Source organism: Micromonospora sp. NPDC005254 (genome assembly GCF_042872525.1).
Classification (GTDB): Bacteria; Actinomycetota; Actinomycetes; order Mycobacteriales; family Micromonosporaceae; genus Micromonospora.
On sequence record NZ_JBIAKM010000004.1, the window covers coordinates 298,591 to 354,962 of the forward strand.

The window sequence follows — 56,372 nt, forward strand, 5'->3', positions numbered from 1 at the left end:
AGCAACTGCCCGGCTACGAGATCCGCCAGATTCTCGGTGAGGTGGTGTCATCGATGGCCAGGACGCGCAACCCGTACCGCGAGGGTGTCAAGAATCTGCGCGGTGGCGCGTACGACCCGATGGCGCCGGACAACCTGACCCGCTGGCGTACCGACTCCGTGACCCGCCTCGGCGAGGAGGCCCTGCGGCTCGGCGCGAACGCCGTGATCGGCATGCGCTTCGACAGCCGGGACTGCGGCGAGATGTGGATGGAGATCTGCGCGTACGGCACGGCGGTTATCGCCGTACCCACGATGCCCCAGGTCATGCCGGCCGACCAGCCGGCGGTGGCGGCCCAGACCGCCACCGACCCGGCCTTCGCCGAGTCTCTCGGCGGCATCGCCGAACCCGCGAGCGGCCCCAACCTACGAACAGCCGCAGAAACCCCCACCGGCGACTAACCCGACCCTCGCTGCCGGCCCCTCGCCACCCGGTTGATCATGAAGGTATTGCCCTGCGCGTCGGCGTGTCGCGGCAATAACTTCATGATCAACGAACGCTGGGGCGCGGGGGGCGAGGGGGGAGTCGGCGGGGTTAGAGGATGGGGGGTGGGGTGTAGGTTGCGGCTTCCGGGTGGGTTTCTACCACCTTGGTGATGCGGCGGGTTACCGCTTCCACCTGGGTCTTCGCCGCTCCGACGAAGGCGGTTCGGTCGGCGACCAGGGTGTCGATGTCGGCGCGGGACAGGCCGAGGCGGCCGTCGGCGGCCAGGCGGTCGAACAGGTCGTTCTCCGGGGCGCCCTTCTCGCGCATGGCCAGCGCCACGGCGACCGCGTGCTCCTTGATCACCTCGTGCGCGACCTCCCGGCCGACGCCGCGCCGGACCGCCGCCACCAGGATCTTGGTGGTGGCCAGGAAGGGCAGGAACCGCTCCAACTCCCGGTTGATCACCGCCGGGTACGCGCCGAACTCGTCGAGCACGGTCAGAAAGGTCTGGAACAGCCCGTCGGCGGCGAAGAACGCGTCCGGCAGAGCCACCCGGCGGACCACCGAGCAGGACACGTCGCCCTCGTTCCACTGGTCACCGGCCAGCTCGCCGACCATCGACAGGTAACCCCGGATGATCACCGCGAAGCCGTTCACCCGCTCCGACGAACGGGTGTTCATCTTGTGCGGCATCGCGCTGGAGCCGACCTGACCCGGCTTGAAGCCCTCGGTCACCAGCTCCTGACCGACCATCAGCCGGATCGTGGTGGCCAGCGAGGACGGCGCGGCGGCGGTCTGCGCCAGCGCCGACAGCACGTCGAAGTCCAACGAGCGCGGGTAGACCTGCCCGACGCTGTCGAGCACCCGCGCGAAGCCCAGGTGCTCGGCGACCCGTCGCTCCAGCTCGGCGACCTTGTCGGCGTCACCGTCGAAGAGGTCGAGCTGGTCGGCGGCCGTGCCAACCGGCCCCTTGATGCCGCGCAGCGGGTAGCGGTCGATCAGGTCCTCCAGCCGCTCGTACGCGATCAGCAGCTCCTCCGCCGCCGACGCGAAGCGCTTGCCAAGCGTGGTGGCCTGCGCGGCCACGTTGTGCGAGCGGCCGGTCATGACCAGCTCGGAGTGCTCGTACGCCAGCCGGGCCAACCGGGCCAGGGTGGCCACCACCCGGTCGCGGATCAGCTCCAACGAGGCCCGCACCTGGAGCTGCTCGACGTTCTCGGTGAGATCCCGGGAGGTCATTCCCTTGTGCACATGCTCGTGCCCGGCGAGGGCGCTGAACTCCTCGATGCGGGCCTTGACGTCGTGCCGGGTGACCCGCTCCCGCTCCGCGATCGAGGCGAGGTCGACCTGGTCGAGCACCCGCTCGTACGCCTCGACCACGCCGTCCGGGACGGGCACGCCGAGGTCGCGCTGGGCACGGAGCACGGCAAGCCAGAGCCGCCGCTCCATCCGGACCTTCTCCTCGGGCGACCAGAGGGCGACCAACTCGGGTGAGGCGTACCGGTTGGCGAGCACGTTCGGGATCGTCGTCACGTACCTCATTCTCGCGTACGCGCCGGTCGCAGCCCCAGCCAACCCGGCCCACCGGCCGGTCGGCGGGACGGGTCGGGTCAGGTCACACCCGCGGGGTGTCGTGCACGGCCGCACTCACGCGGCCTGGCCCTGCCGGCCCACGACGTTGCGATCCTCGCCCGGTCCGAAGACCGGGCGCAGCTTGGCGGATTTCTACTGACCGGGGCGGCGAGCCGATGTGCATTGCCTCGGTCAGGTCGCTCAGGGCTGCTTCGAAGCGACCGTCGGCAACGGCCAGCAGCCACGGGCTGGGCATTTCCCCTGGGCGGACGACCCCTCAGCATTCGCGGCCTCGGTGGAGCGCCTCCCCTTGGCCGGACGGCAGGCCACGCAGGTTACTCCGACCGGGTTTGGTGTCAGCTCGCGTACGCCTGCATTGAAGTGATCATGGCTTGGTCGTCGAAGGTCATGGTGTCGATGACCTCTCTGGTGGGGCCGTCGGCTGGTGTGGCGCGGAAATGGAACGCGGCGTGGTGGTCGGCGATCGCCACCATGACGAGTTCCATTGTCCGTTGCTCGGTGAGCACGCCGGCAAAGTGCTGCTGGATGGCCGTTCGGCCGGTGACTGGGGATCCGCCAGCGGGGTCATGCAGACGGGCATCCGGTGTGTAGAGATCCGCCAGTGCGGTAGCGTCGGCGGCGCCGACGGCGGCGAGGTGTGCCTCGATGGTGGCCCTGATCTGCTCCTTGCTGGCCACGATCAACTGTCGCTTTCCGCCGAAGGACCCGGAGCCGAGGCAGGTCGCGCTTGCCGGTCGAGGACGACGCAGAGGACCCCGGTGTAGCCGGTCGTCGGATCTCCTTGCAGGTCCAGGATCATCTGCTCACCGCCGTGGGCGAAGATGCTGTCGGTGGCGTTGGTGGTGTCGCGCTGCGGCCGGCCCCGATAGGGCGGGCGACTGAAAACCTCGTCGGTGACCGTGTCGGGAAAGTAGAGCTGCGTGGTCACCGAGCGGTCGCCGAGGTGCGCGATGAGGTGGATGTGCACGGTACGGCTGGCGTACCAGCCCGGGTAGATCGTGTTGAACGCGCACATCCCGCGCTCGTCGGTGCGCTGGCTGCCCCGCAGGTACGTCTCACCGGCGGCGATCACATCGTGCGGCACCGACTCCGAGGTGACCACCTGTCCCGGCCTCGCTTCGAATGGCTGGAAGCCGGAGTATCGGCCCACGTGGTCGGCCTGCCAGACTTCGACGAGGACGTCCGCGAGGGGGGTGGTGGCGTCCGCCGCCAATAGGCGTAGCCCAAGGCGCAGCGGGAGACCATCGCGGTCCTCGGTGATCTCCCGCCGCTCGGGATGCACAGCTCGGTGGTATGGGCCCTGCGTCTGCTCGACCAACAACCGGCAGGTGACTCCGGTCGAGGCCAGTAGTTCGACGAGGTCCTCCTCCACCGTGCCAGTATCGTCCGCCGTTCGTTGCGACGCCCGCGGTTTGCCGCCCGCTGCGACCGGACGACGTACAGGTTGATCGACAGGGACGCCTCAGCGCTCCAGGATCGCCGTCACGCCCTGGCCGCCGGCCGCGCAGATGGAGATCAGCCCGCGCCCGCTGCCCTTCTCGGCCAGCAGCTTGGCCAGCGTGGCCACGATCCGGCCGCCGGTGGCGGCGAACGGGTGCCCGGCCGCCAGCGAGGAGCCGTTGACGTTGAGCTTCTCGCGGTCGATCGACCCGAGCGGGGCGTCCAGTCCCAGCCGGTCCTTGCAGAACTCCGGCGATTCCCAGGCGGCGAGGGTGGCCAGCACCTGCGAGGCGAACGCCTCGTGGATCTCGTAGTAGTCGAAGTCCTGCAACGTCAGCCCGGCGCGGGCCAGCATCCGCGGCACCGCGTACGCGGGGGCCATCAGCAGCCCTTCGTCGCCGTGCACGAAGTCCACGGCCGCCGTCTCCGACCAGCTGAACCAGGCCTGCACCGGCAGGTGGTGCGCGGCGGCCCACTCCTCGCTGGCCAGCAGCACCGTGGACGCGCCGTCGGTGAGCGGCGACGAGTTCCCGGCGGTCATGGTGGCGTGCTCGGCGTCCGGGCCACGGGTGCCGAAGACGGGTCGCAGCGCGCCGAGCTTCTCCAGACTGCTGTCCGGGCGGAGGTTCGCATCGCGGGTGAGCCCCAGGTAGGGCGTCATCAGATCGTCGAAGAAACCCCTGTCGTACGCGGCGGCGAGCCGCTGGTGCGAGCGCAGTGCCAGCTCGTCCTGCGAGCGCCGGTCGATCTGCCAGCGCAGCGCGGTGCGGGCGGCGTGGTCCCCCATGGACAGGCCGGTACGCGGCTCGGCGTTGCGGGGGATCTCCGGCTTGAACGGCTGGAGCGGGCGCAGCTTCGCGGCGACCTTCAGCCGCTGGCCGAGCGTCCGGGCGGAGTTGAGTTTGAGCAGCGTGCGCCGCATCTCCTCGTTGACCGCGAGCGGCGCGTCGGAGGTGGTGTCGACACCACCGGCGATGCCGACGTCGAGCTGACCGAGGGCGATCTTGTTGGCGACGAGGATCGCCGCCTCCAGGCCGGTGCCGCAGGCCTGCTGGATGTCGTACGCGGGGGTGTGCGGGTCGAGCCGGGACCCGAGCACCACCTCGCGGGTGAGGTTGAAGTCGCGGGAGTGCTTGAGCACCGCGCCGGCCACCACCTCGCCGACCCGCTGCCCGGCCAGCCCGTAGCGGGCGATCAGACCGTCCAGTGCCGCGCCGAGCAGGTCCGCGTTGGACGCGTCCGCGTAGCGGGAGTTGGAACGGGCGAAGGGGATGCGGTTGCCCCCGATGACCGCGACCCGCCGGATGCTCTGCACGATCCGCCTCCTCGACAAGTGTTGCTCGAACCTTACTCGCCAGTAGGCTACGCCCATGACCGACAGGTACGCGAGCTTCGTCCAATCGGCCGCCGGCCGCGCGCTGGTCAAGCGCCTCGGGCTGCCCGACCCGCCGCGACTGCGCCGACACCACCCCGGCGACCCGCTGCTGACCGGGCCGGTCCTGCTCGGCGCGGCCAGCGGCGGCCGGCTCGCCGAGCCGGTCACCACGATCCTGGCCGCCGCCGGGGTCGAGCTGCGCGACACCGGCACGGCCGAGGCACAGGACCGCTTCGGCGCCCTGGTGTACGACGCCACCGGCATCACCGACTCGACCCAGCTGCGTCAGCTCTACGACTTCTTCCACCCGCAGGCCCGGGCCCTGCTGCCCAGTGGCCGGGTGATCGTGCTCGGCACCCCGCCCGACGAGTGCCCGACACCGCGTGCGGCGACCGCGCAGCGCGCCCTGGAAGGGCTGGTCCGCAGCATCGGCAAGGAGTTCGGTCGGGGCACCACCGCCCAGCTCGTCTATGTGACAGGCGACACGAGCGCCGCCGGCACCCGCACAAGCCTCGAATCGACCCTCCGCTTCCTCCTGTCCGGCCGGTCGGCGTACGTCTCCGGGCAGGTCATCCGGGTCGGCGCCGGCGCGGCGAGCGCCCCAGCCGACTGGGACCGGCCGCTGGACGGGCAGGTCGTGCTGGTCACCGGGGCTGCCCGGGGTATCGGCGCGGCCCTCGCCCGGGTCCTCGCCCGCGACGGCGCGCAGGTGGTCGCCCTGGACGTCCCGGCGGCCGGGGACGCCCTCGCCGCGGTGGCGAACGAGATCGGCGGTACGGCAGTCCAGCTCGACCTGACCGCGCCGGACGCGCCGACCCGCCTCGCCGACCACCTGGCCAGCCGGCACGGTCGGGTCGACGCGGTGGTGCACAACGCCGGCATCACCCGGGACAAGACGCTCGGCCGGATGGACGCCGACCGGTGGGACCAGGTCATCGACGTCAACCTGTCCAGTCAGGAGCGGATCAACGACGTGCTGCTGGAGCGGGAGCTGATCCCGGCCGGCGGGCGGATCATCGGCGTCTCCTCGATCGCCGGGATCGCCGGTAACCGGGGGCAGACCAACTACGCCACCAGCAAGGCCGGCGTGATCGGCGTGGTCGACTCGCTCGCCCCGGCCCTGCGCGACCGGGGAATCAGCGTGAACGCGGTGGCCCCCGGCTTCATCGAGACCCGGATGACCGCCCGCATCCCGTTGGTCGTCCGCGAGGCGGGCCGGCGGATGAACAGCCTGGCTCAGGGCGGGCTGCCGGTGGACGTGGCCGAGACGATCGGCTGGCTGGCCTGGCCGGCCAGCGGCGCGGTCAGCGGCAACGTCGTCCGGGTCTGCGGCCAGAGCCTGCTGGGGGCGTGATGGGCAAACGGAGAGAGCCGGACGACCTGTCGGTCCACGAGCTGATCGAGGGCCCGACCGAGATCCTGTCGCGCGAGACGCTGGACGCGATCCGCCGGCCGGAGGCCGTCGGCGCCGACCTGAGCATCGAGCAGACGCACGACTTGAGCGCGTCGGCGGCCGAGGTGACCAGTGACCTCAGCGGCGCCAGTGCGGCCGGCGCGGGCGGCCGGACGCGCGTCGAGCTGCCCCGGATGCCCGCGCCCGGCGCGCTGTACCGGCGGGCCGCGCTCGGCGCGCTGCCCGGACTCGGTGGGCGGCGCGGCGCCGACCTGCCGGCGGTCGAGTTCACCGTGGCCGGGGTACGGACCGACCGGGCGCACCTGGCCGACTACGACCGGGTCTGCGGGTTCCGGCTCACCGATCGGCTGCCCGCGACGTTCCCGCACATCCTGGGCTTTCCGCTGACCCTGCGACTGATGACCGCGCCGGGCTTTCCCATCCCGCTGACCGGCGTGGTGCACGTCGGCAACCGGATCACCGTGCACCGCCCGATCACCGCCGACGAGGCCCTCGACTTCACGACGTTCGCCGAGAACCTGCGTCCGCACGACCGGGGGCGGCAGGTGGACGTGGTGCTGGTCGGCTCGGTCGACGGCGAGGAGGTCTGGCGCGGCGTCTCGACGTACCTGGGCCGGGAGCGCACACCCGGCGGGCGCGATCGGGGCGAGCGTCCGACCGCGCCCACGGCCACGGCCCGCTGGCGGGTGGAACCCCGCGTCGGCACGGAGTACGCGCGGGTCTCCGGGGACCACAACCCGATCCACACCTCCCGGCTCGGGGCGCGACTGTTCGGCTTCCGCCGGCCGATCGCGCACGGCATGTGGAGCAAGGCGCGCTGCCTCGCGGCGCTGGAGACCCGGCTGCCGGACGCCTGCACCGTCGAGGTGGCGTTCAAGCTGCCCGTACCGCTGCCGAGCACTGTGGACTTCACCCTCCTGCCGGACGGGGCATTCGCCCTGCACGACTCGCGCGGCCGACCGCACCTGGCGGGTCTCGTGCGCTGACGCGTCCCTGCCGATCCTGATTCGGGCTTGGCAGGGGCGTACGTCTGCGCTACGTTGTTCTCATAACGAGATGTTCTCAGGATGAGAGAGACCAGATGAACGAGCAGGACTTCCTGGCCGCGTACGACCCGCGGGCCTACCCGTCGGTCGCCGTGACCGTCGACGTGGTGGCGCTGACCATCCGCGACGGTGCCCTGCACCTGCTGCTGATCCGCCGCGGCGAGGCGCCCTTCGCGGGGCACTGGGCACTGCCCGGCGGCTTCGTCCGCCCCGACGAGGACCTGACCGCCGGCGCTCGACGGGAGCTGGCCGAGGAGACCGGGCTCGGCGGGGAGGGGCTCCGGCGCGTACACCTGGAGCAGTTGGGCAGCTATGGCGACCCCGACCGTGACCCGCGGATGCGCGTCGTCTCGATCGCCCACCTCGCGTTCGCCCCCGACCTGCCCGACCCGGCCGCCGGCACCGACGCCGACGAGGCGATCTGGCTGCCGGTGACCGCGCTGACCAGCCGGCAGCTCGCCTTCGACCACGGCCGCATCATCGACGACGCGCTGGAGCGGGCCCGGTCCAAGCTGGAGTACACCCCGCTCGCCACCCGCTTCCTGGCCGCCGAGTTCACGATCAGCGAGCTGCGCGCCGTCTACGAGACGGTCTGGGGGCACCCGCTGCACGCCGGCAACTTCCACCGCAAGGTGCTCTCCGTGCCGGGCTTCGTGGAGAGCACCGGCACCAGCACCGAGCGCGGCGGGGCCCGAGGTGGCCCGCGCGCACGGCTCTACCGGGCCGGCGACGCCCGCCTGCTGCACCCGGCGCTGCTGCGCCCCGCCCGCGAGGAGACGGTGCGGTGAGGGCCGCGGAGGCCATCGGCCTGGTCGCGGCCGCCCGCACCGACGCCGATCTGTTCGGCGCCGACCAGCCGGCCCGCCGCTACCGCGAGCTGGTCGCGGCCCTGCACCCCGACCGCCTGCCGACCGACCCGGCGGTACGCGCCGAAGCCCTCGACGCGTTCATCCACGTCACCACCCGGTGGCGGGCCCGGCGGGTCACCGTCCTCGGCGACTACCGCCTCGGCACGCCGGCCCACTCGGGCGACCTGGCCGACCTCTACGACGTGGGCGACGACCGGCTGCTCAAACTCCCCCGACGGCCCACCGACAACGACCTGATGGCCCGCGAGGCGCACGCCCTGCGCACCATCGCCGAGCGCGGCGACCCGCGCTACCTGCCGTACGTGCCTCGGCTCGTCGACGAATTCCCGCACCGCGACGCCACCTCCGGTGCCGAACGGCGGATCACCGTGCTCGCCACCGCACCCGGCCTGCACGACCTCGACGAGGTGCGGCGCGCGTACCCCGACGGGTTGGACGCCCGGGACGTGGCCTGGATGTGGCGGCGGCTGCTGGTGGTGCTCGGCCTGGCCCACCGGGCGGGCGTGGTGCACGGCGCGGTCCTGCCGCGACACGTGCTGATCGAGCCGGACGCCCACGGCGTGGTGCTTGTCGACTGGTGCTTCTCCGCAGCCGTCGGCAGCACGATCCCGGCGTTGGTGCCGGGCCAGGAGGACTGGTATCCGGAGGAGGTCCCCGGCAAACGGCCCTGCGGCCCGGGCACCGACATCGCGATGGCCAGCCGCTGCATGAGCTGGCTGATGGGGCCGCGCGCACCCCGCGAGCTGCACGCCTTCGCGCAGGGTTGCCGGCAGCGGCCCCTGGACGCCCGCCCCGACGACGCCTGGCGTCTGCTGCGCGAACTCGACCAGGTGCTGGACCGGCTCTACGGGCCACGCACCTTCCGACCGTTCACCCGCACCCCCTAGGGAGCTGTCATGGGCAGTGGAATCTGGTCCACCGACGTGTACGACGCCGCCGACCGCTACCGCCGGTCCACCGGCCGGAGCGCCTTCTCCTACAGCGACAGCGGGGCGCGCACCGTGCACCCCGCGCTCGACCCCCGCGACGCGAGCCGGGAGAGCCGGGACTCCGACGAGCACCCGCAGTCGACGCCCATCGCGGTGCTCTTCGACGTGACCGGCTCCATGCGCAGGGTGCCACGCGCCCTGCAGACCAAGCTGCCGCAGCTGCTCGGCCTGCTGCAACGGCAGGGGTACGCCAGCGATCCGCAGATCATGTTCGGTGCGATCGGCGACGCCACCTGCGACCGGGTGCCGTTGCAGGTCGGCCAGTTCGAGTCGGACAACCGGATGGACGACGACCTCGGCCGGATCGTCCTCGAAGGCGGTGGCGGCGGGCAGATGAGCGAGTCGTACGAGCTGGCCCTGTACTTCATGGCCCGGCACACCGTCACCGACAACTGGGAGAAGCGCGGCCGGCGCGGCTACCTGTTCATCATCGGCGACGAGCTGGCGTACCCGCAGGTGAAGGCTCGTGAGGTGGCCGGCCTGATCGGCGACGACCTGGCGCAGGACGTGCCGCTGCGGCAGGTCGTCGACGAGGTGACCCGCCGCTGGGACACCTACTATCTGCTTCCCGCCGGCAGCCACTACGCCGGCAACGCGAAGGTGCTCGACTTCTGGCGGGATCTGCTCGGGCAGAACGCTGTCGTGCTCGATGACCTCGACGCCGTCTGCGAGACCATCGCGCTCACCATCGGCCTCGGCGAGCAGGCCATCGACCTGGACGAGGGCCTGCGCCACCTGGACCACGCCGGCTCCAGCGCCACCGGCACCGTCTCGAAGGCCCTGGCCCGCCTCGGCCGGGGGCGGCGGGCCGAGGTGTCGACCCTGCCGGCGTTCCGCGACACCACCGGCGGGGTGAGGAGGCTGTGAGGCACGTGGCGGTGGTCGACCTCGGCTTCGGCGACGCCGGCAAGGGCACGGTGGTGGACTGGCTCTGCGCCACCCGCCCGGTGCACACGGTGGTCCGCTTCAACGGGGGCGCGCAGGCGGCGCACACCGTCGTGCTGCGCGACGGGCGGCACCACACGTTCGCGCAGTTCGGCGCGGGCACGTTCCATCCCGGCGTCGGTACGCACCTGTCCCGGCACGTGGTGGTGGACCCGCTGGCACTGGCCGCCGAGGCCGACCATCTCGCCACGATCGGGGTGCCCGACGCGCTCGACCGGCTGACCGTCGACGCCGACGCGCTGCTCGCCACCCCGTACCACCGGGCCGCCAACCGCGCCCGGGAGATCGCCCGGGGAGCCGACCGGCACGGCTCCTGCGGGCTGGGGGTGGGTGAGGCCGTCGCGTACGGCCTCGCCCACCCCGACGACGCGCCCCGCGTCGCCGACTGCCACCGCCCCGCGCTGCTGCGCCGCCGGCTGACCGCCCTGCGGGACCGGCTGACCGCCGAACTCGGCCCGTTGGACGCGCCACCGGTCGACGACTGCCTGCCCGCGTTCACCGGGTTCGCCGCACGGGTCGCGGTCGTCGACCGGAGCTGGCTCGCCGGGGCGCTGCGCGCCGGCACCTGCGTCTTCGAGGGCGCGCAGGGGGTGCTGCTCGACGAGTGGCACGGCTTCCACCCGTACACGACGTGGAGCACCACCACGTTCGCCAACGCCGACAGCCTGCTCGCCGAGGCCGGTCGGTCCGGCGACCTGACCCGGATCGGCGTGCTGCGGATCGTCACCACCCGACACGGGCCCGGCCCGCTGGTGACCGAGGACCCGGCCCTGCCGCTGGCCGACCCGCACAACCCGACCAACCCCTGGCAGGGCCGGTTCCGGTTCGGCCACTTCGACGCGGTCGCCCACCGGTACGCCCTCGCCGCGGCCGGCGGAGTGGACGGCCTGGCGCTGACCCACCTCGACCTCGCCGGCCCCGAGCTGCGGATCTGCCGCCGCTACGACACCACCGACCGGCTCGACCCCGGCCCACCCGGCGACCTGGACCGACAGGCCGCGCTCACCGACCGCCTGCTGCGCTCCCGACCCTTGTACGACGACCCGCCGACGGACTGGAAGGAGGCGGTGGGCGCGGAGCTGGGCGCACCTGTGGTGCTCGCCTCGCACGGCCCCACCGCCGACGACAAGACCCCGCACGGCCCACTGCTCGCCCCACCCGCCCTGGTGCGCTCGGCCTGACGCCCGGGACCGAAGGGGGTGATCCGCCGACTCGGCCCACCGGGCGGCTCGCACCCGGCGAGCATGAGGGCATGGACGCCGCCCTCGACCTGCTCCGACAGCTGATCACCTCGCCGTGGGTGTACCTGCTGATCTTCGGGCTCACGGCGGTCGACGCGTTCTTTCCAGCCGTACCCGGCGAGGCGGCCGTCATCACCGCCGCCGTGCTCTCCACCGGCGGGAGCCCCAACCTGGCGGCGGTGATCGCCGTCGCCGCGGTGGGCGCCTGCGTCGGCGACCACATCTCGTACGCCATCGGACGCGGTGGCGGCGCGAACCGGCTCGCCGGGTTTCCCGACGGGAGCCGACGGCGGGCCAGCTCCGAGTGGGCCCGCCGTGCGCTGAACCGGCGCGGCGGGCTGATCCTGACCACCTCCCGCTACCTGCCGGGCGGCCGGACCGCGGTCACCCTCACCATGGGCGCGGTGCGGTATCCCCGCCGGTCGTTCCTGCTCTACGACGTGATCGCGACGGTCACCTGGGCCGTGTACTGCGGACTGCTCGGCTACTTCGGTGGGCTGGCCTTCGCGCGCCACCCCGTCAAGGGCGTCCTCGCCGGAATCGGCCTCTCGGTGCTCGTCACGCTGGGTATCGAGGCCGTCCGCTGGCTGCGCCACCGGGCGCACCGCCGCGCCGCCGCCCGCAACTGGCCGGGCGGATCGACCTGACACCCGTCACAGCAGGTCGGCCGGCGGACGCCAGGTGACGCCGTGCAGCAGTTGGGCGGCGCCGAGCCAGGCCACGTTCATCATCCGGGTGGCCGTCTTCTCCGGGTCGGCGTCCGGGTGGTCCGCGAGCCAGTCGGCCAGTGACTCGGTCGCGCCGACCAGGGCGTACGCGACGACCTCCAGGTCGAGGGCGGCGATCTCGCGGCCCTCGGCGCGCAGCGCGTGGTCGAGCATCCCGGCGACCACCTCGACCAGGCGGGCCCGCATGGTGGCCAGCTCGCCGGCGAACGGCTGCTCGCCCCGGGCCTGCCGGTAGAGCACCGCCCAGCCGTCCCGGTGCGCGCCGACGAAGCCGAAGAACGCCCGCAGCCCATGCCAGAGCCGCTCGTCGGCCGGCAGGTCGGGGGCGGCGGCACCGGCGATGGCCTGCATCATCCGGGTGCCCTCCCGGTGCAGGCAGGCGACGAACAGCTCCTCCTTCGTCCCGAGGTAGGCGTACACCATGGGCTTGGAGATGCCGGCGTCCTCCGCGATCTCGTCCATGCTGGCGGCGTGGAAGCCACGCCGGGAGAAGACCTTCACGGCCGCGTCGAGCATCTGCTGCTCGCGGACGGCGCGGGGCAGGCGCTTGAAGGCGGGGACACTGGACACCTTGCGAGCATACCTACTCGTGCGTAGGGTTACGCACGAGTAGCCAAATCTTCCCGGAAGGCGCATCTCATGACTGACTTCGACCCGGCCACCTTCGCCAACGTCGGCCCCAAGGAGTTCGCCCAGCTGGTCAAGTCCACCCCGGACGAGAAGATCGCCCAGGTGATGTCCGGTGACCTGCGCGGCAAGGTCCTCGGTGAGGTCTTCGGCCGGATGCCGTCGCTGTTCCGCGCGGACCGGGCCGGCTCCACCAACGCGGTCATCCACTGGATCATCACCGGTCGTCCCGACGGCGGCAGCGACACCTACGAGGTGGTCATCGCCGACGGCAAGTGCGAGGTGAACGAGACTCCGCAGCACGACCCGAAGCTGAGCCTGACCATGGGCCCGGTGGAGTTCCTGAAGATCGTCTCCGGCGGCGCCAACCCGGTGATGATGTTCATGACCGGCAAGCTGAAGGCGAAGGGCGACCTCGGCCTCGCCGCCAACATCGCCAACCTGTTCGACATCCCCAAGGCCTGACATGGCTGAGTTCTCGCTTGACCTGAACGAGGAACAGCGGGATCTACGCGACTGGGTGCACGGCTTCGCCGCCGAGGTCGTGCGCCCGGCCGCCGCCGAGTGGGACGAGCGCGAGGACACCCCGTGGCCGGTGATCCAGGAGGCCGCCAAGGTCGGCCTCTACGGCTTCGAGTTCCTCGCCACCTGCTGGGCAGACCCGACCGGACTCTCCCTGCCCATCGCCAGCGAGGAACTCTTCTGGGGTGACGCCGGCATCGGCCTGAGCATCTTCGGCACCTCGCTCGCCGTCGCCGCCATCTACGGCGCCGGCACCCCCGAACAGATGATCGAGTGGGTGCCGCAGTGCTTCGGCGACGTCGACTCCCCAGCCGTCGCCGCGTTCTGCACCAGCGAACCCGAGGCCGGCTCCGACGTCGGCGCGATGCGCACCCGGGCCGTCTACGACGAGGCCACCGACGAGTGGGTCCTGAACGGCCAGAAGGCGTACGCCACCAACGGCGGCATCGCCGGCGTGCACGTGGTCACCGCCTCGGTCGACCCCACACTCGGCTCCCGAGGCCAGGCGGCGTTCGTCGTACCGCCCGGCACCCCCGGCCTGGCCGCGACCCGCAAGCTGCGCAAGCTCGGCCTGCGCGCGTCACACACCGCCGACGTCTTTCTCGACGGGGTACGCGTGCCCGGCCGCTGCCTGCTCGGCGGACGGGACGCCCTGCTGGAACGCCTGGACCGCGCCCGCACCGGGCAACGGGCCAGCGGGCAGGCCGCGATGCGCACCTTCGAGCTGTCCCGACCCACGGTCGGCGCGCAGGCGCTCGGCGTGGCCCGGGCCGCCTACGAGTACGCCCTGGACTACGCGAAGGACCGGGTCCAGTTCGGACGGCCGATCATCGAGAACCAGGCGGTCGCGTTCGCGCTGGCCGACATGCGGATGGAGATCGACGCGGCTCGGCTGCTGGTCTGGCGGGCCTCCTGGATGGGCCGCAACAACCGCCCGTTCACCGCGGGCGAGGGCTCGATGTCCAAGCTCAAGGCCGGCGAGGTGGCGGTGTCGGTCACCGAGAAGGCGGTGCAGCTGCTCGGCGGGGCCGGCTTCCTGCGCGACCACCCCGTCGAACGCTGGTACCGCGACGCCAAGATCTACACCATTTTCGAGGGTACGTCCGAGATCCAGCGACTGGTGATCTCCCGGGCGATCTCCGGCATGCAGATCCGCTGAGCCTCCGGTCAGCCACCCCCTGGCCCGACTGCCGGTCGGGCCAGGGGCGGCGTCCTACCTATCCGTGCCGTCTTCGTCACCCCATGCCGACGCCGGCTGGGCCTGATGCCGCGTCGGGTGCATGATCAAGGAAGACGCCCTGCCGGATGGGAGTCCCACTGCCCGTCCGCGTACCACCCTCAAGGAGGTCTGCGGCATGGACCTGCCGTTCGTCGTCGCCACGCTGACCCGGCGCGGCCTGCTCACCCCGGGCCGCCCGATCCGGATCGCCTCACAGCTCAACGCGTTGCGCACCTGGGGGTGGAGTCTCGCCGGCGAACTGCGCCAGGCAGCCGCCCGAGACCCTGGTCGGCCGGCGATCATCGACGAGGACGGCGTCGAGCTGACCTACCAGGCGCTCCTCGACCGGGCCGAACGCATGGCCCGGTCGATGCGGTCCGGGCTCGGCGTACAGGCCGGCGACCGGATCGGCGTGCTGTGCCGCAACCACCACGGGCTGATCGAGACCATCGTCGCGGCGACCCTGCTCGGCGTCGACGCGGTCCTGGTCAACACCGGGCTCTCCGCCGCCCAACTGTCCACCGTCGCCGAGGAGCAGCGGCTGCGGCTGCTGGTGCACGACGACGAGTTCGCCGAACGGGTCCTCGGCCTCCCCGCCGAGCTGCCCCGCCTCGACGAACGCGCCCGCGAGGAGCTGGTGGCCGGAGCGCTGCCCGGCGAGCTGCACCCACCGGAGCGCGACGGCCGGATCATCGTGCTCACCTCGGGCACCACCGGCGCGCCCAAGGGCGCCCGCCGGCCCACACCCAGCGGTTTCGGGCCGCTCGTGTCCATCATCGACCGCATCCCGCTGCACGCCAAGGACCGGGTGCTGATCGCCGCCCCGATCTTCCACACCTGGGGATTCGCCGCCCTGCAGGTCTGCTTCGCGTTGCGGGCCACCATCGTGCTGCACCGCCGCTTCGACCCGGCCGCCACGATCGCCGCCCTGGTGGCACACCGCTGCGACGCCCTCTTCGCCGTACCCGTGATGCTCCAACGGCTGCTGGAGGTGCCCCCACCGGACCCGCGCCCCCCGCTCAAGGTCGTCGCGGTCAGCGGATCGGCTCTGCCGGGCGGGCTCGCCCCGAAGTTCATGGACGTGTACGGAGACGTCCTCTACAACCTCTACGGGTCCACCGAGGTCTCCTGGGCGTCCATCGCCGGTCCCCCGGACCTGCGCCAGGCACCCACCGCGGCCGGCCGGCCGCCGCACGGCACCCGCCTGGAAATTCTCGACGACGACGGTCAGCCGATACCCGAGGGTCGGGTCGGCCGTATCTTCGTCGGCAACGAGATGCTCTTCGAGGGCTACACCTCCGGTGCCAGCCGGGAGACCCGCGACGGCCTGCTCGACACCGGCGACCTCGGCCGGCTCAACGCCGACGGGCTGCTCTTCGTCGACGGCCGGGCCGACGACATGATCGTCTCCGGCGGCGAGAACGTGTTCCCGTCCGAGGTGGAGGACCTGCTCGCCCAACTACCGCAGGTACGCGAGGCCGCCGTGATCGGCGTACCCGACCCCGAGTACGGCCAGCGACTGGCCGCATTCCTCGCCCTGCACCCCGGCGAGACCCTCGACCCCGAGGCGGTCCGTGAGTACGTCCGGCACTACCTGGCCCGGTTCTCCGTACCCCGGGACGTGGTCTTCGTGAAGTACCTGCCCCGCAACGCCACCGGCAAGGTGCTCACCCGGGAACTACGCCGCTACTACGGCTGAGGCGGGACCCTCAGGTCGGGATCGTGATCCGGCCCTCGACCGCGGCGGTGGCGATGTCGGTGCGGTGCTGCGAGCCGGCCAGCTCCACCCCGTCCACCAGCGCGTACGCCGCATCCCGGGCGGCCGCCAGGTCGGGGCCGGTGGCCGTACCGCAGAGGACCCGGCCGCCGGCGGAGAGCAACGCGCCGTCGCTCGCCCGGCGGGCGGTGCCCGCGTGGATGATGCCCGGCCGGTCCGCGCCGGTGATCACGTCGCCGGTGCGCGGCGCGGCAGGGTAGCCCTGCGCGGCGAGCACCACGGTCACCGCCGCGCCGTCGCGCCAGCGCAGCGGCGGGTGCTCGGCCAGCGTTCCGGTGGCCGCCGCGTGCAACAGCCCACCCAGCGGGGTCTCCAGCAGGGCGAGCACGACCTGGGTCTCCGGGTCGCCGAAGCGCGCGTTGAACTCGATCACCCGAGGGCCGGTGGTCGTCATCGCGAGGCCCACGTAGAGCAGGCCCGCGAACGGCGTGCCCCGACGGCGCAACTCCGCCAGGGTGGGGTGGACCACGTCGCGCATGACGTCGTCGACCAGGCCGGGCGGGGCCCAGGGCAGCGGCGCGTACGCGCCCATGCCGCCCGTGTTCGGGCCCGTGTCGCCGTCGCCGATCCGCTTGAAGTCCTGCGCGGGCAGCAGCGGCAGCGCCGCCTCGCCGTCGGTGACCACGAACAGGCTGACCTCCGGACCGTCGAGGAACTCCTCGACCACCACCCGGCCGCACTCCGCGGCGTGCGCCAACGCGGCGGATCGGTCGTCGGTCACCACCACGCCCTTGCCGGCGGCCAGACCGTCGTCCTTTACCACGTACGGGGCGCCGAACTCGTCCAGCGCCCGCGCGGTGGTCTCCTCGTCGGTGCAGACGTACGCCCGGGCGGTCGGCACACCGGCGGCGGTCATCACGTCCTTGGCGAACGCCTTGGAGCCCTCCAGTTGGGCGGCCTCGGCCGACGGGCCGAACACGGCGATGCCCTTGGCACGTACCGCGTCGGCGACACCGGCCACGAGCGGCGCCTCCGGCCCGATCACCACCAGGTCAGCGGCAGTCTCCACGGCGAGCGCGGCGACAGCGGCCGGATCGGAGGCGTTCACGGCCCGCACCTCGGCAACCGAGGCGATCCCCGGATTACCAGGCGCGGCAATCAGCGCCGAAACAGCCGGATCGCGTGCCAACCCGAGCGCGAGCGCATGCTCCCGCCCACCACCACCCACCAAAAGAACCCGCACAACCGAGCATCCTACTGTCCACCCCACCCACCGCCCCGCATCGCGCCGGTGATCAAGAGATTTGCGTCAAAATCTCGCGCGAATCTGACGCAAAACTCTTGATCAACAGGGCGAAGGGGGCGGGGACGCCAGGCGGGGTCGGGGCCCGGGGGTGGGTGGGTGGGGTGGGGGGTTAGGGGAGGAGGGGGTGTTGGACTACGTTTTCTTCTCGGCCTGGGCCTACGCCGATGACGCTGACCCTGGTGTTGCAGAGTTCCTCGACGCGGGCGATGTAGCGACGGGCGTTCTCCGGCAGCTCGTCAACGGTGCGGGCCTTGGTGATGTCCTCCCACCACCCGTCGAGCTCCTCGTACACCGGCGTGGCGTGGTGGAAGTCCGTCTGGCTCATCGGCATGTCGTCGACGCGCTTGCCGTTGATCTCGTAGCCGACGCAGATCGGCACCTTGGGCAGCCCGGTGAGCACATCCAGCTTGGTGATGACCAGGTCGGTGACGCCGTTGAGGCGGCAGGCGTACCGGGCCACGACCGCGTCGAACCACCCGCACCGGCGCTCCCGGCCGGTGGTGGTGCCGTACTCCGCGCCGATCTTGCGCAGGTGCGCGCCGTTGGCGTCGAACAACTCGGTCGGGAACGGCCCCGAACCGACCCGGGTGGTGTACGCCTTGCTCACCGCGATCACCTGGTTGATCGCGGTCGGCGGGATGCCGGCGCCCACGCAGGCGCCACCGGCCGTCGGGTTGGACGACGTCACGAAGGGGTACGTGCCGTGGTCCATGTCCAGCATGGTGGCCTGGGCGCCCTCCAGGAGCACCGTCTCGCCGCGGTCCAGCGCGTCCCAGAGCATGGCCCGGGTCTCGGCGATGTACGGCTTGAGCCGCTCCGCGTACTCCAGGTACTCCTCGACGGTGGCCTCAAGGTCGATCGCCTTGCGGTTGTAGACCTTGAACAGCATCTGGTTCTTCTCGCGCAGCGCGAGTTCCAGCTTCTTGCGCAGGATGCCCGGGTCGAGCAGGTCCTGGAGCCGAATGCCCATCCGGGCGACCTTGTCGCCGTACGCCGGGCCGATGCCCCGGCCGGTGGTGCCGATCCGGGACGAGCCGAGGTACCGCTCGACCACCCGGTCCAGCGCCCGGTGGTGCGGCATGATGAGGTGCGCGTCACCCGAGATCCGCAGCCGGGACACGTCCACGCCACGCTCGGCGAGACCGTCGATCTCGGCGAGCAGCACCTTCGGGTCGACCACCACGCCGTTGCCGATGATGATCATCGCGCTCGGCGAGAGCGCCCCGGAGGGCATCAGGTGCAGCGCGTACTTCTGGCCGTCCGGGGTGATGACCGTGTGCCCGGCGTTGTTGCCGCCGGAGTAGCGCACGACGTAGTCGACCCGCTCACCCAGCAGGTCGGTAACCTTGCCCTTGCCCTCGTCGCCCCACTGAGCGCCGATGAGCACGATCGCTGGCATCTTTTCCGCCTCCAGAAGGCTCGGGTGCCAGGTGGCGACCGGTTGGCGAGCCCGGGGTGTCAGGTTAACAAGTAGTGACGGCGCGACCGGCAGGGGTCGCGTCGAGAGGCAGGAGGCTCCTTCCGTGTACGACGTGGTGCTGCTCACCCTCTCATCGGAGCGCGACGCTCCCGGGGGCTGCGGCAGCGGCGGGGCCTGCTGCGGCGGCGCGACCGGAACCGACACCGCCGTCAAGGGCGCTGACGCTGGCACGGCGACCGACGCCGGCACCGACCCTGGCGGGACGCCGGGTGACGCCGACCGGTGCGCCACCGACCGGCCCCGCGTGCCGGTGCTGGCCTGCGCCGACGCCCTGACCGCCCGAGGTGCCCGGGTGCAGACGGTCACCGCCCGCTCGGACGCGGAGATCGACGCGGTGTTGGCCCAGCTCGACGGTCCGGCCCGCCCGGACGGTCTCACCTGGCCGGATTCGGACGGCAAGACCCGGCTGGTCGTCGCCACGGCGAGCGACGCGCAGTTGCGCGCCGTGCTGCGCCGGCTCGTCCGGCGGTACGCCCCACCGCCGAGCCGCCGTCCGGCTGACCTGCGCGGTGACCGGACCCTGCCCGACCTGCCTCCGGTCGCCGTACTCCCTCTCGACCCGGCGCGCGGCGGCACCCACCGGGACCTGGCCGCGCAGCTCGGGCTGCCCCGCGACCCGGCGGCCGTGGCCGCCGCCGTGTTGGACGGCACGCCACGCCGGCTGGACCTGCTGCGCAACGACGGCGGCTCGGTGACCCTGGACGGCGCTCTGCTCGGCGCCGCCGATGACGCGGGCCGCCCGCTGCACTGGCGGGCCCGGGTGGAGGTGGACGACGCCATCCTCACCGACGGCGACGAACCGCTGCTGGCCTGCGCGATCGGAAATGCCGGCGGGTACGCGTCGCTCGACGACGTGACGCTGCTGGCCGCGCCGGACCCGGCCGACGGCCAGGTCGAGGTCGCGGTGGCCGTCCCGGTGGTCGTCCGCTCGGCGTTGGGACGCAAGCGGGTACGCCTGGAGGTGCGGCGGGCCCGGGGACGGGCCGTGTCGGTGCTGCCCCGGGAGGGAAAGGTGCCCTACCTCGACGATGGCGTCGAGGGTGAGCTGACCCGCAAGCGCTCCTGGTGGATCGAACCGGGTGCCTGGGCGGTCTGGGTGGTCTGACCCCGACTGCGCCGATCGGCCCCGATCGGCCGGTGGGCCTATCCTCGCAGGAGGACTGGGGAGGAACCGTAATGGACAAGAACGCCGACCGGGCGCAGGTGCCCGGCCAGCAGCCGGTGCCGGAGCGGGACATCGAACCACTCTGGCCGCCGGATCCGGCCGAGCGGGGCGCGGGTGACGTGGTGCCGCCGTGGGCGGCGGTCGCCGAGCGGCGGGACGGCCCACCGCCGTCCGCGCCGTCGTCGGCCGTCTCGCCGCCGGTGACCGCGCCGCCGACCGGCCGTCCGCCGGTTCCCGGGCAGCCGGGGGCCGCAGCCCTCCCGCCGCCGTCTCCGTCGGACTACCCGTCCCTGACCGGGGCGGTGCCCCCGCCGAGCGGCTGGGGGGCCACCGGCCCGAGCGGGGCGGGTACGGGCTGGGCACCGGCGCGGCCGAGCTGGCCGCCGGCCGACGAGCCAGCCACTCCACCCACGCCGCCCGCGCCACCAGCGCCAGCCACTCCGCCCGCACCACCCGTTCCGTCGACAGCACCGGTTCCGCCGGCCGTGGGTGCTCTCGTCGGGCCAGGAAGTGACACGTCGCCGCCGACCTCCGGCACTCCGGCCACCGGCACGCTGTCGGGGGCCACCCCAGCCGGAGCGACGGGCACCGCAACCGGGGCGACGGGCACCGCACCCGGAGCGGCGCCGGCCGACGAGCCTGTCCCAGGTCCGGTCACCGACCCGCCGGTCGCGTCGGGCGGCGTCGACCTGGACCTGCCGTTCTCCCTGGACCGCCCGGCGGCAGCAGCCACGCCCACCGACCGACCGACCCCGGCAGGCCCGCCCGCCACAGGTCCGGTGACGGCAGATCCCAGCACGGCAGGCCCGACCACCGCAGGGCCGACCACCGCAGGGCCGACCACCGCAGGCCCGAGCACCGCAGGGCCGATCATCGCAGGTCCGAGCATCGCAGGCCCGGCGGTGCCGGTGCCGGTGCCGCAGGCTGGCGGAGGAGCCGGCGCCGGGGAGGACGGCCGTGCCGTCGGGGCGGCACGGCCGCCAACCGAGTCGCCCTGGGCGTATCCGCCGCAGCGGCCGGCCAGCCCGCCCCCGTCGGCCGAGGACCAGGCCACCGTCGCGCCGCCGCCGATTCCCGCGCCGCCCGTTCCACCGCCACCGCCCACCGTCGACCAGGGCACCGGAGCGGGGCAGACGTACGCCGGCCAGACCTACGCCGGTCAGACGTACTCGCCGACGATTCCCGGCCAGGCCGGCCCGACACCGGTCGAGCCGCCGCAGCAGGGCGCGGTGGCGACCCCGCCGCCGGGGCCGTTCCCGCCGTCGCCGGGCTGGTATCCGCCGCCCTGGCAGCAGGGCGCGGCCGCGGTTCCACCGGCACCGCCTCAGCAGTACCAGGAGACCGACCCGGTGGCGCGGGTGCCGGCCACCGGTTACCCGGACGCCACCTGGACTCCGGAGACCACGGCCGCGCCGACGGCCGAGGACTTCGCCCGCCGCCGGCAGGTACGGCCCGCCGACCCGGTGGCCACCATGGGCGTACGCGCGGTGGTCAACAAGATGGGTCTGCTCCGGCTCTCGCCGGGGCGGCACGAGCAGGAGCTCAAGCGGGACATCGAGATGGTGCGCCGCAACTTCGGCGGGCTGCGGCAGGTGACCGTGGTCAACCCGAAGGGCGGCGCCGGCAAGACGGTGGCCATCCTGCTGCTGGCCATGACGTTCGGGCAGAAGCGCGGCGGCTACGTGCTGGCCTGGGACAACAACGAGACCCAGGGCACGCTCGGCATGCGGGCCCAGCAGGACTTCCACTCCCGCACGGTGCGGGACATGCTGCGCGACCTCGGGCAGTTCCAGGGCGCGCACGGTCGGGTCGGTGACCTGTCGCAGTACGTCCGCTCGCAGGGCGAGGGAATGTTCGACGTCCTGGCCTCCGACGAGTCGGCGACCGGTGGCGAGATGCTGACCGCTGCCGCGTTCGCCGAGATCCGCGAGGTGGTCAGCCGGTTCTACAAGCTGATCTTCGTGGACACCGGGAACAACGTGCGGGCGCAGAACTGGCAGGCGTCGATGGACGCCACCGACCAGCTCGTGGTCACCATGTCGGCCCGTAACGACTCGGCGGAGACGGCCGCCCGGATGCTCGACCACCTGGAGCAAAGCGGCCGGCAGCGGCTGGTCCGGCAGGCGGTGACGGTGGTGTCGATGCCGCCGTCGCGCAAGGAGATCGACCTTCCGGCCATCCAGGAGCACTTCGCGGCCCGGACCAGGGCGGTGCTGCTGGCGCCGTACGAGCGACTCATCGACAGCGGCGAGCCGATCCGGTACGGCGCGCTCTCCGCGGCCAGCCGCGACGCCTGGTTGAAGATCGCCGCCGCGGTCGCCGAGGGGTTGTAGCCCGTCGAAGGCCGGCCCGACTCCGGGCCGGCCTTCGACGGCGGTGTCAGTTGCTGGCCAGCGCGTCCGCCGCGGCCGGGTCGCAGTCGCGCAGGAACTGGGCGCAGCGGGCCGCCTCGTCGGCCTCGCCGATCTCGTCGGCGGCCCGGGAGAGCAGGTACAGGCAGCGGAGGAAGCCCCGGTTGGGCTCGTGCGACCACGGCACGGGCCCGTGCCCCTTCCAGCCGTTGCGGCGGAGCTGGTCCAGGCCACGGTGGTAGCCGGTGCGGGCGTACGCGTACGCCGTCACCACCGCACCGGCCGCGAACGCCCGGGCCGCGAGCTCCGCCCAGGCGGCGCTGTAGGTCGGGAAGCGGGCCGCCACCTCGGCGAACGCCTCATCGGTGCCGGCCTCCTGGGCGGCGGCCAGGGCGGCGTCGGCCTCGTCGTTCGCGGGCAGGAGGGTGGCCGGTGGCTCCGGCAAAAGGTTCTGCATCGCCCCATTCAACCCGCTGGACAGGGCGACACGCGAGCGGGTCGGCCGACACGTTCCGCTGAACGGCTGAGGAGTTCATCACGCCTGCGGCCTATGCCGCCGCCAGGTGTTTTCCATTACAACTAATGGTCCGGAGCCTCCCCAGGACCCGGTTACGCAGGAGCCCGGTGGCCACGACCACCGGGCTCCTGTCGCTTCCACCCCGCCCGGGGTTTGGCAGGCCCCACCGAAGGGGCAGGATGGCCGGGTGCCGACCCCACCTCCCACGGACGTCATCGAGCCGCACCTGCACGCCGACGAGATCCAGACCCGGGACGAGTTCGACCGGCAGCTGGTCACCGGCCGCCTGACCGGGCTGACCGTGCAGGGCCTACGCCTCGACCTCGCCCCGGCGCCCGACCTGACCGGCGTCGAGGTCACCGGCACCCTCTTCGTCGGCTGCCGGTTCGCCTCCCGGGAGGTCGGCGCCGACCTGGTCCGGCGGGGCGCGAACGTGGTGCCGCCGTTCTCCGGGCTGCCGTACCCGACCCAGCCGGCGCACCTCTACACCCCGGACGACCTGGCCGCCGGGTTCGCCGAGGGCGGGTTCGCCGGGATGTACGACACCCGGGTGTACGAGCACTACCGGGCGCACGGGGGCGCGCTGCCGGACGTGAAGGAGGCGCTCGGTCAGCGGCTGCACGACCATGGCGTGGACAACGCGCTCGCCGACGCCACCCGCGCCTGGCTGGGCGGGTACGGGCCGCAGTCGGTGGTGGGCATCATGGGCGGTCACGCGGTGCGGCGCGGCAGTGCGGCGTACCGGATGGCGGCCGTGCTGGGGTGGGAGCTGGCGCGGGCCGACCGGTTGGTGGTGACCGGCGGTGGTCCCGGGGTGATGGAGGCGGCGAACCTCGGCGCGTACCTGGCGGACCGGCCGGCGGCGGACCTGACCGCGGCGATCGACCTGCTGGCCACCGCGCCCGACTTCACCGACCACCACCGGTACACGGCCGTGGCGTTGACGGTCCGGCAGCGGTACGCGGGCGTGCCCCGCCAGCGCGCCGGGGACGCCGGGTGGGCACGGGCCGGAGGGCTGGCCATCCCGACCTGGCTGTACGGGCACGAGCCGGCGAACCTGTTCGCGGGGCGGATCGCGAAGTACTTCTCGAACGCCATCCGGGAGGACACCATCCTGCGGCTCGCCCGGGGTGGCATCGTCTTCGCGCCGGGGCGGGCGGGCACGGTGCAGGAGGTGTTCCAGGCGGCCACCAAGACCTACTACGGCACCGACGGGGCCAGCGGCGCGTACATCTTCCTGGACCGCGACTACTGGACTCGTGAGCTGCCGGTCGAGGCGCTGCTGCGCCCGCTGCTGGCCGCCTCCCCGTTCGGTGACCTGTCGTCGACGATCCACCTCACCGACGACGTCCGCGAGGCCGTCCGCCTGTTGACGACCTGACGACGACGGCCGGCTCCCCGAGGGAGAGCCGGCCGTCGGTGGAACGTCGTTACTTGGCCATCGTGGTGCCGGTGGAGCGCAGGTGCTCGCACGCCTCGACGACACGGGCGGCCAGGCCTGCCTCGGCGGCCTTGCCCCAGGCACGCGGGTCGTACAGCTTCTTGTTGCCGACCTCGCCGTCGACCTTCAGCACGCCGTCGTAGTTGCGGAGCATGTGGTCCGCGACGGGCCGGGTGAAGGCGTACTGGGTGTCGGTGTCGATGTTCATCTTCACGACGCCGTAGTCGAGAGCCTCGCGGATCTCGCTCAGCAGGGAGCCCGAGCCGCCGTGGAAGACCAGGCTGAGCGGCTTGTCCTTGCCGTACTTGGCGCCGACCGCCTCCTGGATCTGGTTCAGGATCTCCGGGCGGAGCTTGACGTTGCCCGGCTTGTAGACGCCGTGCACGTTGCCGAAGGTCAGCGCCGCCATGTAGCGGCCCTTCTCGCCGAGGCCGAGCGCCTCGACCATGGCCAGGCCGTCCTCGGTGGTGGTGTAGAGCTTGTCGTTGATGGCGTTCTCGACGCCGTCCTCCTCGCCACCGACGACGCCGACCTCGATCTCAAGGACGACCTTGGCCTTGGCGGCCTCGTCGAGCAGCTGGGAGGCGATCTGCAGGTTCTCGGCGACCGGCACGGCCGAGCCGTCCCACATGTGCGACTGGTACAGCGGCTGCTCGCCGCGCTTCACGCGCTCCTGCGAGATGCCCAGCAGCGGCCGGACAAACTTGTCCAGCTTGTCCTTCGGGCAGTGGTCGGTGTGCAGCGCGATGTTGACCGGGTACTTCTTGGCCACCTCGTGCGCGTACGCGGCAAACGCCACCGCGCCGGTCACCATGTCCTTGATCGAGGGACCGGACAGGTACTCGGCACCACCGGTGGAGACCTGGACGATGCCGTCGCTCTCCGCGTCGGCGAAGCCCTTGAGCGCCGCGTTAAGCGTCTGGGAGGAGGTCACGTTGATCGCGGGGTACGCGTACCGGCCAGCCTTGGCGCGGTCCAGCATCTCCGCGTAGGCCTCGGGGGAAGCGATGGGCATGTGATGCGCTCCTTACTTACCACTCTCGGCCGTGCTGGCCGCTGTTGTTCACTTGTGCGCCGGACCGCGCTGTCCTCCGCCCGGCAGTATCCCGCAGGTGTGGTGCGCAGGACCAACCGAGGGGGGTGTCAGCCGCTCACCGGGTGTCCAGACGGTCCGGCACGATGACGCTGATCAGCCAGGTGACCACTGTCATCACGATCGCTCCCCAGAACGCCGCCCAGAAGCCGTCCACCTGGAACGGCAGGTCGAGCCCGCGGGCGATCCGGTCGGTGAGCAGGAAGAGCAGCGCGTTGACCACCAGCGCAAACAGGCCCAGGGTCAGCAGGTAGAACACGCAGCCGACCACCCGGATGATCGGCTTGAGCACCGCGTTGATCACGCCGAAGATGAGCGCCACCACGATCAGCGTGAGCACGGTGTTGCCACCCGAACGGCCGTGCACGTCGACGCCGGGCACGATCAGCGTGGTCACCCACAACGCGACCGCGGTGATCGCCAGTCGGATGAGGAAGCCCACGGCACCATCCTGGCATCGGCTCGCGCCATCATGGGTTGATTCCGCCGACTCGGCTTCCGCGCGCGCCGCCGACGCAGCCCGTACGGTGGTGGGAATCGTGCCCCGAGAACCCGGGAGGGACCATGAGTCAGCCCGATGAGGACTTCACCCCCGGCGACCACCTCGCCGCGGACGAACGCGACCCCGAGGCGGAGCCGGCCGACGCGGTCGAGCAGGCCACCGTGGTCGACCCGGCGCACGTCGACGTCGAGCCGCAGCGCGGCATGGAGGTCGACGACTGGGACGCCATGGAGCAGGCCCGGGTGGTCACTGCGGACGAGGACGACTACCGCTGACGGCTCAGCGAGCTTCGTCGACCAGCTTCGGGTGACGGGCCGCCCAGTCGCCGAGCCGGTCCTCCCGCAGCGCGGTCAGGAACTCCGGCGCGAGCCTCGGGTCGGTACGCAGGTAGCGGTCCTTCCCGGTCGGCCAGACGACCGGCAGGCCGATCCCAACCGGCTCCACCGATCGCAGCGTGGAGGCGAGCCGCAGCAGGTCCAGCATGGCGGCCCGGTCGGGTGACACGACGAGGTCCGGGCCGACGGTGGTCAGCAGCTTGGCGAGGCGTACCGGATCGGTGAGCACGCCCTGGTCGGTGGTCTGGCGGACCAGCCCGGCGGCGAAGAGCCGGGCGTTGCGGTCCCGGTCCTGGCTCCCCTCGGGCAGACCGTAGCGCTGGCGGAGCAGGTCGACCGACGCGGCGCCGTCGAGACGTTGGCAGCCGGCCGGGAAGACCCGCTTCGTGTGGACGGAGCGCACCCGCTCGGGCAGGCAGGCCGGCACCCCGCCAAGGGCGTCGGTCAGCGAGCGCACCGCGCGGTACGTCAGCACCACGCCAGCGTCCACCCGGACCCCGGTCAGCTCGGCCACCGTACGCCGAGTCAGCTCGTACCCCTTGGTCAGCTCGGGGCGGGTGAACCCGGCGCCGAACGGGAACGCGGCGTTCAGCTTGTCGGTCCCCTGGCCCGGAATCGGCACCCCCAGGTCACGTGGCAGCGACACCAGGTAGGGGCGACTGCGGTCGGCCGGGATGTGCACCAACAGGACCGCGTCCGCGTGTGCCGCCGTCCGGCCGTCGCCGTCGATGCCGAGCAGCAGAATGTTCAGCGCGCCGGTCGGTGTCGTCCGACCCGACTCACCGAGCAGCTCGGCGGTCGGCGGCGGCCCCGCGCGCTCCGGGGTCAGCAGGGGCACCCCGAGCCCCAGCACCCCGAGCAGGGCCAGCGCGATGCCACCGGCTTGCCAGCGGCGTCGGCGCCGACGTCGGCCGATCGCCAGCCGGTCGATGGCGGCCCGCAGCGGGCCGGTCGGCGGGGTCAGCGGCTCGTGCCGGGCGAAGGCGGCCCGCAGGTCATCCTCGATCATGAGCGAACCTCCACATACTCGGCCCGGAGCGTGGCCAGGGCCCGGGAGATGGACGAACGTACGGTCCCGACGGCGCAGCCGAGAATGTCGGCGATCTCGGCGTCGGGTAGGTCTTCGTAGTAGCGCAGCACGAGGGTGGCGCGCTGCCTGCGTGGCAGCCGGGACAGCCAGGTCCAGATCTGGTCCCGGTCCACGGCGGACTGGGCGTGGTCGGCCGACGCCGGCAGGGACTCGTCGGGCTCCCCGCGCAGCAGCACCCGGCGCATCCACGAGCCGCGCTTCCAGTCGACGTACTGGTTGGTGAGCATCCGGCGCACGTACCGCTCGGGTGAGTCCGCGCGGACGACCCGCCGCCAGTTCAGCTGGACCCGGACCATCGTCTCCTGCACCAGATCCTGCGCCTGGTGCGGATCGCCGGTGAGCATCACCGCGTACCGCAGCAGCGGGGCAAGTCGCGTGTCCGCGAACTCCTCGTACGTCACTGCACCTCCCGGGGTCCTGCCTCAGATGACGGGAGCGGGCCGGTGGAACGTTGCGGTGACGACGATCAACCTTTCGGTTCGTCTTGCCGACCAGGCGGTGATCAGGGGCGGCGCTGAACCTTAGCGATTCCTTAAGATCCGCAGGCTGCACCTGAATCCCCCACTTGGAGGAATCCCCCTCATGCTCACCCACTCCACCCGGCGCTGGCTCGCCGGCCTGGGCGTCGCAGGCGCGTTCGTCGCCGCCTCCGCCAGTCCGGCCCTCGCCGAGCCCGCGGCCGAGTTCTACATGTTCTTCGAGAACGTCACCGTCGCCCCCGGCTCCGCCGGGGTCGTTCGTGGAGCGACCGTGCTCGGCTCCGAGCCGGCCGTGCTCAACGAGGTCACCGTCCGCTACGACTACCGCTCGCTGGCCGGCAAGGTCACCTTGGCCGGTGACACCGGCAACGACTGTTCCGCCGACGGCGACGCGGTGTTGGTCTGCATCGAACATTCCCCGCTCGTCGTCGATGAGGAATTCGGCGGGTTCCCGTCGAGGGTCGTCATCGCCCCTACCGACAAGGCAGCCGCGGGGGACACCGGCGAGCTGAAGATCAGCCTCCGGGCTGGCGGCAAGGAGGTTGCGGACTCCACCTCCCAGATCCGGATCGCCGAAGGCGTGGACCTCGCGGCTGGCCCCAACGTCGAGGTGAAGGCGGCGCCGGGCGGCTCGTTCAAGGCCCCCTTCTCGGTCCAGAACGTCGGCACGACGACTGTCGACGGTGTCGTGGCGATCTTCGACCCCGACTACGGCATCCGCAGTAAGGAGCGGTTCGACAACTGCTTCTATGTAGAGGACTACCTGCTCGCCTGCGAATTCGACGAGAAGATTCCGGCAGGCGAGGGTAGGACCGCGACCTTCAACTACGAGCTCGCCAAGGACACCTACGCACCGGGGAGCCAGGAAAGCAACGTCCGGTGGGTGGTCCCGGGAGACCTTGACGCACTCAACAGTGCGCGCAGGGAGGCCGGCGTCGCGGCAGCGCGCCAAGGCACCGGCAAGACCCTGGAACTGGCCCCGATGCCCGGCAAGCGCAATGCCCGCGCCCTCCAGACGGACGTCGACCCGTCCAACAACTGGGGCGCAGTAAATGTGCAGGTCACCGGCAAGAACGGGGCTGACCTGGAGGCCATCGGCGCCACGCTCACCGGCAAGAAGGGCGCGGTGGTGACCGCCCCGCTCGGCTTCCGCAACAACGGTCCGGCGACGCTGGACCACTTCCGCAGTGGGTCCGACGTGACCTACGTCGACGTGACGGTCCCGAAGGGCACCACCGCCGTCGAGGTGCCGTTCGAGTGCGCACCGCGGACCGGCAACGACGCCGAGTGGGAGGAGGCGGGCACCCCGGGTGCCGCCGCCTACCGCTGCTACCCCGGTCCGTTCGCCCCGGCCGGCGAGGAGCTGACCGGCGAGTTCAAGTTCCGGATCGACAAGGTCATCGCCAACGCCACCGGCACGGTCAAGGTCAACGTGCCGTGCGAGTGCGAGGGCGGCTTCTACGAGGACTTGAAGCCGGCCAACGACACCGCCAAGATCCTGGTGAACGCCGCCAGCGGTCAGGGCGGCGGCGAGGATGACGGTGGCGCGCTGCCGATCACCGGCCAGTCGACCGGCCTGATCGCCGGCATCGGCGCTCTGCTGCTCGCCGCGGGCGTCGGCGGCTACCTGGTGGCCAAGCGCCGCCGGACCCGCTTCGTCGCCTGATCAACCCCCGCACCACCGGTGCCCCGCCGACCACACAGGTCGGCGGGGCACCGTCGTTTACGGCCAGCGGGTGGTAGGGCCCGGTCCGGCGCGGTGCGGGCACCGGGCTTCGGTACCCTTTGTGGCCGTGGACACAGCTGAGAAGACCCGTGCTCTCACGGAGAGCGTCGCCCTGAACCCGCTCGATCCCAAGGACCTGTTGCAGACCTTCGGGCTGGTCGGCGTCTGGGTGATCCTCTTCGCCGAGACCGGCCTGCTGGTGGGCTTCTTCTTCCCCGGCGACTCGCTGCTGTTCCTCGCCGGCGTGGCAGCCTCGCCGGTGGCGGACGCCATCTTCGGTGACGGCACCCGGCTCTCGCTGGCCGGTCTGCTGATCGGCGGGCCGATCTGCGCGATCCTCGGCGCCCAGCTGGGGCACTGGCTCGGCGCGCGGTACGGCCGGCGGATGTTCGAGCGGCCCAACTCGCGGCTCTTCAAGAAGGAGTACGTCGAGAAGGCCGAGTACTACTTCCAGAAGTTCGGCCCGGCGAAGGCCGTGGTGCTGGCGCGCTTCATCCCGATCGTGCGGACGTTCCTCAACCCGGTCGCCGGGGCGCTGGGCATGCCGGCTCGGCAGTTCCTGATGTGGAACATCGTCGGCGCGGTGCTCTGGGTGGACGGCATCCTGCTGATCGGCTATCTGCTGGCCGACCGGATCTACAAGGCCATCGGCGACAAGATCGACCACTACATCCTGCCGGTGGTCGCCCTGATCATCCTGATCTCGGTGCTGCCGATCTTCTTCGAGTTCCTGCGTGACCGGCGGGCGCGCAAGCGCGGCGAGGCGGTCGCGGTGGTCGCGGCGGCCAGCGCCGCGGGCGCGGTCGACGCGGTACGCGAGAAGTTCGACCACGACGAGCACCCGCACGACCGTCGGCACCCGGGGCACGGCCAGGAGCGCTGATCCGAGATACGACGACGGCCGGCCCCCTGGTGAGGGGGTCGGCCGTCGGCATGTCAGGCCCGCCCTCCGGCGGTGCGGCCGAGGACGAGCAGGTATCACCTACCGGTGGCGCCACCCCTGGTTCGCCACCGGACACCGCCCCGGCATGGGACGGTGCGCAGCGCCTATGTCAGCGGGCCTTCTTGGTGGCCCGCTTACGCGGCGGGGTCAGCAGGTCGGCGATCGTCGCGATCGCACTCGGGACCAGCCGGTAGTACGCCCAGACACCGCGCTTCTCCCGCTCCAGCAAGCCGGCCTCGGTGAGGATACGCAGGTGGTGACTGACCGTCGGCTGAGAGAGGCCGAGCGGCGCGGTCAAGTCACAGACGCACGCCTCGCCCTCGGGGGCCGACTGGATCAGGCTGAGCAGCCGCAACCGGGCGGGATCCGCAAGGGCCTTGAGGACCCCCGCGAGACGCTCGGCATCGGCACGTTCGATCGGCTCACCGGCAAGCGGCGAGATCTGAGGCATTGTCATTTCGGCCAACGCAGTTCCCACGTATTCCATCCTTCCACCAGCAGCATCGATCCGCCTGCATATCAGCAGATCCGAATCGGCAAACTTTTACGCCACAAGGCCGAGGTCAGCCAACGTATAGGCCGCCCTGTACGGCAATCCGGCGGCTCGCACCGCGTCGCCGGCGCCTCGATCAACAATAACCGCCACGCCCACGACTTCGGCTCCGGCCTCACGAAGCGCCTCGACAGCGGTCAACACACTTCCGCCCGTTGTGGACGTGTCCTCCACCGCCAACACCCGGCGGCCGGCCACCTCCGGTCCCTCGATCCGTCGCTGCAGACCGTGCGCCTTGCCCGCCTTCCGCACCACAAAGGCGTCGAGGGCGCGGCCGGTCGGAGCGGCGGCGTGCAGCATCGAGAGCGCGACAGGGTCCGCGCCCAGGGTGAGCCCACCGACGGCCTCGTACTCCCAGTCGGCGGTGAGATCGAGCAGCGCCCGACCGACCAACGGAGCGGCCTGGTGATGGAGCGTGACACGCCGGAGATCGACGTACCAGTCTGCCTCGCGCCCCGAGGAGAGCACGACCCGTCCGTGGACCACAGCCAGGTCGGTAATGAATTTACGCAGGTCGTCGTGGTCCCCCATGGCGATAGAGATTACTGCGCAAGTCTGAACGGCGTGTGCACGGCCCTCCCTGATCAGCCCCGCGAGGAACCGACGGTTGGCGATGTTCGACTACGCTCAGCGACCGACCCGGAGGCGGTGCGCCAACGCCCGACGACGGAGCTTTCGGCGCGAGCGGGCACCGACGGCTCAGTTCTCGTCGCGACCGATCCGGCTGCGGGTGTCGCGGGCGACCGCCTGGAGCAGCCGGATCGGCGCGTGTCGCAGACCGGCGACCGCCACCTTGTACTTCCAGGCGGGGATGCTTACCAACTTGCCTTTTCGCAGGTCACGTAGGGCTTCGTCGACGACATCCTCGGCTCGCAGCCACAGCCACTCCGGCGTCTTCGACATGTTGATGCCGGCCCGTTCGTGGAATTCGGTGCGGGTGTAGCCGGGGCAGAGAGCCATCACCCGGACACCGAATGGGCGTGCCGACTGGCCGACGGACTCGCTGAAATTGGTGACCCACGCCTTGCTGGCCGAGTAGGTCGATCCGGGCATCACCGCGCCAAACCCTGCAACCGAAGAGACATTTATCACTGCCCCGTCGCGCCGTTCGGTCATCGGCCGAAGCGCCGCCAGGGTCAGTCGCATGACGGCGTGCACGTTGAGCCGGAGCAGCCGTGCCTCGTCCTCCGCTGTGGAGCGCAGGAACGGCTTGTTCAGGCTGATGCCGGCGTTGTTGACGAGCAGGTGGACAGGGCTGTCGGACGTCAGCCGCTGCTCGACGGTCGCGCAGCCGTCGTCGGTGGACAGGTCCGCCGACAACGTCTCCACGGCACGGCCGTGCCGGGAGCCCAGCTCGGCGGCCATCTCGCCCAGTCGGTCAGCATCCCGGGCGACCAGCACCAGATGCCAGCCGTCGGCCGCCAGGCGTCGGGCGAACGCCGCGCCGATGCCGGCGGTGGCGCCGGTGATCAGGGCCCGTCGCTCGGTGGTCGTGGGATCGAGCGTCACGGGCGGGTCCTCACCTGGGCGGGTACGGGGGCGCGGCGGACGCCGGCGGGGGCTGGTGCGGTGCGGGCGGAAACGCGGGTGGGGCGGACGGCGCGGTGGGTGACGTGGGGCGGTGTCGACCGAACCAGGCGTTCGCCGCCGGCAGGGTCAGCAGCGTTGCTACCACAAGGTAACCGAGGGCCTGCCCGACCGAAAGCCCGGCGTTGAGCGGGATCCACCAGGACGGGTACGCGTCCGAGATGAGGCCGAGCAGCTCGGCGGTGGCCCGCTCGTCGGCGCCCAGCCGCAGCGGCGCGGCCCGCTCGCCGACGAGCACCGCCACGCTGCAGCAGCCCGCGAGCAGGCCGAGCCCACAGACCACCCAGGTGGCCACCCGCGCGCCACGCCGACCCGTCAGCAGCCCGAGGGCCAGGCCGGCGAGCACGGGCACGGAGAGGGCCGCCACCACCGCGGTCAGCACCGCCGACGCCCGCAAGAGGGTCACCACGTCGTCGATCTGCTGCGGGCTCGCCGAGGTGTCCCGAGCGGCAGCCCGGAACGCGTCCACGGTCCGGCCCAGCACCGCCAGGTCGACGACGGCGTACGCGAGCGCGCCCACCGCCATCACCAGCAGCACGGCCGAGGCCGCCAGGACCACGGCGGGCCGGCGGGGCGGTGCCGATTCGGGGTACGACACGACGGATCCCTCCGGTAGGCGTCGGGTTGCAACCTACTCGGAGGGATCGTCGGCGTCGTGCTTATCCAGCGGTCAACTGGTCGACGGCGGGGTCGGTCCGGGGCGGTCCGCAGGCGGCGTGTCGTCCGGCCGGTCGGTGCCGGACGGGCCCGACGGCGGCGCGGACGGCGGAGTGCCCGGCTGCTCCGACCCGGGTGCCTGGCCCGGCGTCGACGGATAGCCCGGCTCACCACTCGACGGGTAACTCGGCTCGCCGCTGGACGGGTAGCCCGGCTGGCCGGGAGCCTGCGGGTAACCGGGCTGGCCGGACGCCTGCGGGTAGCCCGGGTAGCTGGTGCCGGGGGTCGGGGGCTCCCAGGCCGCGGCGGGCTTGCGGAAGAACTCGTTCGACTTGGGCAGTGCCAGCAGGATGAGCGCCGCCAGCAGCGCGAGCAGGCTGATCACGCCGAGCGTGATGGTGACCGGGGCGATCCAGGACGGCAGCGCCTCCTCGAGACGGCGCTGGACCTCCTCGCTGCTCGGCATGTCGCCGCCGCTGTTCCCACCGGTGGTGAAGCCGCCGCCCACGCCGTTGAGCACGGTGCCACCCGTGCAGCAGACCATGATGCCGCCGACGATCCAGGTGGTGATGCGCGAACCGTTGCTACCCCGGTTGTTGAAGATGGCCAGCACGGCCAGCACGACCGCGAGCAGGAGCACGAGGATGCCGGCGCCGAGGGCGAACGCGAAGACGAAGTTCGCCACCTGGTCCGCGCCCTCGGCGGTACTGCTCGAGTAGGCGTCGCGGAGCACGTCGCGGGTCTTGCCGATGGTGGAGAGGGTGAGGATGAGACTGATCACCTGGCACGCCAGGAACAGGAAGAGCAGGTAGCTGGAAATCGTCACGGTGGATGGCCGCTGGCGGGCCGGCGTGCTCTGGGATTCGACCACGATTCTCCTTCCCTAGATCGGGCCCACACCGTATCGGCAACCGGCCACTCCGGCATGCCGTGCCGAATGCGGCGGCGCGTCGGGTCGCTCAGCGCCCGTCGTCGGTGGGGCGGATCGCCAGGTCGGCGGGATCGAGCAGGTCGCCGCGGGCGACCCGCCAGCCCTCTTCGCCGTACGCCTCGAAGGAGAGCCGGGCGTTCGGGCCCGACTGGTAGTCGTGGTAGCGCATCGTCCCGGCCGGCGGCAGGCCGGTCTCCCCGGTGGCGGTGTAGCGGGCCTGCCCGGTCTCGGCCCAGGTGTAGCGCAGCCCGCCGAGGTCGATGGTCGGGGCGCCGGGGGTGACGGTCGCGCCGGGCTCGGCGGTCCAGAGCACCAACTCCAACTCGGGGTCGCCGTCGCCCTCGACGGAGAGCCGGTGTGGCGTGCCGGAGGCGTCGTCGAGGAGGTGCTGCACCCAGCTCCAGTCCCCCTCGACCAGGCGGATGGTGCCGCTCACGACGTACTCCCGCTGGCCGATCCGCACGCGATCACCCGGCGCCAGTCGGTGGGCGCCGTCAAGGGTGGGCCGGGCGGCCGGCGGCACGCCGGTGGGCCGGGCGGCGGCCCGCCGCCGGGCCCGCACGACGAACACGAGCACGACCACGATGAGTACGACCACCGCCGCCATCAGGTACGCCAGCGACCCGTCCACCCGACCACCTCCCCAGGTACGTCGGCGCAGACGGTAACAACCTCGCGCACCGAATTGAGTCGCGTCGTGACCGAAAGCTCAGCTACCGACGGCAGCCGGGGTGTCGCCGGCCGTGGTCATTGTGGATACCCGGATGCGGGCCGCTCTCCCGTGCCGGGGCGGCCAGCGGTCGGTGTCGGGTGCGCGACCGGCCGGTGCGGCGGCCGGGTCACGCCGCCGCGAGTCGCTGGGTGGCGTAGTCGCCGAGGGTGGAACGCCCCATGACGCAGCCGACGAAGGTGGTGAACTCGGTGGGGTCGTCCCGCAGCGACGTCCACGCCGCTCGGGCCGCCGCCGGGTCGGCACGCTCCAGCAGCGTCGCCGCGTACGCCCGGCCGGCGGGTGAACCCTCGGCGAGCAGCCGGTCGAGCTGCCGGCGTACCTCCTCGGGGTGGTCGTCGAGCGCAGCCTCGACGCGCTGGTACGCCTCGGTCACCGGCAGGGTCGCACCGGCGATCCCCACCCCACCGAAAGCAAGCGTGTCGGCGGTGACCAACTCGTCCACGGCCGCACCAAGGTCCCGCTCCCAAGCCTTACGCATCCCGAACATGCCCCAACCCTTTCCCTCCCCGCCCACCTCTCACCCTGTTGATCAAGAGGTTTGCGTCATGAGAAGACGTCCCCATGACGCAAACCTCTTGATCACCGCGGTCAGGCCGGGGTTACCGTGAGGGAGTTGGTGGCGGGGGTCAGGTCTACCTTTACCGTGTTGCCGTCTCGGATTGATCCGCTCAGCAGGGCCTTGGCCAACTGGTCGCCGATGGCGGTCTGGACCAGGCGGCGCAGCGGGCGGGCACCGTAGATCGGGTCGTAGCCGTGCTCGGCCAGCCACTGACGCGCGGACTCGGTGATCTCCAGGCCGAGCCGCCGGTCGGCCAACCGCCGCCGCATCCGGTCCAGCTGGATGTCGACGATGGAGCGCAGATCATCCCCGCGCAGCGCGGCGAAGACCACGATGTCGTCCAGCCGGTTGAGGAACTCCGGCTTGAAGTGCGACCGGACCACGGCCAGGACGCCCTCCCGGCGCTGCTCCTCGGCCAGCGTCAGGTCGCTGATCACCGACGACCCGAGGTTGGAGGTGAGGATCAGGATTGCGTTGCGGAAGTCCACCGTGCGGCCCTGGCCATCGGTGAGTCGACCGTCGTCGAGCACCTGGAGCAGCACGTCGAAGACGTCCGGGTGGGCCTTCTCCACCTCGTCCAGCAGGATCACCGAGTACGGCCGACGGCGCACCGCCTCGGTGAGCTGCCCGCCCTCCTCGTAGCCGACGTACCCGGGCGGGGCGCCGACCAGGCGAGCCACCGAGTGCTTCTCGCCGTACTCGCTCATGTCGATGCGGACCATCGCCCGCTCGTCGTCGAAGAGGAACTCGGCGAGCGCCTTGGCCAGCTCCGTCTTGCCGACACCGGTCGGGCCGAGGAAGAGGAAGCTGCCCGTCGGGCGGTCCGGGTCGGCGACACCGGCCCGTGCCCGGCGTACGGCGTCGGACACCGCGCTCACGGCCTCGGCCTGGCCGACCACCCGGCCGCCCAGCGACTCCTCCATCCGCAGCAGCTTTGCCGTCTCGCCTTCGAGCAGGCGGCCGGCCGGAATGCCGGTCCACGAGGCGACCACCGCGGCGATGTCGTCCGCGCCGACCTCCTCTTTGAGCATCGCGCCGTCGGCCTGGAGCTGGGCCAGCTCCTCCTCGGCCTGCTTCAGCTCGACCTTGAGGGCGGGGATGCGGCCGTAGCGCAGCTCGGCGGCACGCTCCAGCTCCCCGTCCCGCTCGGCCCGCTCGGCCTCGCCGCCCAGGCGCTCCAGCTCCTCCTTGGCGGTGGAGAGCTTGGTGATGTGGCTCTTTTCGGTCTGCCAGCGCTCGGAGAGCACGGTGAGCTGCTCGCGCTTGTCGGCCAACTCCTGGCGCAGCCGCGCCAACCGCTCGGCGGACGCGGCGTCCGGCTCCTTGGCCAGCGCCATCTCCTCGATCTCCAGCCGGCGGACCGCCCGCTCGATCTCGTCCACCTCGACCGGGCGGGAGTCGATCTCCATCCGCAGCCGGGACGCGGACTCGTCGACCAGGTCGATCGCCTTGTCCGGCAGGAACCGGTCGGTGATGTACCGGTCGGAGAGCGTCGCGGCGGCGACCAGCGCGGCGTCGGTGATCCGGACGCCGTGGTGCACCTCGTAGCGCTCCTTGAGCCCGCGCAGGATGCCGATGGTGTCTTCGATGGTCGGCTCGCCGACAAGCACCGGCTGGAAGCGCCGCTCCAGCGCCGGGTCCTTCTCGATGTGTTCGCGGTACTCGTCCAGCGTGGTGGCACCGACCATCCGCAGCTCACCGCGGGCCAGCATCGGCTTGAGCATGTTGCCGGCGTCCATCGAGCCCTCGCCCTTGCCGGCGCCGACGACGGTGTGCAGCTCGTCGAGGAACGTGATGACCTGCCCGTTGGAGTTCTTGATCTCCTCCAGGACGGACTTCAGCCGCTCCTCGAACTGGCCCCGGTACTGGGCGCCGGCGACCATCGCGCCGAGGTCCAGCGAGACCAGCTTCTTGTCGCGCAGCGACTCGGGGACGTCGCCGGCCACGATCCGCTGGGCGAGGCCCTCGACGATCGCGGTCTTGCCGACGCCGGGCTCGCCGATCAGCACCGGGTTGTTCTTCGTACGACGGGAGAGCACCTGGATGACCCGGCGGATCTCCGAGTCCCGGCCGATCACCGGGTCGATCTTGCCGTCGCGAGCGCTGGCGGTCAGGTCGACGCCGTACTTGCTGAGGGCCTGGTAGGTCTGCTCCGGGTCGGCGGTGGTGACCCGCCGGTCTCCGCCCCGGACGGTCGGGAAGGCCGCGACCAGGGCCTCCTCGGTGGCGCCGGCCGACTTCAGCGCGGCGGACACCGCGCCGCCGACCTGGGCCAGGCCGGCGAGCAGGTGTTCGGTGGAGGTGTACTCGTCGCCCAGCGGCCGCGCGATCTGCTCGGCGGCGCCGATGGCGTTGACGAACTCCCGGGCCAGCGTGGGCTCGGCGATGCTGGAGCCTCGCGCGGCCGGCAGGGCGTCGACCGCCCGCTGGGCGGCCCGGCGCAGCTCGGCGGGGTCGGCCCCGACGGCGCGCAGCAGGCCGGCGGCGGTCGAGCCGTCGGTGTCCAGCAGGGACAGCAGGAGGTGCCAGGGCTCGACGGTGGCGTGGCCACGCTGGTTGGCCAGCGCGACGGCGCCGGTGATGGCCTCGCGGCTCTTGGTGGTGAGTTTCTCGGTGTTCATGGGCTCCCCCGGATCGGCGTTGTCCACTGGGTTGGACACAACCAGAGTTGAGCGTATTCCGCTCAACCTTACCGCTGTGACGGTCATCACTCCCGGGGCCGCCACCGCCAGTCGAACTCGCCGGTCGCCGGGGGCGGGCCGGGCAGCGGGTCGGAGTCCGGCGCCGTCGACAGGCCGCCGAGCAGCACCGCGAGCTGGCGGCGGCGTAGCTGGCGGGTCCGCTCCGCATCGGGTACGCGCACCGCCGCGCACGCCTCCAGCACCAGCCCCAGGTCCTGTACGACCACGTCGGGGCGCAGTCGCCCGCTGGCGTGCGCCCGTTCGACGAGCGCGGTGGCCAGCTCGCTGGCGCGCAGCGCGTCCCGGCCCATCTCCTCGGTCGGCGTGAAGGTGCCGGCCAGGTGGACGGTGAGCGAGTGCACGTCGGCGTCGACCACCGCGGCCAGGAACCCGGCGAACGCGTTCCAGTCGTCCGGCTCGGCGAGCGCCTCCTCGGCCACGGCGATGTAGCGGCGCAACCCGTCGTGGCAGAGCTGGCGCAGCAGGGCCTCCTTGCCCGCGTACCGCCGATAGAGCGCGCTGATGCCGACGCCCGCGCGGTCCGCGACGGCGGCGATCGGCGCCTTCGGGTCGTCGAGGAAGACGGCGCGGGCGGCTTCGAGGATCACCTCGTCGTTGCGGGCGGCCTGGGCGCGGCGGCCGGCCAGAGCCTTGGGGGACGTCGTCGACATGACCAGAGACTAGCACTGGAACGGATCGTTCCGGTCTGATAGCGTGATTGCAGAACGAAACATTCCGTTCCGGAGGAGTTCGAAATGACCGCGATCCGCCCGTTCCGCGTCGAGATCCCGCAGAGCGCCATCGACGACCTGGCCGCCCGCCTGGGCCGCACGATCTGGCCCGCCGAGCTGCCCGGCGTCGGCGACGCGTACGGGATGAGCGGCGACCGGGTCCGCGCGCTCGCCGACCGGTGGCGGGACGGGTTCGACTGGCGGGCCGTCGAGGCCCGGCTGAACGCCCACCCGCACTTCGTCACGGAGATCGACGGCGAGCAGATCCACTTCCTGCACGTCCGGTCGTCCCGGCCGGACGCCACCGCCCTGGTGCTCACCCACGGCTGGCCGGGCTCGGTGCTGGAATACCTGGACGTGATCGGCCCGCTCACCGAGCCGAGCGACCCCGCGGCGCCGGCCTTCCACCTGGTCATCCCGTCGCTGCCCGGCTTCGGGTTCTCCGGCCCCACCCGCAGCGCCGGCTGGAACCGCTTCCGCACCGCCCGCGCCTGGGCCGAGCTGATGAACCGACTGGGGTACGACAGCTACGGCGCGGTCGGCAACGACGCCGGCTCGATGGTCGCGCCGGAGCTGGGCCGGATCGACGCCGAGCACGTCCTCGGCGTACACGTCACCCAACTCTTCTCGTTCCCGTCCGGCGACCCGGCCGAGTTCGCCGGCCTGTCCGAGGCGGACCAGGCGGCGCTCGGGCACCTCCAGTGGTTCTACGAGAACAAGTTCTCCTTCAACCAGGTGCACAGCCAGCAGCCGCAGACCCTGGCGTACGGGCTGGCCGACTCGCCCGTCGGGCTGCTGGCCTGGAACGCCCAACTCTTCGACGAGAGCCTGGACGACGACTTCGTCCTGGCCAACGTGGCGCTCTACTGGTTCACCGGCACGGCCGCTTCGGCGATCCGCTTCTACTGGGAGGACGCGCACGCCGGTCAGCAGCCGTCCGAGCCGACCACGGCACCGACGGCGCTGGCCATGTTCCCCGGCGACTTCCAGTCCATCCGCCGCTTCGCCGAACGGGACCACGCGAACATCGTCCGCTGGACGGCGTACGAGACGGACGTCGCGGGACGCGGCGACGTCGGCGGCCACTACGCCGCTCACCAGGCCACCGATGCCCTGGTCGGCGACATCCGCGAGTTCTTCGCCACCCTCCGCTGACCGCGCCGGTAGATCGACTCGACGTCCTGGAAATCGGGGTATCCGGGCTAACGGGACACCCCGACATCACCGAAACCGAGTCGATCAACCCGCTGTCGAATCAGGCGCGTGGCCGCCCGGCGCGAAGCTGCCGAGCCGGTCGCAGCTCTGCAAGGAGTACGGCGTGTCGGACACCGTGGTCGGCAAGGCCATGATGATCCTCCGTGCGACCGGCTTGACCGAGACGCTGGAAGGCGTCGGCGTGTTCGTGGCGGGGAAGCCGTAGACCCCCCGACTCGCGGCCGCGCGCTCTAGATCGACACGAGATCGCTGATCTGGGGGTGTCCCGCCGACTGGGATACCGCGATATCGGCGATCCCGTGTTGATCATGGCCGGGCGGGGGACGTGGCTTCCAAGATCTGCCGTCTGTTCACCTAGCGGTAGCCTGGGCGGGTGCGAGTACGTGTCGAGCAGACCGCCTTACCGGGGATCGGGGTACGCCACGATCTGGTGACGGAGTCCGGACGCCGCCTGGGCGTGGTCTCCCACCGCAATGGCCGCCGTGATCTTGTCCTCTACGACCCGGACGATCCCGACTCCTGCCAGGCGGACATTCCGCTGACCGACGACGAGGCGGAGGCGCTGGCCGACATCCTCGGCGCGTCGCTGATGCTCGGTCAGCTCTCCGGGCTGCGCGAGCAGGCTGCCGGTCTGCTCACCGAGCAGATCGCCATCCCGGCCGGTTCGCGGTACGTCAACCGGATGCTCGGCGACACCAAGGCTCGCACCCGCACCAGCGCCTCGATCGTGGCGGTGCTGCGCGATGGCACGGTGAACGTGTCGCCCGAGCCCTCCTTCCGCTTCGCGGCCGGTGACGTGGTGGTCGTCGTCGGGACCCGTCAGGGTCTCGACGGCGTATCCGCCATCCTCGCCGACAGTGACCCGGACGGCTGAGGCGGATGCACGATCTCACCACGCTGCTCATCGAAGTCGGCGCGCTCCTGCTGCTGCTCGGGCTCCTCGGCCGGCTCAGCCGACGCATCGGCCTCTCTCCCATCCCCCTCTACCTGCTCGCCGGGCTCGCGTTCGGGCACGGCGGGCTGCTGCCGCTGGACGCCAGTGAGGAATTCTTCGCGGTCGGCGCCGAGATCGGCGTGATCCTGCTGCTGGTGATGCTCGGCCTCGAGTACTCGGCCAACGAGCTCGTCGGCAACCTGCGCTCGGCAGCACCGGCCGGCCTGATCGACGGGCTGCTCAACGCCCTGCCCGGCGCCATCTTCGCCCTGCTGCTCGGCTGGGACTGGGTGGCCGCCCTGGTGCTCGGCGGCATCACCTGGGTCTCCTCGTCGGGCGTGATCGCCAAGGTCCTCGCCGACCTGGGTCGGCTCGGTAACCGGGAGACCCCGGTGATCCTCTCGGTGCTGGTCATCGAGGACCTGGCGATGGCGCTCTACCTGCCCCTGGTCACCGCCGTGCTGCTAGGCAGCGGCCTGGTCGGCGGCGGGATCGCGCTCACCGTCGCGGTGGGTACGGTGCTGATCGTTCTGGTGGTCGCCATCCGGTACGGCCACCTGATCTCGTCCGCCCTGTCGGCGAAGGACCCGGAGGCGCTGCTGCTCGGCGTACTCGGCCTGACGTTGCTGATCGCGGGCATCGCGGCGAAGCTGCAGGTGTCGGCGGCGGTCGGCGCATTCCTGGTCGGCATCGCCCTCTCCGGCCCGGTGGCACACCACGCCACCGAGCTGCTCTCGCCGCTGCGGGACCTGTTCGCCGCGGTGTTCTTCGTGTTCTTCGGCCTGACCACCAGCCCGCAGGACATCCCGCCGGTGCTGCTGCCGGCGCTCGCCCTGGCCGTGGTCACCATGGGCACGAAGACGCTCACCGGCTACCTGGCGGCCCGCCGGGTCGGCATCGCCGAACCCGGTCGCTGGCGGGCCGGCCTGGCCCTCGTACCCCGAGGTGAGTTCTCGATCGTCATCGCCGGGCTCGCGGTCGCGGCCGGCAGCGTCGAGCCGCGGTTGGCCGCGCTCGCCGCGACGTACGTCCTGATCACCGTGGTGACCGGGCCGATCCTGGCCCGGCTGCCCGACTTCCCGTGGTTCAAGCGGTGGTTGCGCAACCGCGCGGCGGCCCAGCGGCGGGAGCCGGTGCCGATCCACGACTGACGTTCAGCCCGCTGCCGTGCCCTTGTCGGCGCGGCAGCGGCGCTGGCCAGGACACCCGAACGGCCGTTCGGGCCAGGCCGGCCGACGGATGCCGAATTGCTCCCTGCGGGTACTACCGCAGCACTCGACGGCGGGTTACCGTTTCGCCCCAGCAGCCACGGTCCGCAGGCAGCGTTGCCAGACGCGGGCGAGAGCGGAAGGTTGGCCGGTGAGCGTGCAGGAGTCGACGTTCCACGGTTTTGCCAACCCCGTCGATCCGACGCCGGCGGAGTTGCGAGCTTGGGCGTTCCAGCCCGATTCGGTGCCGTTGTCCTCCATGCCACCCGACTGGGACCTCCTGGTCTCCGGCGACCGCCTGGTGCTGACGCTCTTCGAGCTGGCGATGGACGCGACCTGCCCCGCGCGGCGCTTCGCGCTGCACTGCCTCTACATCTACGCCGCGGACGGCATCCGGACGAACTTTCGTGCCCATCCCAAGCGCCGCTTCCGCAAGCTGGTCGAGCAGGCCGAGCGCGACGGCGACGAGCTGATGAGGATCTGGGCGCACAACGGCCGCGTCCTGCTGGCCCGGCCGGACCTCTTCGTCTACCGGGACTGGTGCGAGGGCGGCCTGGTCCGCGAAAACCGCCGCCTCGGCTGAGCAGAATCGCCACCGGGCCGTCTTCACGATGATCGTTGGCAGCTCAGCAGTCGGCTGCCCGGCGTGTCGAGTCGCTCAGCCGCCAACGATCACGTCCGCCGGGTCACGACGGCGGGACATCGGGCCCGCCGATGACCGGGTAGCGCAGGGACGCAGCGTCACCGCGTCCCGGCCCGCATCGGCAAGGCGAACGGGCCGGGACCCCCCGTGGGTCCCGGCCCGCACGTCGGTCACCGGATCAGTCCTGCTTGCGCTCGGTCTCGGCTCGGGCCGGGTCGACGCCGTGGTCGTCCTGGTCGGCGAACCGTCCCTCCTTGATCCGGTCGCGAAAGGTTGCCTCGGTGACCTTGTCGAACTTCTCGCGGACGGTGTCGGCCAGACTTTCCAACCGCTCCTCCGTCTGCTGAGCGAGGCTCTTCGCCTGCTCCGTCATCGCTCCCCCAACCGCGCCGATAGGCCCGAATTAAGGCGATAGGACCCGTATCGACAGGCTAACGGAAACGGCCTGGTCCGCGCCGGAAAATCCGGCGCGGGCCAGGCCGAGGAGCAGGGTCAGCGGTCGGGTGTACGGCGGGGACGCCAGACCACCAACGCGGTGGACGTGCGGTTGGTCGGCACCAGATCCCGGCCCGGGAAACGGGCCAGTGACTCCAGCTCGGCCACCCGGCGGTACGCGGCGTCCAGCTCCGCCTCCAGCCGTGCGACCCGCTGCTGCGCCTGCTCCAGCAACCGCTCCAGCCCGATGATCCGCTTGACGCCGGCCAGGTTGATCCCGTCGTCCTGGCTGAGCCGCTGCACCTCGCGCAGCAGCACCACGTCCCGGACGCTGTATCGACGGCCACCTCCGGCAGCCCGGCCGGGCTGCACCAGCCCCAGCCGGTCGTACTGGCGCAGGGTCTGCGGGTGCATCCCCGCCATCCGTGCCGCCACCGAGATCATGAGCACCTTGGCCTCGTAGGCAGGGTCACCCGAACCGAGGAACTCGCCCGACATCCCGCTCACCTCCGCGTCCATCCCACCGGACTATCCGACCCGACGCACCCGGGCGTCGAGATGTTCCCGCGCCGCCGGCGGACTCTGCTCGGCGAACGCCTCCAGCGCCGCCCGCGCCTCGTCCGACAGACGGGCCGGCACCACCACATCCAGGGTGACCAGCAGGTCACCGGCCTGCCCGTCGCGACGGACCACACCCTTGCCCCGGGCCCGCAGCACCCGCCCGCTGGGCGTGCCGGGCGGAACCCGCAGCGTCACCGCGCCGTCGAGCGTGGGCACCCGCAGGTCCGTGCCGAGCACGGCCTCCGCGTAGGTCACCGGCACGGTCAACGTCAGGTCGTCTCCGGTACGCCCGAACAGCTCGTCCGGCCGGACCTTGACGTGCACGAACAGGTCGCCGGCCGGGCCACCACGCTCACCGGGCTCACCGCGCCCGGCCAGCCTGATGCGCTGGCCGTCGGCCACACCGGCCGGGAAGCGCACGTTCATCGTGCGGGTCTTGGTGACCCCGCCGCTGCCGTGGCACTCCGGGCACTTCTCCTCCACCACGGTGCCGACGCCCTGGCAGTTGCCGCACGGCTCGGAGAAGCTGAACGACCCCTGGTTGCGGGTCGTGACCCCGGCGCCGTGGCAGACCGGGCAGGTACGCGGTTGGGTGCCGGGCTTGGCGCCGTTGCCGTGGCAGGTGTCGCAGACGCCGGGGGCGCGCAACGTCAGCGGCAGGGTCACCCCGCGCACCGCGTCGCCGAAGTCCAGAGCCACCTCGGTCTCCACGTCCCGGCCGCGAGCGGGCCCACGCGGAGCGGCCTGCCCACCGGCCTGCCCACCCGAGAAGATCGAGCTGAACAGGTCCTGGAAGCCGGCCCCGCCGAAGCGGCGGTCACCGCCACCGGCGGCGCCACCGCCGAACAGGTCGGAGACGTCGAACGGCATCCCGCCCGGCTGGCCGCCCGCCCGGGCGTTGCGCCGGAACGCGCCCGAACTGAACAGCGAACGCATCTCGTCGTACTCCCGGCGACGGCCGGCGTCCGACAACACGTTGTACGCCTCGGACACGGCCTTGAACCGCTCCTCGGCCTTCGGGTCGCCCGGATTGTGGTCCGGGTGCGATTCCCGGGCCAGCTTGCGGTACGCCTTTTTGATGTCATCCGCGGAGGCGGCCTTGTCCACGCCGAGCACGGCGTAGAAGTCCTTCTCGAGCCAGTCCTTCGAACTCACCGGTCCACCACCTCCTTCCGACCGTTGTGGCCCGGCCGTCCCGTCCACCGCTGTGCGGGGGACGGGACGACCCGGTCACTGTCTCGCACTATTCCGGATCCGCGACCGCGACCAGCGCGGGGCGCAGCAGCCGCTCACCGAGCTGGTAGCCGCGTCGCATGACCTGCACGCAGGTCGGCTCGCTGACCTCGGCCGAGGTCTGGTGCGCGACCGCCTCGTGCCGGGTCGGGTCGAACGGTTCGCCCTGCTCGCCGAAGGCGTTCAGGCCGAACTTGCCCAGCGCGGTGGTGAGCTGTTCCGCCACCGTTCCGAACGGCCCGACCAGGTCGCCGTGTTCCCGGGCCCGGTCCAGGTCGTCGAGGATCGGCAGCAGCGCGGCCAGCACCGAGCCGGTCGCCTGCTCCTGGACCAGGCTGCGGTCCCGGTCGACCCGCTTGCGGTAGTTGGCGTACTCCGCCGACACCCGCTGCAGGTCCCTGGTCCGTTCGTCCAGCTCGGCCCGGAGCGCCTCCAGCTCGGCGCCGAGCGACGTGCCACCGCCGTCCACCGGCTGCGCCGGGGCGTCCACCACCGGCGGGCCGGACGGCTCCGGCCCGTCGGTGGAGTTGACCTCGGCCTCGATCTCGTCGACCACGATCTCGGCGTCCTCGACCAGGCCCTCGGCGGGTACGTCGCTGCCCGCGTCCGTGGCGGTGCCCGCCGGCTCCGACGTGTCGGTCAGCTTGCGGTTGTTGCGGATGACGACCCGCTCCCCGTCGCCGGTGGCCGGCTCCGTGGGCGCGGAGCCACCCGGCGTCGACCCGGTGTCGCCCGGGTCGGCGGCTCGTGGCTTCTGCGTCATGCGGCTACCTCATCCCCTTCGCCGTGGATACGTGTCGGAGGCCGATGGTCACTTCTTGCCGTCCTCGTCCACGATCTCGGCGTCGACCACGTCGTCGGCGCCACCGGCGGCGCCGGCCTGCGGACCGGTCGCACCGGTCGCACCCGGGCCGGCCTCGCCGCCCGGCTGCTGGCCCTGCTCGGCCTGCTGGGAGTAGAGCAGCGAACCAGCCTGCTGGGAGACCTGCGCCAGCTTCTCGTGGGCGGACTTGATCTTCTCGATGTCCTGACCGCCCAGGGCACCCCGGAGCTCACCGAGCGCCTCGTTGAGCTGCTCCCGGTTCTCGCTGGGCAGCTTGTCGCCGCTCTCGGCGAGGAACTTCTCGGTCTGCCACTGGAGCGCCTCGGCCACGTTGCGGGTCTCGGCGTCGTCGCGGCGGCGCTTGTCCTCCTCCGCGTGCTCCTCGGCGTCCCGGCGCATCCGCTCGATGTCGTCCTTCGGCAGCGACGAGCCGCCGGTGATCGTCATCTTCTGTTCCTTGCCGGTGCCCAGGTCCTTGGCGTGCACGTTGACGATGCCGTTGGCGTCGATGTCGAAGGCGACCTCGATCTGCGGCACGCCGCGCGGCGCCGGCGGGAGGCCGGTCAGCTCGAAGGTGCCGAGCTTCTTGTTGTACGCCGCGATCTCCCGCTCACCCTGGAACACCTGGATCAGCACCGACGGCTGGTTGTCGTCCGCCGTGGTGAAGACCTCGGAGCGCTTGGTCGGGATGGTGGTGTTGCGCTCGATGAGCTTGGTGAAGATGCCGCCCTTGGTCTCGATGCCCAGGCTCAGCGGGGTCACGTCGAGCAGCAGGACGTCCTTGACCTCACCCTTGAGCACACCGGCCTGCAGGGCGGCGCCGACGGCGACGACCTCGTCCGGGTTGACGCCCTTGTTGGGGTCGCGGCCGGTGAGCTGCTTGACCAGGTCGGTCACGGCGGGCATCCGGGTCGAACCACCGACGAGGATGACGTGCTCGACGTCGGAGATCTTGATCCCGGCGTCCTTCACGGCCTGCTCGAACGGGCCCTTGCAGCGGTCCAGCAGGTCCTGCGTCATCCGCTGGAACTCGGCGCGGCTGAGCGTCACGTCGAGGTGCAGCGGGCCGGCCGCGCCGGCGGTGATGTACGGCAGGTTGATGTTGGTCGTGGTGGCGGCGGACAGCTCGATCTTGGCCTTCTCGGCGGCCTCACGGAGGCGCTGGAGGGCCATCTTGTCCTGGCTGAGGTCGATGCCGTGCTCGCCGCGGAACGTCTTGACCAGGTGGTCGATGATCCGCTGGTCCCAGTCGTCGCCACCGAGGTGGTTGTCACCGCTGGTCGACTTGACCTCGATGACGCCCTCGGCGAGCTCCAGCAGCGACACGTCGAAGGTGCCGCCGCCGAGGTCGAAGACCAGGACGGTCTGCTCCTTGGAGCCCTTGTCCAGCCCGTACGCCAGGGCGGCCGCGGTCGGCTCGTTGACGATCCGCAGCACGTTGAAGCCGGCGATCTCACCGGCCTCCTTGGTGGCCTGGCGCTGGCTGTCGTTGAAGTAGGCCGGAACGGTGATCACCGCGTCGGTGATCTGCTCGCCCAGGTACGCCTCGGCGTCCCGCTTGAGCTTCATCAGCGTCCGGGCCGAGATCTCCTGCGGGGTGTACTTCTTGCCGTCGATGTCGACGGACCAGTTCGTGCCGACCTCGCGCTTGACCGAGCGGATCGTCCGGTCCGGGTTGGTCACCGCCTGGCGCTTGGCGACCTCACCGACGAGCACCTCGCCGTTGCGGGCGAACGCGACGATCGACGGGGTCGTCCGCGAGCCCTCAGCGTTGGCGATGACGGTGGGCTCACCGCCCTCGAGAACGCTGACGCAGGAGTTCGTCGTGCCGAGGTCGATACCGACCGCACGTGCCATCTTCGCTTCCTCACTTCGTAAGGTTGTGCAGGTGGCGGGCATCGCCCGCGAATGCTCGGCGGGCACCGCCCGCAGCGGACCCCACCACAAGTTGAGTGAACTGGACTCAATAGTGCCACGCGCTGGCGAATCGTCAAGTTGAGTTGAGCCGACCCGACGCAACCCAGCCGTTATTACCGTCCGGTTGTCTTCCCTTGCATCGGTCGGGCACGCTTTAGCGGTGACGACGCACGGCGATTCCGCCACCCGTTCCGGCGCGCCCGCCGTCGCAGCCCGCACCGGCCCGCCGGACGCCGCGGAGGAGCCGCCCGCCACCACCGGGGACGACAGCCTCCCCGGCGCGCTGTCGGGCCTGAAGGCCGCGATCGGCGCGACCCGCTATCCGCTCGCCCTGCCCTCCGCCAAGGCCGCCCGGCACACCGCGAGCGCCCTCACCGACCAGCTCGACGACTACCTGCTGCCCCGGCTCGCCCGACTGGACGCCCCGCTGCTCGTGGTGGTCGGCGGTTCCACCGGCGCGGGCAAGTCGACCCTGGTCAACAGCCTGGTCAAGGCCCGGGTCAGCGCCGCCGGTGTGCTGCGGCCCACCACCCGCTCCCCGGTGCTTGTCTGCAACCCGGCCGACGCGTCCTGGTTCCGGCAGGGCGACCTGCTGCCCGGGCTGACCCGCACCACCGAGCCGAGCGACGATCCACGCTCCCTGCACCTGGTCACCGCCCCCGCTCTGCCGCCGGGTCTGGCCTTCCTCGACGCACCGGACATCGACTCCGTCGTCGACGCCAACCGGGCGCTCGCGAGCCAGCTGCTCGCCGCCGCCGACCTCTGGCTCTTCGTCACCACCGCCGCCCGGTACGCCGACGCGGTGCCGTGGGAGCTGCTGCGCAGCGCGCGGGCCCGGGGTGCAGTGATCGCCATGGTGCTCGACCGGGTGCCCGCCGAGGCCAGCGACGAGATCGCCGCGCACCTGGCCGAGATGCTCGCCGCGCAGGATCTGGGCCGGGCGCCGCTGTTCGTCCTCCCGGAGACCTGGGTCGACGGTCAGGGGCTGCTGCCCGAGGGGGTCACGGCGCCGCTGGCCGACTGGTTCGCCCGGCTGGCCGCCGACGCCGACGCCCGCGCGGCGGTGGTCCGGCAGACCCTGGACGGCGCGCTGGCAGCCCTGCACCCCGCCGTCGAGGAGCTGGCCGACGCGGCCGACGAGCAGGTCACCGCCGCCGACGGGCTGGACGAACGGGTCCGGGCCGCGTACCGGGGTGCCGAGCGGACCGTCGAGCAGGGCCTGCAGGACGGCCGACTGCTCCGCGGTGAGGTGCTGGCCCGCTGGCAGGAGTTCGTCGGCACCGGCGAGTTCTTCCGCACGCTGGAGGCCCGCATCGGGCGACTCCGCGACCGGGTGGTGGCCGCCGTCACCGGCCGGCCCGCGCCGGCCGCCGAGCTGCGCAACGCCATCGAGTCGCAGCTCGTCACCCTGCTGCGGGGCGTCGCGTCCGAGGCCGCCGAATCCGCGTACACCGGGTGGAAGGCACACCCGGCGGGAGCGGACCTGCTCGAGCCGGGGCTCGCCCACCCGAGCGACGACCTGCCCGAACGCGCCGAACGGATGGTCCGGGACTGGCAACGCGGCGTGCTGGAGCTGGTCCGGGTCGAGGGCGGCGACAAGCGGTTCGTGGCCCGCACCGCCGCGTACGCGGTGAACGCCACCGGGCTGGCCGTGATGATCGCCGTGTTCGCCTCGACCGCGTTCATCCCCACCGGGCTGGAGTTGGCCACCGGGGCCGGTACGACGGTCGCCGCGCAGGCTGTCCTCCAGGCGATCTTCGGCGACCAGGCGGTGCGTACCCTCGCCGCGAAGGCCCGGGTCGACCTGGTGGCGCGGGTCCGGACGCTGCTGGACGCGGAGGCGGACCGCTTCCTGACCCGCACCGCCGAAGCCCGACCCGCCGAGGCGGCCGGTGACGCGCTGCGGCGGGCCGCCGGCCGGGTCGAGCTGGCCCGGCACCGCAGCGGCCTGGCCACCGGCGACGGCACCCTGCCGGTCGGCGACGAGGAGGGTTCGCGGTGACCAACATCGCCGGCCGGGTACGCGAGGCGTTCCGCGGCGACCAGCGGGTCGACCCCGACGCGCTGATCGCCCGCCTGGAGGCCGTACGCCGATTCCTGACCGCCGTCGACGGCCTGCTGCCGGACTCCGAGCTGGTGCCGGCGCACACTCTGGTCGAACGGGCCGGCACCCGGCTCGCCCTGTCCCGCGATCACACCGTGGTGGCCCTCGCCGGCGCCACCGGCAGCGGCAAGTCCAGCCTGTTCAACGCGCTGGCCCAGCTGGAACTCTCCCCGGTCGGGGTCCGCCGGCCGACCACCGGCGTGACGCACGCGTGCGTGTGGGGGCCGCTGGAGGGCGCCAACCGGCTGCTCGACTGGACCGGGGTGCTGCCCCGGCACCGCTTCGTCCGGGAGAGCGCGCTCGACGCGGACGACGAGACGGCGCTGCACGGGCTGATCCTGCTCGACCTGCCCGACTTCGACTCGGTGCAGCGGTCCCACCGCCTGGAGGTGGACCGGCTGCTCGGCCTGGTCGACCAGGTGGTCTGGGTGGTCGATCCGCAGAAGTACGCCGACCGGGTCATCCACGACAGCTACCTGCGCGAGTTCCACCGGCACCGCGACGTCACCCTGGTCGTGCTCAACCAGGCCGACCGGCTGCCACCGACCGAGCTACCCCGCGTCCTGGACGACCTGCGCCGGCTGCTCGACTCCGACGGGCTGACCGGCGTGCCACTGCTCGCCACCACCGCCATCGACCCGGCCGGGATGGTCGGGCTGCGCACCGCGCTGGAGCGTACGGTCGCCGAGCGGCAGGCCGCCCTGCGTCGGCTGGCCGGCGACGTCGACTCGGTCGTCGCCGGCCTGGACGAGCTGGTCGGCTCGGCCCGACCGGCCGGTGGCCCGGACGGAACGGCCGTCGCCGCGCTGAACCGGGCGCTGGCCGGCACGGCCGGTGTGCCGGCGGTGACCGAGGCGGTGGAGCAGGCGTACCGGCATCGGGCCGGCGCGGCCACCGGCTGGCCGGTGGTGCGGGGCTGGCGCCGGCTCCGACCCGACCCGCTGCGCCGGCTGCACCTGCCCGGCCCGACCGGCGGCGCGGCCGACCCGGCGGAGAGCCTGGTCGCGGCGACCTCGGTGCCCGATCCGACCGCCACCCAACGCTCGGCGCTCGGCCTGGCGATCCGCGCGGTGGCCGACCGGGCCGCCGCCGACCTGCCCGCCGCCTGGCCGGCGGCGGTCACCTCCGCCGCCCGGTCCCGCCTGGGCGACCTGCCGGACGCGCTGGACCGGACGATCGCCGGCACCGACCTCGGCCTGGACAGGCGACCGCTCTGGTGGCGGGTCGTCGGCGGTGTGCAGTGGCTGGTCACCCTGGCCGCCGTGGTCGGGTTGGGCTGGCTGGTGCTCGGCTACGCGCTGCGGGCGCTCGGCCTGCCCGCGCTGGACAACCCGATGGTCGGCCAGGTGCCGCTGCCCACCCTGCTGCTGCTCGGCGGCCTGCTGGCCGGGCTGCTGGTGGCGGCGGTGACCCGCCCGGTGGTGCGCTGGGCCGCCCGGCGGGCCCGCGCCCGCGCCGAGCAGCGCCTGACGGCCAAGGTCGCCGACGTCGGCGCGGAGTACGTGCTCGCCCCGGTGCGGATCGTGCTGGCCTCCTACGCGCAGGCACGCGACGCGCTGCGGGACGCCGCCCGCCGCTGACGCCGCTTGGTACGCCCCGACCGGCGTAGGGTCGGAGCATGGCCACGCCTCAGACCCCTTACGACGCGGTGCTGCACGCCGCACGCGACGTGACCAAGCTGGAGTCCGCCCTCGACGCCGAGATGCTCGGCAGCGCGCTGCTGGGCAGTGTCTACGCGATCGCGGAGACCGACCGCGACACCGCCGTGCGGGAGTTCGTCACCGGGTTCCTCGCCGCCACCGCCCGCCGCCGGATCGCGGCGGCGACCACCATCCGGCAGGTCTTCGCCACGCTCGTCCCGACCGCCGAGGGCACCGAGCGGGTGCGTCCGGGCAGCCAGGCGCCCGGCTGGTCCGGGCAGCTCGGCCGGGTGCACCTGACCGGCAGCTGGGCGTACGGCGACGTTTACGGCGACCAGACCTCCTACCTCGCCACCTTCGCGTACGACGACGCGGCCGGTGGCCCGGAGCACGCCCTGGTGGCCCTGGTCGACCACAACATCGGGATCACCAAGGACATCTTCGTCGGCGGGCCGGCGGAGCGGATCCTGGACCAGGTCCGGCAGATGTGCGCCGACGACGAGCTGACCTGGTTCCGCACCGAGGACCCGTCCCGGCTGCGGGGTGAGGTGGCCCGGCACCTGTCGGTCACCGACGACCTGACCGAGCTGCCCGGCGAGGGTTCGCTCGCCACCGACCGCGCGCTGGTCGGCGCCCGGCTGGCGCTGCTCCCCACGGCCGCCGACCCGACCGGCCCGGCGGAGGTCGAGCCGCTGTCCGCCGCCGAGCGCACCGACCTGGTCCGGCGGTTCCTGGCGGCGCCGGAGGCCGCCCGGTTCGGGCTCGACAGCGTCGACGGCCCGGAACTCGCCTCGCTGCACTTCTGCCTGAGCCTGCTGCTGGACCACTCGGCGAGCTTCCCGGACGCCGACCCGATGCGGTGGAGCCCGGCCGTGGCCGGGCTCTTCCTGCTCGACTGGGTGCACCGCCGTGCCGTGCTGGACATGGACGACGCGGCGATGCTGCCCCGGGTGCTGCGCGCCTGGGCCCGGTACGCGTCGCGGCAGCGCGGGCTGCCCGAGGCGGCCGCGACACGCACCGACGAGGCGATCGAGGAGATGGTGCCGGAGTTCGCCCGGCTCTACTCCACCGGCGAGCGGCGCAGCCCGGCCACGGCCGCGGTCGCGCAACTGATGGCCGACGGCGTGGACCCGGACGACCCGGCCGCGCTGGACGCCTGGATCGAGGCGAACCGGCACCGCCTCGCCGACGACGGCGCCTGACGGCCGCCGGGCGGGCGGCACCACGCCGCCCGCCCGGCGACGGTCGCTCAGCGCAGCAGACCGAAGACGACCGCGGCGATGAGCGCGCCGAGCACACCGCCGGCGAGCACCTGCGAGACGGTGTGATCCCGCAGGCGTACGCGGGACCAGCCGACCACGGCCAACAGCGGCGCGGCGACGAGGAACCCGCGCCCGAAGGTCAGCGCCAGGATGACCAGGGTGCCGGCGGAGACCGCCGAGTGGATCGACATCTTCCACCAGTGGCTCACCGACACGGCGACCACCAGTCCGACCAGCCCGGCCACCGCCAGCGCCAGCAACGGCCGGGGCGCGCCGAGGACGACGAGCAGGGCGAGCCCGGCGGCGACCGAGCCGAGGCCGACCAGCAGCGGCACCCGGCGCTGCTCCCGACGGCCGATGTGATGGTCGGTGAGCCGACCGCGGCGGACCCCGCCGACGATGTAGGCGAACGGGATGCCGGTGACGAAGAGCGTCGCGAGCAGACCCCAGAGCAGGCCGCGGGCACTGCCCCGGGTGCTGTGCCAGCTCACGGCGACCATCAGCAGCGACACCAGCACGGCCGGGGCGGTCAGCTCGGTGACCAGTCGGGCGACCCGCAGCCCTGGACCGGGCCGGGCGGCGACCGGGCGGGGTTCCACACCGCCGCCCACGCCACCCCCTCCGGTACGCGCCTACCGCCGACCACCGCCGTCTCGGCGACGCCTGCTCGTCACCGTACCGCCGGGGACTGGGTGGGACGCGTGGGTCCGGCCGGCGACGGACGCCCGGTTGGCGTCGCCGGGTCGGCCGACGTGGGCGGCGTGACCGGTGGTCGCGCGGTGACCGACGACGGCATCCGGGAGGTCGGCGCGTGCGGCGACGGCGGGGTGGTCGGCTCGGGCCGGGTGGTCGGCGGGCCGGGCATGGTCGACGGGCCGGGCGTGGCCGACGGGCCGGGCGTGGCCGACGGCGGGGATGTGCTGGCGGGTGCGGGGAGGGTGCTGGTGGGGACGGCGGTGGCGGTCGACGAACCGGTCGCGGTGGGTGTCGCCGAGTCGGTCGGCGTCGGGCTCGGCGGGGGCGTTTCGGTCGGGTCCGGGTCCGGTGACCCGGTCGGCGCCGGCGACGGCGACGGGCTGGTCGGGTGCGGGGGCGGGGGCGCGGCCGGCGGGGCGCTCCGGGTGGGTCGCGGCGCCGGTGGCGCGGGCACCATCCGACGGGCGGGCAGCCGGTCGTCGGCCGTCGGGCCGGACCACGACTCGTCCGGGAGACGCCAGGGAGCGGCGGGCACCCAGTCGGCGGTCGCGGTCGGGCCGGCGCTGGGTGTGCCCGGTGCCGGCAGCGCGACCGGCGGCGGTTGACTGGTCACCGGCATCGGGATGACCACCGGCCCGACCGACGGGGTCGGGATGAACGGGGTGCTGGTGTCCGGTAGCGCGCTGCTGCCCGGGGTGGCCGAGCCCGCGCTGACCGCGGCGAGGACGGGCATCGACGCGGTGCCGGCCAACAGTGCGACGGTGAGCAGGTAACCCCGGGAGGGGCCGCCCGCGCCGGGTGCCCGGTGTGACCCGATCACCCGGCGGTAGCCGCCTGGCGACCGGTGGCGTCCGAGCATGGGTGTGCCGGGACCGTCACCTGGCTCGTCCACCGCACACCCCTTGTCGTCGCCGTCCGAGGCACGCCGGGGGCGTTCACCGGTGGGAATCCGGCTAATCACCCGATCGGCACGTTCCTGCGGTAATCAGCCTCGCCCAGTCACCCTCCGTCAGCCAACATCCACCGCGTGTCGACACGCGACACTGGCCGAACGGTGACGAATCATCACCGGATTGCCCGGTGGGCGCAGGGCGGCACGATGGCGACAAAGAACATCAAACCGTAGGCGGTCGGAATGCGAGGCAGGCGTACTGTGGGCCCGCTCACCTGCTCTGCGAATATGGAGCACGACGGCAACGCAGCCGTGACCTCCGCGCACCCTCGCGGCAGGCGCGGCCCGGCGCCGGCGCTCCCGAACCGGGTTCGGCCAGAACCCGGCTTCACGCCGCGCGGCAACCCCCACCGGGGCTAGGCGCGGCCGCCAGGAACCGGTCCGGCAGCAGCCGGGCAGGCGCACGAGTTGCGTGGCCGGGTGATCCCCCGGTGCCGACGCAGACACGACAGGGAGAGACCGATGGCAAAGGGCGACCCCGGGGGCACCACCCGCAGCAGGCGGGCAGCTCCCCGCTCCAAGAAGGGCGCGACCGGCGACCCCGAGCTGGTGCAGCTGCTCACCCCCGAAGGCGAGCGGATCGACAGCGCCACCGGGCCGGACGGCACCGAGTACCGTGTCGACTTCACCGACGAGGAGTACCGCGGGCTCTACCGCGACCTGGTGCTGGTCCGCAAGCTGGACGCCGAGGCGACCGCGCTCCAGCGGCAGGGCGAGCTGGGCCTCTGGGCCAGCCTGCTCGGCCAGGAGGCCGCCCAGGTCGGCTCCGGGCGCGCGCTGCGGACGCAGGACATGGCCTTCCCGACCTACCGGGAGCACGGCGTCCTCTACTGCCGGGGCATCGACCCGATCATGCCGCTCGGTCTGTTCCGCGGCGTCGACCAGGGCGGCTGGGACCCGAACGAGTTCAAGTTCAACATGTACACGATCGTCATCGGCGCGCAGACCCTGCACGCGACCGGGTACGCCATGGGCATCACCATGGACGGCAAGGTCGGCACCGACGACGGCGAGGCCGCGATCGCCTACTTCGGCGACGGGGCGACCAGCCAGGGCGACGTGAACGAGGCGTTCGTCTGGGCCAGCGTGTTCAACGCGCCGCTGGTCTTCTTCTGCCAGAACAACCAGTACGCGATCTCCGAGCCGCTGGAGCGGCAGACCCGCGTCCCGCTCTACCAGCGGGCCGCCGGCTTCGGTTTCCCCGGCGTACGGGTGGACGGCAACGACGTGCTGGCGTCGTACGCGGTCACCCGCACGGCGCTGGACAACGCCCGGCACGGGCAGGGGCCGAGCCTGATCGAGGCGTACACCTACCGGATGGGCGCGCACACCACCTCCGACGATCCGACCCGTTACCGGATCGCCAGCGAGGTGGAGTCGTGGCAGGCCAAGGACCCGATCATCCGGGTCAAGGCCTTCCTGGAAAAGCAGCAGATCGCCGACGCGGCCTTCTTCGCCGAGGTCGACGAGCAGGCCCGCCGCGAGGCGGTGCACCTGCGCGAGCGGGTGCTCACCATGCCCGACCCGGAGCCGGTGACGATGTTCGACCACGTCTACCCCAACGGGTCGCCGCTGCTCGACGAGCAGCGTGCGCAGTTCAACCGCTACATGGAGTCGTTCGAGGGGAGCGCCCACTGATGGCCACGGAGACGCTCACCCTCGGCAAGGCCCTCAACACCGGCCTGCGCCGCGCCCTGGA

56 protein-coding genes (2 of these 56 only partly in view) are annotated in these 56,372 nt (G+C 72.3%); 29 read left to right on the plus strand and 27 right to left on the minus strand.

The window, feature by feature from the left end:
- Window positions 1–440, plus strand: partial view of a YbjQ family protein gene (locus tag ACFYPR_RS14585; protein WP_355134079.1) — the 3' portion only. 124 nt of this gene lie to the left of the window's left edge; 440 of the gene's 564 nt are visible here — the last part of the coding sequence; the start codon falls outside the window, past its left edge; the stop codon is at window positions 438–440.
- 133 nt (window positions 441–573) lie between these two features.
- Here the strand turns inward: ACFYPR_RS14585 and purB are convergent, their stop codons facing one another.
- The 4 genes from purB to ACFYPR_RS14605 all read right to left on the minus strand — a co-directional run bounded on the left by purB (window position 574) and on the right by ACFYPR_RS14605 (window position 4,813).
- Complete coding sequence (gene purB / locus ACFYPR_RS14590) at window positions 574–1,998, minus strand: adenylosuccinate lyase (RefSeq protein WP_355064642.1); 1,425 nt, start codon at window positions 1,996–1,998, stop codon at window positions 574–576.
- A gap of 395 nt (window positions 1,999–2,393) precedes the next feature.
- The gene (locus tag ACFYPR_RS14595; RefSeq protein ID WP_355134075.1) at window positions 2,394–2,735 is read right to left on the minus strand and encodes a nuclear transport factor 2 family protein; all 342 of its coding nucleotides are present in this window, start codon (window positions 2,733–2,735) and stop codon (window positions 2,394–2,396) included.
- A gap of 2 nt (window positions 2,736–2,737) precedes the next feature.
- Window positions 2,738–3,430, minus strand: coding sequence for a hypothetical protein (locus ACFYPR_RS14600; RefSeq protein WP_387260347.1), 693 nt, complete (start codon window positions 3,428–3,430; stop codon window positions 2,738–2,740).
- A gap of 90 nt (window positions 3,431–3,520) precedes the next feature.
- Window positions 3,521–4,813, minus strand: a complete 1,293-nt coding sequence (locus ACFYPR_RS14605) for an acetyl-CoA C-acetyltransferase (RefSeq protein ID WP_387260350.1) — start codon at window positions 4,811–4,813, stop codon at window positions 3,521–3,523.
- A 55-nt stretch (window positions 4,814–4,868) separates the two neighbouring features.
- Between ACFYPR_RS14605 and ACFYPR_RS14610 the strand changes: the two genes are divergently transcribed.
- The 7 genes from ACFYPR_RS14610 to ACFYPR_RS14640 all read left to right on the plus strand — a co-directional run bounded on the left by ACFYPR_RS14610 (window position 4,869) and on the right by ACFYPR_RS14640 (window position 12,024).
- Complete coding sequence (locus ACFYPR_RS14610) at window positions 4,869–6,227, plus strand: 3-oxoacyl-ACP reductase (RefSeq protein ID WP_354853451.1); 1,359 nt, start codon at window positions 4,869–4,871, stop codon at window positions 6,225–6,227.
- The gene (locus tag ACFYPR_RS14615; RefSeq protein ID WP_387260352.1) at window positions 6,227–7,273 is read left to right on the plus strand and encodes a MaoC/PaaZ C-terminal domain-containing protein; all 1,047 of its coding nucleotides are present in this window, start codon (window positions 6,227–6,229) and stop codon (window positions 7,271–7,273) included. Before ACFYPR_RS14610 ends, ACFYPR_RS14615 begins: the two co-directional genes overlap by 1 nt.
- A gap of 95 nt (window positions 7,274–7,368) precedes the next feature.
- Window positions 7,369–8,121: an NUDIX domain-containing protein gene (locus ACFYPR_RS14620; RefSeq protein WP_354853446.1), complete on the plus strand. Its 753-nt coding sequence runs from the start codon at window positions 7,369–7,371 to the stop codon at window positions 8,119–8,121.
- A complete protein-coding gene (locus tag ACFYPR_RS14625) occupies window positions 8,118–9,089 on the plus strand; it encodes a serine/threonine protein kinase (protein WP_354853443.1) in 972 nt (323 codons plus the stop codon). Before ACFYPR_RS14620 ends, ACFYPR_RS14625 begins: the two co-directional genes overlap by 4 nt.
- A 9-nt stretch (window positions 9,090–9,098) precedes the next feature.
- On the plus strand, window positions 9,099–10,058 hold the full coding sequence (locus ACFYPR_RS14630; protein ID WP_354853440.1) for a hypothetical protein: 960 nt from the start codon (window positions 9,099–9,101) through the stop codon (window positions 10,056–10,058).
- Window positions 10,055–11,317, plus strand: a complete 1,263-nt coding sequence (locus tag ACFYPR_RS14635; protein WP_387260356.1) for an adenylosuccinate synthetase — start codon at window positions 10,055–10,057, stop codon at window positions 11,315–11,317. The genes ACFYPR_RS14630 and ACFYPR_RS14635 overlap by 4 nt, the downstream gene beginning before the upstream one ends.
- 71 nt (window positions 11,318–11,388) lie before the next feature.
- Window positions 11,389–12,024 carry a DedA family protein gene (locus ACFYPR_RS14640; RefSeq protein WP_354853434.1) on the plus strand — a complete coding sequence of 212 codons (636 nt, stop codon included), beginning with the start codon at window positions 11,389–11,391 and terminating at the stop codon, window positions 12,022–12,024.
- Between the two features lie 6 nt (window positions 12,025–12,030).
- Here ACFYPR_RS14640 and ACFYPR_RS14645 read toward each other — a convergent pair whose 3' ends face one another.
- The gene (locus tag ACFYPR_RS14645) at window positions 12,031–12,675 is read right to left on the minus strand and encodes a TetR/AcrR family transcriptional regulator (RefSeq protein ID WP_355064630.1); all 645 of its coding nucleotides are present in this window, start codon (window positions 12,673–12,675) and stop codon (window positions 12,031–12,033) included.
- A gap of 69 nt (window positions 12,676–12,744) precedes the next feature.
- Between ACFYPR_RS14645 and ACFYPR_RS14650 the strand changes: the two genes are divergently transcribed.
- The 3 genes from ACFYPR_RS14650 (at window position 12,745) to ACFYPR_RS14660 (ending at window position 16,172) form a co-directional block, all read left to right on the plus strand.
- Complete coding sequence (locus ACFYPR_RS14650; RefSeq protein WP_387260359.1) at window positions 12,745–13,197, plus strand: SCP2 sterol-binding domain-containing protein; 453 nt, start codon at window positions 12,745–12,747, stop codon at window positions 13,195–13,197.
- Between the two features lies 1 nt (window position 13,198).
- On the plus strand, window positions 13,199–14,413 hold the full coding sequence (locus tag ACFYPR_RS14655) for an acyl-CoA dehydrogenase family protein (protein ID WP_355064628.1): 1,215 nt from the start codon (window positions 13,199–13,201) through the stop codon (window positions 14,411–14,413).
- A gap of 196 nt (window positions 14,414–14,609) precedes the next feature.
- Complete coding sequence (locus ACFYPR_RS14660) at window positions 14,610–16,172, plus strand: AMP-binding protein (protein ID WP_354853422.1); 1,563 nt, start codon at window positions 14,610–14,612, stop codon at window positions 16,170–16,172.
- A gap of 10 nt (window positions 16,173–16,182) precedes the next feature.
- Here ACFYPR_RS14660 and purD read toward each other — a convergent pair whose 3' ends face one another.
- A complete protein-coding gene (purD, locus tag ACFYPR_RS14665) occupies window positions 16,183–17,433 on the minus strand; it encodes a phosphoribosylamine--glycine ligase (protein ID WP_355064624.1) in 1,251 nt (416 codons plus the stop codon).
- A gap of 172 nt (window positions 17,434–17,605) precedes the next feature.
- On the minus strand, window positions 17,606–18,895 hold the full coding sequence (locus ACFYPR_RS14670) for an adenylosuccinate synthase (protein ID WP_354853416.1): 1,290 nt from the start codon (window positions 18,893–18,895) through the stop codon (window positions 17,606–17,608).
- A gap of 124 nt (window positions 18,896–19,019) precedes the next feature.
- On the opposite strand from ACFYPR_RS14670, the gene ACFYPR_RS14675 reads away from it, so the two are divergent.
- Entirely contained in the window at window positions 19,020–20,081 is a 1,062-nt protein-coding gene (locus tag ACFYPR_RS14675) for a hypothetical protein (protein WP_363942122.1), read from the plus strand.
- Between the two features lie 71 nt (window positions 20,082–20,152).
- Complete coding sequence (locus ACFYPR_RS14680; protein ID WP_387260362.1) at window positions 20,153–22,474, plus strand: chromosome partitioning protein; 2,322 nt, start codon at window positions 20,153–20,155, stop codon at window positions 22,472–22,474.
- 46 nt (window positions 22,475–22,520) lie between these two features.
- Here the strand turns inward: ACFYPR_RS14680 and ACFYPR_RS14685 are convergent, their stop codons facing one another.
- Window positions 22,521–22,949: a DUF3151 domain-containing protein gene (locus ACFYPR_RS14685; RefSeq protein ID WP_354860259.1), complete on the minus strand. Its 429-nt coding sequence runs from the start codon at window positions 22,947–22,949 to the stop codon at window positions 22,521–22,523.
- Window positions 22,950–23,196: 247 nt separating this feature from the next.
- Between ACFYPR_RS14685 and ACFYPR_RS14690 the strand changes: the two genes are divergently transcribed.
- Window positions 23,197–24,390, plus strand: coding sequence for an LOG family protein (locus ACFYPR_RS14690; protein WP_387260365.1), 1,194 nt, complete (start codon window positions 23,197–23,199; stop codon window positions 24,388–24,390).
- A gap of 49 nt (window positions 24,391–24,439) precedes the next feature.
- On the opposite strand, the gene fbaA is transcribed toward ACFYPR_RS14690, so the two are convergent.
- Complete coding sequence (fbaA, locus tag ACFYPR_RS14695) at window positions 24,440–25,465, minus strand: class II fructose-bisphosphate aldolase (protein WP_355064616.1); 1,026 nt, start codon at window positions 25,463–25,465, stop codon at window positions 24,440–24,442.
- Between the two features lie 136 nt (window positions 25,466–25,601).
- A complete protein-coding gene (locus ACFYPR_RS14700) occupies window positions 25,602–25,985 on the minus strand; it encodes a phage holin family protein (RefSeq protein WP_354860252.1) in 384 nt (127 codons plus the stop codon).
- Between the two features lie 122 nt (window positions 25,986–26,107).
- On the opposite strand from ACFYPR_RS14700, the gene ACFYPR_RS14705 reads away from it, so the two are divergent.
- Window positions 26,108–26,320, plus strand: a complete 213-nt coding sequence (locus tag ACFYPR_RS14705) for a hypothetical protein (protein ID WP_387260368.1) — start codon at window positions 26,108–26,110, stop codon at window positions 26,318–26,320.
- Window positions 26,321–26,324: 4 nt separating this feature from the next.
- Here the strand turns inward: ACFYPR_RS14705 and ACFYPR_RS14710 are convergent, their stop codons facing one another.
- Entirely contained in the window at window positions 26,325–27,389 is a 1,065-nt protein-coding gene (locus tag ACFYPR_RS14710; protein WP_387260371.1) for an LCP family protein, read from the minus strand.
- The gene (locus ACFYPR_RS14715) at window positions 27,386–27,871 is read right to left on the minus strand and encodes a SigE family RNA polymerase sigma factor (RefSeq protein WP_354860244.1); all 486 of its coding nucleotides are present in this window, start codon (window positions 27,869–27,871) and stop codon (window positions 27,386–27,388) included. Before ACFYPR_RS14715 ends, ACFYPR_RS14710 begins: the two co-directional genes overlap by 4 nt.
- 181 nt (window positions 27,872–28,052) lie before the next feature.
- Here ACFYPR_RS14715 and ACFYPR_RS14720 point away from each other — a divergent pair, with 181 nt between their 5' ends.
- Together ACFYPR_RS14720 and ACFYPR_RS14725 are read left to right on the plus strand one after the other, a co-directional pair.
- Window positions 28,053–29,615 (plus strand): LPXTG cell wall anchor domain-containing protein, encoded by a 1,563-nt coding sequence (locus ACFYPR_RS14720; protein ID WP_355064612.1) that lies wholly within the window; start codon window positions 28,053–28,055, stop codon window positions 29,613–29,615.
- Between the two features lie 121 nt (window positions 29,616–29,736).
- The gene (locus ACFYPR_RS14725; protein ID WP_354860239.1) at window positions 29,737–30,558 is read left to right on the plus strand and encodes a DedA family protein; all 822 of its coding nucleotides are present in this window, start codon (window positions 29,737–29,739) and stop codon (window positions 30,556–30,558) included.
- A gap of 169 nt (window positions 30,559–30,727) precedes the next feature.
- Here the strand turns inward: ACFYPR_RS14725 and ACFYPR_RS14730 are convergent, their stop codons facing one another.
- The 9 genes from ACFYPR_RS14730 to ACFYPR_RS14770 all read right to left on the minus strand — a co-directional run bounded on the left by ACFYPR_RS14730 (window position 30,728) and on the right by ACFYPR_RS14770 (window position 38,990).
- Window positions 30,728–31,105, minus strand: coding sequence for a helix-turn-helix transcriptional regulator (locus tag ACFYPR_RS14730; RefSeq protein ID WP_007454255.1), 378 nt, complete (start codon window positions 31,103–31,105; stop codon window positions 30,728–30,730).
- Window positions 31,106–31,162: 57 nt separating this feature from the next.
- Window positions 31,163–31,702: an orotate phosphoribosyltransferase gene (pyrE, locus tag ACFYPR_RS14735; RefSeq protein WP_007454251.1), complete on the minus strand. Its 540-nt coding sequence runs from the start codon at window positions 31,700–31,702 to the stop codon at window positions 31,163–31,165.
- 168 nt (window positions 31,703–31,870) lie between these two features.
- Complete coding sequence (locus ACFYPR_RS14740) at window positions 31,871–32,680, minus strand: SDR family oxidoreductase (protein ID WP_354860233.1); 810 nt, start codon at window positions 32,678–32,680, stop codon at window positions 31,871–31,873.
- Between the two features lie 10 nt (window positions 32,681–32,690).
- Window positions 32,691–33,356, minus strand: a complete 666-nt coding sequence (locus tag ACFYPR_RS14745) for a hypothetical protein (RefSeq protein WP_387260374.1) — start codon at window positions 33,354–33,356, stop codon at window positions 32,691–32,693.
- 72 nt (window positions 33,357–33,428) lie between these two features.
- Window positions 33,429–34,286, minus strand: a complete 858-nt coding sequence (locus ACFYPR_RS14750) for a hypothetical protein (protein WP_363938345.1) — start codon at window positions 34,284–34,286, stop codon at window positions 33,429–33,431.
- Between the two features lie 88 nt (window positions 34,287–34,374).
- A complete protein-coding gene (locus tag ACFYPR_RS14755; protein ID WP_387260376.1) occupies window positions 34,375–34,977 on the minus strand; it encodes a DUF4178 domain-containing protein in 603 nt (200 codons plus the stop codon).
- A 208-nt stretch (window positions 34,978–35,185) separates the two neighbouring features.
- The gene (locus tag ACFYPR_RS14760) at window positions 35,186–35,566 is read right to left on the minus strand and encodes a hypothetical protein (RefSeq protein WP_354860222.1); all 381 of its coding nucleotides are present in this window, start codon (window positions 35,564–35,566) and stop codon (window positions 35,186–35,188) included.
- Between the two features lie 101 nt (window positions 35,567–35,667).
- On the minus strand, window positions 35,668–38,259 hold the full coding sequence (gene clpB / locus ACFYPR_RS14765) for an ATP-dependent chaperone ClpB (protein WP_387260379.1): 2,592 nt from the start codon (window positions 38,257–38,259) through the stop codon (window positions 35,668–35,670).
- An 86-nt stretch (window positions 38,260–38,345) separates the two neighbouring features.
- Window positions 38,346–38,990: a TetR/AcrR family transcriptional regulator gene (locus ACFYPR_RS14770; protein ID WP_387260382.1), complete on the minus strand. Its 645-nt coding sequence runs from the start codon at window positions 38,988–38,990 to the stop codon at window positions 38,346–38,348.
- Between the two features lie 84 nt (window positions 38,991–39,074).
- Between ACFYPR_RS14770 and ACFYPR_RS14775 the strand changes: the two genes are divergently transcribed.
- From ACFYPR_RS14775 to ACFYPR_RS14795, 5 genes are all read left to right on the plus strand, one after another.
- Window positions 39,075–40,205, plus strand: coding sequence for an epoxide hydrolase (locus tag ACFYPR_RS14775; RefSeq protein ID WP_355064602.1), 1,131 nt, complete (start codon window positions 39,075–39,077; stop codon window positions 40,203–40,205).
- 40 nt (window positions 40,206–40,245) lie between these two features.
- The gene (locus ACFYPR_RS14780; RefSeq protein WP_387260644.1) at window positions 40,246–40,470 is read left to right on the plus strand and encodes a winged helix-turn-helix domain-containing protein; all 225 of its coding nucleotides are present in this window, start codon (window positions 40,246–40,248) and stop codon (window positions 40,468–40,470) included.
- A 168-nt stretch (window positions 40,471–40,638) separates the two neighbouring features.
- Window positions 40,639–41,139 carry a cation:proton antiporter regulatory subunit gene (locus tag ACFYPR_RS14785; protein ID WP_007454242.1) on the plus strand — a complete coding sequence of 167 codons (501 nt, stop codon included), beginning with the start codon at window positions 40,639–40,641 and terminating at the stop codon, window positions 41,137–41,139.
- Window positions 41,140–41,144: 5 nt separating this feature from the next.
- Window positions 41,145–42,350, plus strand: a complete 1,206-nt coding sequence (locus tag ACFYPR_RS14790; RefSeq protein ID WP_354860212.1) for a cation:proton antiporter — start codon at window positions 41,145–41,147, stop codon at window positions 42,348–42,350.
- A gap of 208 nt (window positions 42,351–42,558) precedes the next feature.
- Complete coding sequence (locus tag ACFYPR_RS14795; protein ID WP_354860209.1) at window positions 42,559–42,990, plus strand: hypothetical protein; 432 nt, start codon at window positions 42,559–42,561, stop codon at window positions 42,988–42,990.
- 238 nt (window positions 42,991–43,228) lie between these two features.
- Here the strand turns inward: ACFYPR_RS14795 and ACFYPR_RS14800 are convergent, their stop codons facing one another.
- The 5 genes from ACFYPR_RS14800 to dnaK form a co-directional block, all read right to left on the minus strand.
- The gene (locus tag ACFYPR_RS14800; protein ID WP_354860207.1) at window positions 43,229–43,423 is read right to left on the minus strand and encodes a hypothetical protein; all 195 of its coding nucleotides are present in this window, start codon (window positions 43,421–43,423) and stop codon (window positions 43,229–43,231) included.
- 119 nt (window positions 43,424–43,542) lie between these two features.
- Window positions 43,543–43,983 carry a heat shock protein transcriptional repressor HspR gene (locus ACFYPR_RS14805; RefSeq protein ID WP_030332087.1) on the minus strand — a complete coding sequence of 147 codons (441 nt, stop codon included), beginning with the start codon at window positions 43,981–43,983 and terminating at the stop codon, window positions 43,543–43,545.
- A gap of 30 nt (window positions 43,984–44,013) precedes the next feature.
- Complete coding sequence (gene dnaJ / locus ACFYPR_RS14810; RefSeq protein WP_354860205.1) at window positions 44,014–45,201, minus strand: molecular chaperone DnaJ; 1,188 nt, start codon at window positions 45,199–45,201, stop codon at window positions 44,014–44,016.
- Window positions 45,202–45,289: 88 nt separating this feature from the next.
- Window positions 45,290–46,042, minus strand: a complete 753-nt coding sequence (grpE, locus tag ACFYPR_RS14815; protein ID WP_354860203.1) for a nucleotide exchange factor GrpE — start codon at window positions 46,040–46,042, stop codon at window positions 45,290–45,292.
- A 48-nt stretch (window positions 46,043–46,090) separates the two neighbouring features.
- The gene (dnaK, locus tag ACFYPR_RS14820) at window positions 46,091–47,959 is read right to left on the minus strand and encodes a molecular chaperone DnaK (RefSeq protein WP_355134030.1); all 1,869 of its coding nucleotides are present in this window, start codon (window positions 47,957–47,959) and stop codon (window positions 46,091–46,093) included.
- A gap of 220 nt (window positions 47,960–48,179) precedes the next feature.
- On the opposite strand from dnaK, the gene ACFYPR_RS14825 reads away from it, so the two are divergent.
- Genes ACFYPR_RS14825 through ACFYPR_RS14835 form a run of 3 tightly spaced genes read left to right on the plus strand, consistent with a single transcriptional unit; the run spans window position 48,180 to window position 52,965 of the window.
- Entirely contained in the window at window positions 48,180–50,021 is a 1,842-nt protein-coding gene (locus ACFYPR_RS14825; protein ID WP_387180961.1) for an ABC transporter, read from the plus strand.
- Entirely contained in the window at window positions 50,018–51,703 is a 1,686-nt protein-coding gene (locus ACFYPR_RS14830; RefSeq protein WP_354860195.1) for a GTPase, read from the plus strand. The genes ACFYPR_RS14825 and ACFYPR_RS14830 overlap by 4 nt, the downstream gene beginning before the upstream one ends.
- A 38-nt stretch (window positions 51,704–51,741) precedes the next feature.
- Window positions 51,742–52,965 (plus strand): hypothetical protein, encoded by a 1,224-nt coding sequence (locus tag ACFYPR_RS14835; RefSeq protein ID WP_387260386.1) that lies wholly within the window; start codon window positions 51,742–51,744, stop codon window positions 52,963–52,965.
- A gap of 47 nt (window positions 52,966–53,012) precedes the next feature.
- Here the strand turns inward: ACFYPR_RS14835 and ACFYPR_RS14840 are convergent, their stop codons facing one another.
- A complete protein-coding gene (locus ACFYPR_RS14840; protein ID WP_355134028.1) occupies window positions 53,013–53,636 on the minus strand; it encodes a phosphatase PAP2 family protein in 624 nt (207 codons plus the stop codon).
- A 150-nt stretch (window positions 53,637–53,786) separates the two neighbouring features.
- Here ACFYPR_RS14840 and ACFYPR_RS14845 point away from each other — a divergent pair, with 150 nt between their 5' ends.
- The 4 genes from ACFYPR_RS14845 to ACFYPR_RS14860 form a co-directional block, all read left to right on the plus strand.
- Window positions 53,787–54,326: a hypothetical protein gene (locus ACFYPR_RS14845; protein ID WP_387260388.1), complete on the plus strand. Its 540-nt coding sequence runs from the start codon at window positions 53,787–53,789 to the stop codon at window positions 54,324–54,326.
- Window positions 54,327–54,344: 18 nt separating this feature from the next.
- Window positions 54,345–54,494: a hypothetical protein gene (locus ACFYPR_RS14850; RefSeq protein WP_354863004.1), complete on the plus strand. Its 150-nt coding sequence runs from the start codon at window positions 54,345–54,347 to the stop codon at window positions 54,492–54,494.
- Window positions 54,495–55,135: 641 nt separating this feature from the next.
- Window positions 55,136–56,311: a pyruvate dehydrogenase (acetyl-transferring) E1 component subunit alpha gene (gene pdhA / locus ACFYPR_RS14855; protein ID WP_355064592.1), complete on the plus strand. Its 1,176-nt coding sequence runs from the start codon at window positions 55,136–55,138 to the stop codon at window positions 56,309–56,311.
- Window positions 56,311–56,372, plus strand: partial view of an alpha-ketoacid dehydrogenase subunit beta gene (locus ACFYPR_RS14860; protein WP_354863001.1) — the 5' portion only. The gene runs 928 nt beyond the window's last position; the window shows 62 of its 990 coding nt (coding positions 1–62); its start codon is at window positions 56,311–56,313; its stop codon lies off the right edge, out of view. The genes pdhA and ACFYPR_RS14860 overlap by 1 nt, the downstream gene beginning before the upstream one ends.

What these genes read in the sequence shown, in the direction of transcription:
- ACFYPR_RS14610 (WP_354853451.1), top strand. Translation starts at nt 4,869, where the DNA reads ATGACCGACAGGTACGCGAGCTTCGTCCAATCGGCCGCCGGCCGCGCG.
- ACFYPR_RS14615 (WP_387260352.1), top strand. Translation starts at nt 6,227, where the DNA reads ATGGGCAAACGGAGAGAGCCGGACGACCTGTCGGTCCACGAGCTGATC.
- ACFYPR_RS14620 (WP_354853446.1), top strand. Translation starts at nt 7,369, where the DNA reads ATGAACGAGCAGGACTTCCTGGCCGCGTACGACCCGCGGGCCTACCCG.
- ACFYPR_RS14630 (WP_354853440.1), top strand. Translation starts at nt 9,099, where the DNA reads ATGGGCAGTGGAATCTGGTCCACCGACGTGTACGACGCCGCCGACCGC.
- ACFYPR_RS14640 (WP_354853434.1), top strand. Translation starts at nt 11,389, where the DNA reads ATGGACGCCGCCCTCGACCTGCTCCGACAGCTGATCACCTCGCCGTGG.
- ACFYPR_RS14650 (WP_387260359.1), top strand. Translation starts at nt 12,745, where the DNA reads ATGACTGACTTCGACCCGGCCACCTTCGCCAACGTCGGCCCCAAGGAG.
- ACFYPR_RS14655 (WP_355064628.1), top strand. Translation starts at nt 13,199, where the DNA reads ATGGCTGAGTTCTCGCTTGACCTGAACGAGGAACAGCGGGATCTACGC.
- ACFYPR_RS14660 (WP_354853422.1), top strand. Translation starts at nt 14,610, where the DNA reads ATGGACCTGCCGTTCGTCGTCGCCACGCTGACCCGGCGCGGCCTGCTC.
- ACFYPR_RS14670 (WP_354853416.1), bottom strand. Translation starts at nt 18,895, where the DNA reads ATGCCAGCGATCGTGCTCATCGGCGCTCAGTGGGGCGACGAGGGCAAG.
- ACFYPR_RS14680 (WP_387260362.1), top strand. Translation starts at nt 20,153, where the DNA reads ATGGACAAGAACGCCGACCGGGCGCAGGTGCCCGGCCAGCAGCCGGTG.
- ACFYPR_RS14685 (WP_354860259.1), bottom strand. Translation starts at nt 22,949, where the DNA reads ATGCAGAACCTTTTGCCGGAGCCACCGGCCACCCTCCTGCCCGCGAAC.
- fbaA (WP_355064616.1), bottom strand. Translation starts at nt 25,465, where the DNA reads ATGCCCATCGCTTCCCCCGAGGCCTACGCGGAGATGCTGGACCGCGCC.
- ACFYPR_RS14705 (WP_387260368.1), top strand. Translation starts at nt 26,108, where the DNA reads ATGAGTCAGCCCGATGAGGACTTCACCCCCGGCGACCACCTCGCCGCG.
- ACFYPR_RS14710 (WP_387260371.1), bottom strand. Translation starts at nt 27,389, where the DNA reads ATGATCGAGGATGACCTGCGGGCCGCCTTCGCCCGGCACGAGCCGCTG.
- ACFYPR_RS14720 (WP_355064612.1), top strand. Translation starts at nt 28,053, where the DNA reads ATGCTCACCCACTCCACCCGGCGCTGGCTCGCCGGCCTGGGCGTCGCA.
- ACFYPR_RS14730 (WP_007454255.1), bottom strand. Translation starts at nt 31,105, where the DNA reads ATGGAATACGTGGGAACTGCGTTGGCCGAAATGACAATGCCTCAGATC.
- pyrE (WP_007454251.1), bottom strand. Translation starts at nt 31,702, where the DNA reads ATGGGGGACCACGACGACCTGCGTAAATTCATTACCGACCTGGCTGTG.
- ACFYPR_RS14760 (WP_354860222.1), bottom strand. Translation starts at nt 35,566, where the DNA reads ATGTTCGGGATGCGTAAGGCTTGGGAGCGGGACCTTGGTGCGGCCGTG.
- clpB (WP_387260379.1), bottom strand. Translation starts at nt 38,259, where the DNA reads ATGAACACCGAGAAACTCACCACCAAGAGCCGCGAGGCCATCACCGGC.
- ACFYPR_RS14770 (WP_387260382.1), bottom strand. Translation starts at nt 38,990, where the DNA reads ATGTCGACGACGTCCCCCAAGGCTCTGGCCGGCCGCCGCGCCCAGGCC.
- ACFYPR_RS14775 (WP_355064602.1), top strand. Translation starts at nt 39,075, where the DNA reads ATGACCGCGATCCGCCCGTTCCGCGTCGAGATCCCGCAGAGCGCCATC.
- ACFYPR_RS14790 (WP_354860212.1), top strand. Translation starts at nt 41,145, where the DNA reads ATGCACGATCTCACCACGCTGCTCATCGAAGTCGGCGCGCTCCTGCTG.
- ACFYPR_RS14800 (WP_354860207.1), bottom strand. Translation starts at nt 43,423, where the DNA reads ATGACGGAGCAGGCGAAGAGCCTCGCTCAGCAGACGGAGGAGCGGTTG.
- ACFYPR_RS14805 (WP_030332087.1), bottom strand. Translation starts at nt 43,983, where the DNA reads ATGTCGGGCGAGTTCCTCGGTTCGGGTGACCCTGCCTACGAGGCCAAG.
- grpE (WP_354860203.1), bottom strand. Translation starts at nt 46,042, where the DNA reads ATGACGCAGAAGCCACGAGCCGCCGACCCGGGCGACACCGGGTCGACG.
- dnaK (WP_355134030.1), bottom strand. Translation starts at nt 47,959, where the DNA reads ATGGCACGTGCGGTCGGTATCGACCTCGGCACGACGAACTCCTGCGTC.
- ACFYPR_RS14835 (WP_387260386.1), top strand. Translation starts at nt 51,742, where the DNA reads ATGGCCACGCCTCAGACCCCTTACGACGCGGTGCTGCACGCCGCACGC.
- ACFYPR_RS14850 (WP_354863004.1), top strand. Translation starts at nt 54,345, where the DNA reads ATGACCACCGGCCCGACCGACGGGGTCGGGATGAACGGGGTGCTGGTG.
- pdhA (WP_355064592.1), top strand. Translation starts at nt 55,136, where the DNA reads ATGGCAAAGGGCGACCCCGGGGGCACCACCCGCAGCAGGCGGGCAGCT.